This is a genomic window from Trinickia sp. (assembly GCF_057351765.1).
The window spans coordinates 1-57671 of the sequence record NZ_JBMRBK010000025.1 but is presented as its reverse complement, the minus strand read 5'-3'; the positions used below and the strand labels follow the sequence as shown (position 1 = coordinate 57671).

General features: G+C 64.5%; 45 protein-coding genes and 1 pseudogene (1 of these 46 running past the window's edge). 9 read left to right on the top strand and 37 right to left on the bottom strand.

The window, feature by feature from the left end; all coding sequences use genetic code 11:
• On the top strand, positions 1 to 202 hold the end of the coding sequence (locus ACO1XS_RS06970; RefSeq protein ID WP_331570147.1) for a DNA topoisomerase IB. Its footprint begins 959 nt before the window's first position; the window shows 202 of its 1161 coding nt (coding positions 960–1161); its start codon lies beyond the left edge, outside the window; it ends in the stop codon at positions 200 to 202.
• On the opposite strand, the gene ACO1XS_RS06965 is transcribed toward ACO1XS_RS06970, so the two are convergent.
• The 6 genes from ACO1XS_RS06965 to ACO1XS_RS06940 are packed head-to-tail and all read right to left on the bottom strand — an operon-like array spanning position 174 to position 9181.
• Positions 174 to 965 carry a peptidylprolyl isomerase gene (locus ACO1XS_RS06965; protein ID WP_486390308.1) on the bottom strand — a complete coding sequence of 264 codons (792 nt, stop codon included), beginning with the start codon at positions 963 to 965 and terminating at the stop codon, positions 174 to 176. The genes ACO1XS_RS06970 and ACO1XS_RS06965 overlap by 29 nt on opposite strands.
• Before the next feature lie 10 nt (positions 966 to 975).
• On the bottom strand, positions 976 to 1704 hold the full coding sequence (narI, locus tag ACO1XS_RS06960; RefSeq protein WP_486390307.1) for a respiratory nitrate reductase subunit gamma: 729 nt from the start codon (positions 1702 to 1704) through the stop codon (positions 976 to 978).
• 1 nt (position 1705) lies between these two features.
• Entirely contained in the window at positions 1706 to 2416 is a 711-nt protein-coding gene (gene narJ, locus ACO1XS_RS06955) for a nitrate reductase molybdenum cofactor assembly chaperone (protein ID WP_331570141.1), read from the bottom strand.
• A gap of 3 nt (positions 2417 to 2419) precedes the next feature.
• Entirely contained in the window at positions 2420 to 3943 is a 1524-nt protein-coding gene (narH, locus tag ACO1XS_RS06950) for a nitrate reductase subunit beta (protein ID WP_486390306.1), read from the bottom strand.
• Complete coding sequence (locus tag ACO1XS_RS06945; protein WP_486390305.1) at positions 3940 to 7746, bottom strand: nitrate reductase subunit alpha; 3807 nt, start codon at positions 7744 to 7746, stop codon at positions 3940 to 3942. The genes narH and ACO1XS_RS06945 overlap by 4 nt, the downstream gene beginning before the upstream one ends.
• Positions 7747 to 7765: 19 nt before the next feature.
• On the bottom strand, positions 7766 to 9181 hold the full coding sequence (locus ACO1XS_RS06940) for a NarK family nitrate/nitrite MFS transporter (RefSeq protein WP_486390304.1): 1416 nt from the start codon (positions 9179 to 9181) through the stop codon (positions 7766 to 7768).
• 373 nt (positions 9182 to 9554) lie between these two features.
• Here ACO1XS_RS06940 and ACO1XS_RS06935 point away from each other — a divergent pair, with 373 nt between their 5' ends.
• Positions 9555 to 10862 (top strand): solute carrier family 23 protein, encoded by a 1308-nt coding sequence (locus ACO1XS_RS06935; protein WP_440560057.1) that lies wholly within the window; start codon positions 9555 to 9557, stop codon positions 10860 to 10862.
• A 216-nt stretch (positions 10863 to 11078) separates the two neighbouring features.
• Positions 11079 to 12362: a sensor domain-containing phosphodiesterase gene (locus ACO1XS_RS06930; protein WP_486390303.1), complete on the top strand. Its 1284-nt coding sequence runs from the start codon at positions 11079 to 11081 to the stop codon at positions 12360 to 12362.
• A 10-nt stretch (positions 12363 to 12372) separates the two neighbouring features.
• Here ACO1XS_RS06930 and ACO1XS_RS06925 read toward each other — a convergent pair whose 3' ends face one another.
• The 10 genes from ACO1XS_RS06925 to ACO1XS_RS06880 all read right to left on the bottom strand — a co-directional run bounded on the left by ACO1XS_RS06925 (position 12373) and on the right by ACO1XS_RS06880 (position 26149).
• Entirely contained in the window at positions 12373 to 16002 is a 3630-nt protein-coding gene (locus tag ACO1XS_RS06925; protein WP_486390302.1) for an indolepyruvate ferredoxin oxidoreductase family protein, read from the bottom strand.
• Positions 16003 to 16185: 183 nt separating this feature from the next.
• Positions 16186 to 17070, bottom strand: a complete 885-nt coding sequence (locus tag ACO1XS_RS06920; protein ID WP_331570127.1) for an ion channel — start codon at positions 17068 to 17070, stop codon at positions 16186 to 16188.
• A 191-nt stretch (positions 17071 to 17261) separates the two neighbouring features.
• Positions 17262 to 17507, bottom strand: coding sequence for a DUF6566 family protein (locus ACO1XS_RS06915; RefSeq protein WP_331570125.1), 246 nt, complete (start codon positions 17505 to 17507; stop codon positions 17262 to 17264).
• A gap of 151 nt (positions 17508 to 17658) precedes the next feature.
• Entirely contained in the window at positions 17659 to 17880 is a 222-nt protein-coding gene (locus ACO1XS_RS06910; RefSeq protein WP_331570123.1) for a hypothetical protein, read from the bottom strand.
• 90 nt (positions 17881 to 17970) lie between these two features.
• Complete coding sequence (locus tag ACO1XS_RS06905) at positions 17971 to 18891, bottom strand: carbohydrate kinase family protein (RefSeq protein ID WP_331570121.1); 921 nt, start codon at positions 18889 to 18891, stop codon at positions 17971 to 17973.
• Positions 18888 to 20195 (bottom strand): AGE family epimerase/isomerase, encoded by a 1308-nt coding sequence (locus ACO1XS_RS06900; RefSeq protein ID WP_486390301.1) that lies wholly within the window; start codon positions 20193 to 20195, stop codon positions 18888 to 18890. The genes ACO1XS_RS06905 and ACO1XS_RS06900 overlap by 4 nt, the downstream gene beginning before the upstream one ends.
• Positions 20192 to 21238, bottom strand: coding sequence for a LacI family DNA-binding transcriptional regulator (locus tag ACO1XS_RS06895; protein WP_486390300.1), 1047 nt, complete (start codon positions 21236 to 21238; stop codon positions 20192 to 20194). Before ACO1XS_RS06895 ends, ACO1XS_RS06900 begins: the two co-directional genes overlap by 4 nt.
• Positions 21239 to 21429: 191 nt before the next feature.
• Positions 21430 to 23298 carry an EAL domain-containing protein gene (locus ACO1XS_RS06890; RefSeq protein WP_486390299.1) on the bottom strand — a complete coding sequence of 623 codons (1869 nt, stop codon included), beginning with the start codon at positions 23296 to 23298 and terminating at the stop codon, positions 21430 to 21432.
• Positions 23299 to 23493: 195 nt separating this feature from the next.
• Positions 23494 to 24768: a GGDEF domain-containing protein gene (locus ACO1XS_RS06885; RefSeq protein ID WP_486390298.1), complete on the bottom strand. Its 1275-nt coding sequence runs from the start codon at positions 24766 to 24768 to the stop codon at positions 23494 to 23496.
• Positions 24769 to 25147: 379 nt separating this feature from the next.
• The gene (locus ACO1XS_RS06880) at positions 25148 to 26149 is read right to left on the bottom strand and encodes a bile acid:sodium symporter family protein (protein ID WP_331570113.1); all 1002 of its coding nucleotides are present in this window, start codon (positions 26147 to 26149) and stop codon (positions 25148 to 25150) included.
• 295 nt (positions 26150 to 26444) lie between these two features.
• Between ACO1XS_RS06880 and ACO1XS_RS06875 the strand changes: the two genes are divergently transcribed.
• From ACO1XS_RS06875 to icmF, 3 genes are all read left to right on the top strand, one after another.
• The gene (locus tag ACO1XS_RS06875) at positions 26445 to 26927 is read left to right on the top strand and encodes a hypothetical protein (protein WP_331570111.1); all 483 of its coding nucleotides are present in this window, start codon (positions 26445 to 26447) and stop codon (positions 26925 to 26927) included.
• A gap of 370 nt (positions 26928 to 27297) precedes the next feature.
• Entirely contained in the window at positions 27298 to 28401 is a 1104-nt protein-coding gene (locus ACO1XS_RS06870; protein ID WP_486390297.1) for a porin, read from the top strand.
• Between the two features lie 112 nt (positions 28402 to 28513).
• On the top strand, positions 28514 to 31876 hold the full coding sequence (gene icmF / locus ACO1XS_RS06865; protein WP_486390296.1) for a fused isobutyryl-CoA mutase/GTPase IcmF: 3363 nt from the start codon (positions 28514 to 28516) through the stop codon (positions 31874 to 31876).
• Positions 31877 to 31991: 115 nt separating this feature from the next.
• Here the strand turns inward: icmF and ACO1XS_RS06860 are convergent, their stop codons facing one another.
• Entirely contained in the window at positions 31992 to 33623 is a 1632-nt protein-coding gene (locus tag ACO1XS_RS06860; RefSeq protein ID WP_486390295.1) for a transcriptional regulator, read from the bottom strand.
• Between the two features lie 189 nt (positions 33624 to 33812).
• Entirely contained in the window at positions 33813 to 34772 is a 960-nt protein-coding gene (locus tag ACO1XS_RS06855; protein ID WP_331570103.1) for an NAD(P)H-dependent flavin oxidoreductase, read from the bottom strand.
• A 193-nt stretch (positions 34773 to 34965) separates the two neighbouring features.
• Here ACO1XS_RS06855 and ACO1XS_RS06850 point away from each other — a divergent pair, with 193 nt between their 5' ends.
• On the top strand, positions 34966 to 35877 hold the full coding sequence (locus ACO1XS_RS06850) for an alpha/beta fold hydrolase (protein WP_331570101.1): 912 nt from the start codon (positions 34966 to 34968) through the stop codon (positions 35875 to 35877).
• Between the two features lie 78 nt (positions 35878 to 35955).
• Here the strand turns inward: ACO1XS_RS06850 and ACO1XS_RS06845 are convergent, their stop codons facing one another.
• Positions 35956 to 36477 (bottom strand): Lrp/AsnC family transcriptional regulator, encoded by a 522-nt coding sequence (locus tag ACO1XS_RS06845; RefSeq protein WP_486390294.1) that lies wholly within the window; start codon positions 36475 to 36477, stop codon positions 35956 to 35958.
• 127 nt (positions 36478 to 36604) lie between these two features.
• Between ACO1XS_RS06845 and ACO1XS_RS06840 the strand changes: the two genes are divergently transcribed.
• Positions 36605 to 37552 carry a DMT family transporter gene (locus tag ACO1XS_RS06840; RefSeq protein WP_331570097.1) on the top strand — a complete coding sequence of 316 codons (948 nt, stop codon included), beginning with the start codon at positions 36605 to 36607 and terminating at the stop codon, positions 37550 to 37552.
• A gap of 247 nt (positions 37553 to 37799) precedes the next feature.
• Here ACO1XS_RS06840 and ACO1XS_RS06835 read toward each other — a convergent pair whose 3' ends face one another.
• From ACO1XS_RS06835 to ACO1XS_RS06760, 16 genes are all read right to left on the bottom strand, one after another.
• The gene (locus tag ACO1XS_RS06835) at positions 37800 to 38342 is read right to left on the bottom strand and encodes a YbaK/EbsC family protein (RefSeq protein ID WP_414720248.1); all 543 of its coding nucleotides are present in this window, start codon (positions 38340 to 38342) and stop codon (positions 37800 to 37802) included.
• Between the two features lie 46 nt (positions 38343 to 38388).
• Positions 38389 to 39312 (bottom strand): hydroxymethylglutaryl-CoA lyase, encoded by a 924-nt coding sequence (locus tag ACO1XS_RS06830; RefSeq protein WP_331570095.1) that lies wholly within the window; start codon positions 39310 to 39312, stop codon positions 38389 to 38391.
• 58 nt (positions 39313 to 39370) lie between these two features.
• On the bottom strand, positions 39371 to 40351 hold the full coding sequence (locus ACO1XS_RS06825; protein ID WP_486390293.1) for a 2-hydroxyacid dehydrogenase: 981 nt from the start codon (positions 40349 to 40351) through the stop codon (positions 39371 to 39373).
• A gap of 184 nt (positions 40352 to 40535) precedes the next feature.
• Positions 40536 to 41579, bottom strand: coding sequence for a biotin synthase BioB (gene bioB / locus ACO1XS_RS06820; RefSeq protein ID WP_486390292.1), 1044 nt, complete (start codon positions 41577 to 41579; stop codon positions 40536 to 40538).
• A 4-nt stretch (positions 41580 to 41583) separates the two neighbouring features.
• Positions 41584 to 42351: a dethiobiotin synthase gene (gene bioD / locus ACO1XS_RS06815; RefSeq protein ID WP_486390291.1), complete on the bottom strand. Its 768-nt coding sequence runs from the start codon at positions 42349 to 42351 to the stop codon at positions 41584 to 41586.
• The gene (gene bioF, locus ACO1XS_RS06810; protein ID WP_486390317.1) at positions 42348 to 43535 is read right to left on the bottom strand and encodes an 8-amino-7-oxononanoate synthase; all 1188 of its coding nucleotides are present in this window, start codon (positions 43533 to 43535) and stop codon (positions 42348 to 42350) included. Before bioF ends, bioD begins: the two co-directional genes overlap by 4 nt.
• On the bottom strand, positions 43535 to 44917 hold the full coding sequence (bioA, locus tag ACO1XS_RS06805) for an adenosylmethionine--8-amino-7-oxononanoate transaminase (RefSeq protein WP_486390290.1): 1383 nt from the start codon (positions 44915 to 44917) through the stop codon (positions 43535 to 43537). Before bioA ends, bioF begins: the two co-directional genes overlap by 1 nt.
• A gap of 370 nt (positions 44918 to 45287) precedes the next feature.
• Positions 45288 to 46601, bottom strand: coding sequence for a dienelactone hydrolase family protein (locus ACO1XS_RS06800; protein WP_486390289.1), 1314 nt, complete (start codon positions 46599 to 46601; stop codon positions 45288 to 45290).
• Between the two features lie 512 nt (positions 46602 to 47113).
• Positions 47114 to 48208: a patatin-like phospholipase family protein gene (locus ACO1XS_RS06795; protein ID WP_486390288.1), complete on the bottom strand. Its 1095-nt coding sequence runs from the start codon at positions 48206 to 48208 to the stop codon at positions 47114 to 47116.
• A gap of 120 nt (positions 48209 to 48328) precedes the next feature.
• Positions 48329 to 48778 carry a YchJ family protein gene (locus ACO1XS_RS06790; RefSeq protein ID WP_486390287.1) on the bottom strand — a complete coding sequence of 150 codons (450 nt, stop codon included), beginning with the start codon at positions 48776 to 48778 and terminating at the stop codon, positions 48329 to 48331.
• 63 nt (positions 48779 to 48841) lie between these two features.
• Positions 48842 to 49972: an acyl-CoA dehydrogenase family protein gene (locus tag ACO1XS_RS06785; RefSeq protein WP_486390286.1), complete on the bottom strand. Its 1131-nt coding sequence runs from the start codon at positions 49970 to 49972 to the stop codon at positions 48842 to 48844.
• A gap of 81 nt (positions 49973 to 50053) precedes the next feature.
• On the bottom strand, positions 50054 to 50734 hold the full coding sequence (locus ACO1XS_RS06780; RefSeq protein ID WP_486390285.1) for an SDR family oxidoreductase: 681 nt from the start codon (positions 50732 to 50734) through the stop codon (positions 50054 to 50056).
• 78 nt (positions 50735 to 50812) lie between these two features.
• The gene (locus tag ACO1XS_RS06775; RefSeq protein ID WP_331570075.1) at positions 50813 to 52018 is read right to left on the bottom strand and encodes an acetyl-CoA C-acetyltransferase; all 1206 of its coding nucleotides are present in this window, start codon (positions 52016 to 52018) and stop codon (positions 50813 to 50815) included.
• A complete protein-coding gene (can, locus tag ACO1XS_RS06770; protein ID WP_331570073.1) occupies positions 52011 to 52781 on the bottom strand; it encodes a carbonate dehydratase in 771 nt (256 codons plus the stop codon). The genes ACO1XS_RS06775 and can overlap by 8 nt, the downstream gene beginning before the upstream one ends.
• A gap of 99 nt (positions 52782 to 52880) precedes the next feature.
• Positions 52881 to 54716 carry a bifunctional isocitrate dehydrogenase kinase/phosphatase gene (aceK, locus tag ACO1XS_RS06765; protein ID WP_331570071.1) on the bottom strand — a complete coding sequence of 612 codons (1836 nt, stop codon included), beginning with the start codon at positions 54714 to 54716 and terminating at the stop codon, positions 52881 to 52883.
• Positions 54713 to 55129 carry a MerR family transcriptional regulator gene (locus ACO1XS_RS06760; RefSeq protein ID WP_173254966.1) on the bottom strand — a complete coding sequence of 139 codons (417 nt, stop codon included), beginning with the start codon at positions 55127 to 55129 and terminating at the stop codon, positions 54713 to 54715. The genes aceK and ACO1XS_RS06760 overlap by 4 nt, the downstream gene beginning before the upstream one ends.
• 163 nt (positions 55130 to 55292) lie before the next feature.
• On the opposite strand from ACO1XS_RS06760, the gene ACO1XS_RS06755 reads away from it, so the two are divergent.
• On the top strand, positions 55293 to 56372 hold the full coding sequence (locus tag ACO1XS_RS06755; protein WP_486390284.1) for an MBL fold metallo-hydrolase: 1080 nt from the start codon (positions 55293 to 55295) through the stop codon (positions 56370 to 56372).
• On the opposite strand, the gene trpS is transcribed toward ACO1XS_RS06755, so the two are convergent.
• Together trpS and ACO1XS_RS06745 are read right to left on the bottom strand one after the other, a co-directional pair.
• Entirely contained in the window at positions 56360 to 57361 is a 1002-nt protein-coding gene (gene trpS, locus ACO1XS_RS06750) for a tryptophan--tRNA ligase (protein ID WP_486390283.1), read from the bottom strand. The genes ACO1XS_RS06755 and trpS overlap by 13 nt on opposite strands.
• Positions 57362 to 57490: 129 nt before the next feature.
• Positions 57491 to 57671, bottom strand: a pseudogene (locus tag ACO1XS_RS06745) (RNA polymerase subunit sigma-24); the annotation flags it as partial.

The following is a 57671-nucleotide window of genomic DNA, read 5'->3' as shown; positions in this document are numbered from 1 at the left end:
CGTGCTCGAAGTGTTCGAGGCCGGCGAGCTGCATACGTTGCCGAAGGTGCGCACGCGCCACGGCCTGAAGGCCGACGAGGCCGCATTTGCGGCGCTGCTGCGGCGCGAGGCAAGACGCGCGCGCCGCGGCGAACGGCGTGCCGCAACGCTCGAGGAACAGCTGGCGGCGAGCGTCAGAGCGGCGGCGCGTTCACGTCGCTGAGCTCGGCGTCGAATTCGAGTCCCTCGAGCGTCGCCGCTTGCGCCAGCCGATCGAGGTAGCGACGCAGCTCTGTTGCAAAGCTCTGCTGCCGCAGCGTTTGCGCGACGGCGGCGCGTACGCTCTCGAACGGCGGTTCGTTGCCGGGCTCGCGCTCGAGCACTTCGACGACGTGAAAGCCGAACCGGCTCAGCACGAGCCGCGGGAGCACGCCGACTTCCTTGTTTTCGAAAAGCTCCTGCGCAAACTCGGGCGCGCATGCCTCGGCGCTCAGCCATCCGAGGTTCCCGCCCTCGGCGCCGCTCGGGCAATTCGACCATTGCCCGGCGGCGCGCGCGAATCGGCCATCGTCCGTGCTGGGCTGACAGCGCAGATCGAGCAGGCATGCTTCGGCGCGCGTACGCAATTGCGCTACATCGACGCCCGGCGTCACCGCGAACAGGACATGCCGCGCTCGCACGCGCGCGCCCACGGCATAGCGGCGCGCATGCGCCGCGTGATAGCGGCGGCACGCCTCGTCGGAAGGTTCTTGTGCCGGCAACGCGTCGTCGAGCAACGCTTCGATCGCCGCGGTAGCTTCCACGCTGATAGCACCGTCCACCGGAGCGGAATCGTCATCGCCCAGCAGGCCGGCTTCGATCGCGGCTTGGCGCAAGAGCTCGGTGCAGGCGCGCTGTCTGAGCACCTCCGCGCTCAGCGTTTCGCCGGGCAGATGAAGCGCGACACCGTTGACTGTGGCCACCTTGCCGTTTTGTGGGATCGTCATCTCTTGCCTCTCAGATTCGGTGTTGCGAGCGCGTGTGGCCGCGCGGCAGGTTGAGCCGCCGCGCGCGCACGAGCTGATAGGGACGGAATGCGTAGCTCACGGTGCCGAAGCCGCTCCAGACATGGACGAGGCGCGTGAACGGAAACAGCAGAAAGATCGTCATGCCGAGCACGAGATGAATCTTGAACGGCCATTCGACTCCGCTCAGCATGCTCGCATCGGGCCGCAACGTGACGATATGCTGCGCCCAGTTGGCAAGGCTCAGCATGGTGCCCGCCGTTTCGCGGTCCGCATAGGAGAAAGGCAGCGTGACGAGGCCAAGCACGAGCTGGACCCAGAGAATCGCCAGGATCGCGATGTCGGTGCGGCGGCTCGTCAACCGGATGCGTGGATCGAAAAGCCTTCGATGCAAGAGCAGCGTGAGGCCGACGAAGCAGAGCGAGCCCGCGATCCCGCCCGAGAGGATCGCCAGCATCTGTTTTTGTTGCGCGGAGATCATCGACTCGTAGAGCGCATGAGGCGTCAGGAGCCCGACCGTGTGGCCGAACAGCAGAAACAGAATGCCGACATGAAAGAGATTGCTTCCCCAGCGCAACTGCCCCGCGCGCAGCAACTGTGACGAATCGCTTTTCCACGTGTATTGGTCGCGGTCGAAACGGAACAGCGAGCCGAGCAGGAACACGGCGAGGCAGATGTAGGGATAGATGCTGAAAAGGAAGGTATAGGCGGCTTGACTCATCTCAGGCTCCTTGCGCGCGGGGCATGTGTCCGCCCGCGTTCGGCGTCTTCACGATATGGATCGGCTGCGATCGATCCGGGTTGGCGGATTGGCCTTCGACCGAGCAGCCGCCGAACGCAACGGGCTCGCTCCATGTGTCGTCGAGCGCCGGCTCGCTTGCGAGGACGACCGGCTCCGCCGATTCGCCGGCGAGTTCGATGAGCGCGGCCAGCACGCTCGCATAGTCGCTGTCCCGCTCGACGAGTGCGGTATGAATGCCGCGCAGCAAGTGCGCGATCTCGCGCAGAAAATCGGCAGCTTGAATGGGCGGTTGCGTCGACGCGAATTCGAGCACGACGCAAAGATGATCGGGCAATTCGTCCGATGCGAGCGCGAGCCCCGCGTCCTCGTAGGTTTTGATGAGGTCGATCATCGCCGGCCCGCGATCGCGCGAATCGCCGTGCACGTGCTCGAACAGGTGCAAAGCGGTGCGGCGACCGCGATCGAAGAGATCGACGTATGCCGCTTCCGCATCGAGCCCGGTACTGCCGGCCAGGCGATCGATCAGCGCGTCGATCGACGCGAGCCGGCCGTCGAGCAGTGCGCCTTCGTCGCGCAACGCCGCGCGCATTTCGGGCAGGTGGGCGCGCAGCGCCGCGTCGGGATAGCTCAGCAAGCGTGCGAGCGCGCGCAACGTCGTTGCGCAGCTCGCGGTGGTCTCGAGAGTGGTCATCGCTCAGATCTCCGCCTTGATCGGAATCGTCCGGCGCTTCGCGCCGCCGAAGAGGCTCGTTTCGCCGACACCTTCCGAGCAGCCGTTGCCGAAGCTGAATCCGCATCCTCCGCGGACATCGAACGCGTTCTCGGCATACTCGCGGTGCGAGGTGGGGATGACGAAGCGGTCTTCGTAGTTGGCGATCGCCATGACGCGGTACATCTCGTCGACTTGCTCGACGCTGAGACCCGCCTGCGCGAGGGCCGCATGGTTCTCGATGCCGTCGACATGCTTGCCGCGCTGCCAGGCCCGCATCGCCAGCATTCGTTCGAGCGCGCGCACGACCGGCACGGTATCGCCCGCGGTCAGCAGGTTCGCGAGGTATTGCACCGGAATGCGCAGCTGGTTGACGTCGGGAATCTCGCCGTTCACACCGATGTGTCCGGCATTGGCCGCGGATGTGATCGGCGAGAGCGGCGGCACGTACCAGACCATCGGCAGAGTCCGATACTCGGGGTGCAGCGGCAACGCGACCTTCCAGTCGACCGCCATCTTGTAGACCGGGCTGATACGCGCGGCCTGGATCCAGTTCTCGGGCACACCGTCCTTACGCGCCTGCTCGATCACTTTGGGATCGCTGGGGTCGAGAAAGACGTCGAGCTGCGCCTCGTAGAGATCGCGGTCGTTCTCGACGGAGGCCGCCGCTTCGATGCGGTCTGCGTCATAGAGCAGCACACCCAGATAGCGGATGCGACCGACACAGGTCTCCGAGCAGACGGTGGGCTGTCCGGCCTCGATGCGCGGATAGCAGAAGATGCACTTTTCGGCCTTACCGCTTTTCCAGTTGTAGTAGATCTTCTTGTAGGGGCAGCCCGATACGCACATGCGCCAGCCGCGGCATTTGTCCTGGTCGATGAGGACGATGCCGTCTTCCTCGCGCTTGTAGATGGAGCCGGAAGGGCACGAAGCCACGCACGCCGGGTTCAGGCAGTGTTCGCACAGCCGCGGCAAGTACATCATGAACGTGTTTTCGAACTGTCCGTAGATGTCTTTCTGAATGTCGTCGAAATTCCGATCTTTGCTGCGCTTGGCGAATTCGCCACCGAGAATCTCTTCCCAGTTAGGCCCCCAAACGATTTTCTCCATCCGCTGGCCGGTGATCAGGCTGCGCGGACGGGCCGTCGGAGAGGCCTTCATCTCGGGCGCGCTTTGCAGGTGGTCGTAGTCGAACGTGAACGGCTCGTAATAGTCGTCGATCTGCGGCAGATTCGGATTCGCGAAGATGCGCATGAGCAGCTTCCACTTGCCTCCCTGGCGCGGCGCAATGGAGCCGTCGGCGCGGCGCACCCAGCCGCCATTCCATTTATCCTGGTTCTCCCATTCCTTTGGATAACCGATGCCCGGTTTCGTTTCGACGTTGTTGAACCAGGCGTACTCCATGCCGGGGCGGCTCGTCCAGACGTTCTTGCACGTCACGCTGCAGGTGTGGCAGCCGATGCACTTGTCGAGATTCAGCACCATGCCGATTTGTGCGCGTACTTTCATTGCTTGTCTCCATGATGCTGCGTCGCGCCGCTCGCGCCTTCGTCACGCGGCGTATCGAGCCAGTCGATCTGACTCATTTTTCGCACGACCACGAACTCGTCGCGATTCGTGCCGATCGTGCCGTAGTAGTTGAAGCCGTAGCTCAATTGCGCATAGCCGCCGATCATGTGCGTGGGCTTGAGCACGATGCGCGTCACCGAGTTGTGGATCCCGCCGCGTATTCCCGTGATTTCCGATCCCGGCGTGTTGATGATCTTTTCTTGCGCGTGATACATGAGCACCATGCCGGGTTTGACACGCTGGCTGACCACGGCCCGTGCGGCGATCGCTCCGTTCACATTGAAGACCTCGATCCAGTCGTTGTCCTCGATGCCGGCTTGGCTGGCGTCGTCCTCGCTGATCCAGACGACGGGGCCGCCGCGATTGAGCGTCAACATCAGCAGGTTGTCGCTGTAGGTGCTGTGAATGCCCCATTTCTGGTGCGGCGTAATGAAATTCAGTACGAGCTCGGGATGGCCGTTCGGCTTCACGCCGTTGATGCCGGCCGTGGCCTTCAGATCGACGGGCGGACGGTAGGTCGAAAACCCCTCCCCGAACGCGATCATCCACGGGTGATCCTGATAGAACTGCTGGCGGCCCGTGAGCGTGCGCCAGGGGATCAGCTCGTGCACGTTCGTATAGCCCGCGTTGTAGCTGACGGTTTCGCTTTCGATTCCGCTCCAGGTCGGCGAGCTGATGATCTTGCGCGGCTGGGCCTGAATGTCGCGATAACGAATCTTCTCGTCTTCGCGGTAAAGCGCGAGGTGCTTGTGTTCGCGGCCCGTCGCTTTCGTGAGCGCCTCCCACGCCTTGACGGCGACATGTCCGTTCGTCTCGGGCGCGAGGTGCAGAATGACTTCGCAGGCATCGATATCCGAGACGATGCGCGGCATGCCTTTCGTCACGCCCTCTTCGAGCGTCACGCCGTTCAGCTCGCCGAGCTGCTCGACTTCGGTGGCGGTTTTCCAGGCGATCCCCTTGCCGCCGTTGCCCACGCGGTTCATGAGCGGGCCGAGCGCGGTGAAGCGCTTATAGACATTCGGGTAATCGCGTTCGACCACGGTGACCTGCGGCGCGGTCTTGCCCGGTATCAACTCGCATTCGCCCTTTTTCCAGTCGCGTACGTCGAATGGCTGGGCAAGCTCGCCGGGCGTATCGTGCATGAGCGGCGTGAGCACGACTTCCTTTTCCACGCCGAGATGGCCGACGCAGACGTCGCTGAAGGCCTCGGCAAAGCCCTTGTAGATCTCCCAGTCGGAGCGGGCTTGCCAAACCGGATCCACGGCCGCTGAGAGCGGATGGATGAACGGGTGCATGTCGCTCGTATTGAGGTCGTTCTTCTCGTACCAGCTCGCGGTGGGCAACACGATGTCGGAATAGAGACAGGTGGTGCTCATGCGGAAATCGAGCGTGACGAGCAAATCGAGCTTGCCTTGCGGTGCCTCGTCGTGCCAGCGCACTTCGGCAGGTTTCGCATCGCCGGCGCCGAGGTCTTTGCCTTGCACGCCGTTATCGGTGCCCAGCAGGTGCTTGCAGAAATATTCGTGGCCCTTGCCCGACGAGCCGAGCAGGTTCGAGCGCCAGACGAACATGTTGCGCGGCCAGTTCTGCGGCGCGTCGGGGTCCTCGCAGCTCATTCGCAGGGCTCCGGACTTCAGCGATTTCGCGACATAGTCGCCGGGCGCCATGCCCGACGCGGCGGCATCCTTGGCAACCTGCAACGGATTGGTATCGAGCTGCGGTGCGCTCGGCAGCCAGCCCATACGCTCGGCACGTACGTTGTAATCGATCATGCTGCCGCCGAATTGCGCTTTGTCGGCGAGCGGCGACACGATCTCGTCGACGCCGAGCTTCTCGTAGCGCCATTGGTCCGTGTGAGCGTAGAAGAAGCTCGTGCTGTTCATCTGACGCGGCGGACGAATCCAATCGAGCGCGAAGGCGAGCGCGGTCCAGCCCGTTTGCGGACGCAGCTTTTCCTGGCCGACATAATGCGACCAGCCGCCGCCGCTCTTGCCGATGCATCCGCACATCATCAGCAGGTTGATCACGCCGCGATAGTTCATATCGGCGTGATACCAGTGATTCATGCCCGCACCGATGATGATCATCGAGCGGCCCTGCGTCTTGTCGGCGTTAGCGGCGAACTCGCGCGCCACCGTGACGATCTGCTCGCGCGGCACGCCCGTGATCGCTTCGGCCCATGCGGGGGTGTAGGGCGCGTTGTCGTCATAGCTGGCCGCGCCGCTGCCGAGGCCGCGATCGATGCCGTATTGCGCGGCTTGCAGATCGAACACGGTGGCGACGAGCGCGTCGACCGCCTTGCCGTCCTGCGTGAGGCGCATACGCGCGACGGGCACACGCGCCAGATTGATGTCCCCCTGCTGTGCGTTCGCGGTAAAGTGCGGCGAGTTCACGCCGCCGAAGTACGGAAACGCGACGTCGGCGATTTCCGGCACCTGGTCCGCGTTCTCGAGCACAGAGAGCTTGAGCTTGACTTCATGTCCATCGCGCGCGTCCTTGTTCTCGAGATTCCACTTGCCCGCATCGTCCCGGCCCTCGTCGCCCCAACGAAAACCGATGGCGCCGTTCGGCACCACGGGCTGGCCGGCGGTGTCGTAGGCGATCGTCTTCCATTCGGGGTGGTTGGCTTGATCGAGCGAACCGTCGAAGTCGCTCGCGCGGATGTAGCGGTCTGGCACGAGCGCCGTACGGCCGTCTTCGAGCGTGCGCGACCGAAGCAGCACGAGCATCGGCAAGTCGGTGTAGCGGCGTGCGTAGTCGTCGAAATAGGCGCTGCGGGTCTTGAAATAGAATTCGTTGAGCGCGACATGGCCGAACGCCATGGCCAGCGCCGCATCGGTACCTTGCTTCGGATGGAGCCAGAGGTCCGAAAGCTTCGCGACTTCGCTGTAGTCCGGCGTGATCGCGACGGTCTTCGTGCCCTTGTAGCGGACTTCCGTGAAAAAGTGCGCGTCCGGCGTACGCGTTTGCGGCACATTGCTGCCCCACGCGACGATGTAGCTCGAGTTGTACCAGTCGGCCGATTCGGGCACGTCCGTCTGCTCGCCCCAGACTTGCGGGCTCGACGGCGGCAGATCGCAGTACCAATCGTAAAAGCTCATGCATACGCCGCCGATGAGGCTCAGATAGCGGCTGCCGGCGGCATAGCTGACCATGCTCATGGCCGGGATCGGCGAAAAGCCGATCACGCGGTCGGGCCCGTGCCGCTTGATCGTATAGACATTGGCGGCGGCAACGAGTCGATTGACTTCCTCCCAGCTGCTGCGCGCAAAGCCCCCCATGCCGCGTACTTTTTGATAGTCGCGACGGGCCGCATCGTCTTCGACGATCGAGGCCCATGCGTCGACGGGGTCGCGGCATACCGTCAGCGCGGCGCGCCAGCGCTCGAGCAGGCGGGCGCGGACCATCGGGTACTTCACGCGGTTGGCGCTATAGAGGTACCACGAGTACGATGCGCCGCGCGCGCAGCCGCGCGGTTCATGGTTGGGCATGTCCCAGCGGGTGCGCGGATAGTCGGTCTGCTGCGTTTCCCATGTGACGATCCCGCCTTTGACATAGATCTTCCATGAGCACGAACCCGTGCAGTTGACGCCGTGCGTGCTGCGCACGATCTTGTCGTGCGACCAGCGGTTGCGATAGGCGTCCTCCCACGTGCGGTCCTCACCGGTGGTGACCCCGTGTCCGTCGGAAAAGGATTCCTTCGGCAGTGCGAAATGATTGAGGCGATCGAGAAAGTGGCTCATTTGTGGGCAATCCGTCGTTTCAACAAGGCATCGGCGCGTTACGGCGCGCATAGCGCCACCAGGTCACGGCGATGCAGATGGCGTAAAAGCCGATGAACACATAGAGCGCCGCTTCGGGGCCGCCCGTCAGCGCGAGCGATGTGCCATAGCTCTTCGGGATGAAAAAGCCGCCGTATGCGGCGATGGCCGCCGAAAATCCGAGCGTTGCGGCAGCCTCGGTGTTGCCTTCCTTCGTGGCGTGCAGCACGGCTTCGCGATCGGATGCATTCACCTCGCGCAGCTTGAGCGTCTGGAAGATGACGGGAATCATGCGGAACGTCGACCCGTTGCCGATGCCCGAGGTCATGAAGAGAACGAGGAAGCTGACGAAGAACCCGGCGAAGCTGCCGCCCGAGGGCCCCGACGGCAGGAAGTAGAGCACCCCGCCTACCGCGCATGCCATGACCACGAAGTTCCACAACGTGACCGGCGCACCGCCGAGCTTGTCGGCCAGCCAGCCGCCGAATGGGCGGATCGAGGCACCGATCAGCGGGCCCAGCCATGCGTAGGCAAGCGCGTTGATGCCCGGGAACTGGCTTTTGATGAGCAGCGGAAAGCCGGCGGCATAACCGATGAACGAGCCGAACGTGCCGAGGTAGAGTACGCACATCAGCCAGTTGTCCTTTCGGCGGAAGATTGCGGCTTGCGCGGCGAACGATGCTTTTGCATCGGCCAGATCGTTCATGCCGAACCAGGCTGCGATAGCCGCGATCACGATCCAGGGCACCCAGACGAATGCCGCGTTCTGGATCCAGACTTGAGCGATCAAACCGTTCTTCACGATGGTTTGAGATGCGCCGCCGAACACGCCGAAGATGCCGGCCGTCACCACGAGCGGGCTCAAGAACTGCACCACCGATACGCCGAGATTGCCGAGGCCGGCATTCACACCGAGCGCGGAACCCTTGCGCTCGCGTGGAAAGAAGAAGCTGATGTTGGCCATGCTCGAGCTGAAGTTGCCGCCTCCGAAGCCGCACAAGAGCGCGAGGATGAGCATGGTGGGATAGCTCGTCGTGTTGTCCTGCACGGCAAAGCCGATGCCGATCGCGGGAACCAACAGCGACGCGGTGGAGACCGCGGTCCAGCGCCGGCCGCCGACGATGGGCACTATGAACGAGTAGAAGATCCGTAGCGTCGCGCCGGAGAGCGCGGGTGCCGCGGCGAGCCAAAAGAGCTGATTCGTCGAATAAGTGAAGCCCAGCAGCGGCAATTGCACGGCGACGGCGCTCCATACCTGCCAGATCGCGAACGCCAGGAAGAGCGCGGGAACGGAGATCCAGAGGTTGAGCTTCGCGATGGCTTCGCCTTCCCGTTCCCAAAACGCCTTGTCCTCGGGCGTCCAGATTTCGAGCGTGTGCCCTCGTCGCGAGCCGAGGGGGGGCGATTCAATACCCATGAAGTCTCTCCGGGTTGCGGCGCGCGCGGAAGGCGAGGGCGGGCCGCTCGCCCATTCCCCGCGTTGCAGTCCCTTGCGCGCTCGATCGGGATTGAAAATGTCACAGCGTGATAGTCGCCCTCGTGGCGTTGGGGGTATTGAGCGAGATCAAAGGACGCTAACGTTGGCGGCGAAGCGCGGCATATCGCGACATCGCGCCGCAGGAGGTCCGACTGTCGAGAAGGGGGCGGCGCGCCTCGAGACCGGGGCTTCCTCGAACGGCGCACAGCTTGCCAGGGCAACCGGCCCTCCTTAAACTCGCGCGTGATTCCACCAACAGGCGGCGCTGTTTGCGCGGCGCGTCGACGCCGATATAAAAAGGAGCCCCACGAGCATGGCCGATTCCTATTTCCCGCGCTGGCGCCTCGCGCCGCGTGCCGTCGAAGGCCGTGTCGTCGGGCCCGACGAACGGCTCGCATGGCCGCAGACGATCGCAATGGGCGTACAGCACGTCGTCGCCATGTTCGGCTCTACGGTGCTTGCGCCACTGCTGATGGGCTTCGATCCGAATCTCTGCATTTTCATGTCGGGCATCGGCACGCTGCTCTTTTTCGTGCTCGTGGGCGGACGTGTGCCGAGCTATCTCGGCTCCAGCTTTTCGTTCATCGGGCTCGTCATCGCGGTAACGGCCTATGCTGGCCACGGCCCGAATCCGAACATTCCTGTGGCGCTCGGCGGCATCGTTGCCTGTGGCGCGGCTTATGTCGTCATCGGCCTGATCGTCGCGGCCATCGGCACGCGCTGGATCGAAACGCTGATGCCCCCGGTCGTCACCGGAGCCGTCGTTGCGGTCATCGGCCTGAACCTCGCACCGATCGCCGTGAGGGGTGTCAGCACGTCGGCCTTCGATTCGTGGATGGCGCTCGTCACGGTGCTGTGCGTTGGCATCGTCGCTGTGTTCGCGCGCGGCATGGTGCAGCGGCTGCTGATTCTCGTCGGCCTCATCGCTGCGTACGCGCTCTACGCGGTGCTCGCCAATGGCATGGGCATCGGCCGGCCGATCGACTTCGCGAGCGTGGCCAATGCGGCCTGGTTCGGCATGCCGCATTTCCGCTCGCCGGTCTTCGATCCGCACGCCATGCTGCTGATCGCGCCGGTCGCGGTGATCCTCGTTGCCGAGAATCTTGGGCATATCAAGGCCGTGAGCGCGATGACCGGGCAGAACCTCGACCGTTACATTGGCCGCGCGTTCGTGGGCGATGGGCTGGCGACGATCGTGTCCGGCATGTCGGGCGGCACGGGAGTCACCACCTATGCCGAGAACATAGGCGTCATGGCGGTCACCAAGATCTATTCGACGATCGTGTTCGTCGTTGCCGCGATCATTGCGATCGGGCTCGGCTTCTCGCCGAAGTTCGGGGCGTTGATCGAAACGATACCCGGGCCCGTGCTCGGCGGCGTCTCGATCGTGGTCTTCGGGCTCATCGCCGTCACGGGTGCGCGGATCTGGGTGGCGAACCGGGTCGACTTCTCGGACAACCGCAACCTCATCGTCGCAGCCGTCACGCTGGTACTCGGCGCGGGCGACTTCTCACTGAAGTTCGGCGGTTTCGCGCTGGGCGGCATCGGGACCGCGACATTCGGGGCCATCATCCTCTATGCACTGTTGCGGCGCGAAGCCGCGCCCGGTCCGGTGCTTTGATCGCGCGCGAGGCACGCGCATGGCGCGAAATGCGCACCTTCACGGTGCGTCGTGCGCGCAGTGCCCCGACGTGATGCGCGAGCGGCGCGGTTTGCGGGATGCCGCGCGGTTGCGCACGGAGCTTGCTTGGTGGCGGTAGCCGTCAATAAGATCATTCCGAGGAGCTCCGCCAATGAACCCATTCACTTCGATCGACAACGCCGGCCGGAGGCGCGCATGATGAGCGCGTTGCAAGACGCGCCGGTGACGCCGCCGGCCGGTTTCGAACTCGATATGGTCTCCGGATTGCAGCGTTACGCGCTGCGGCACCGCGAGCTGACCTTCACGAGCGTATTTCAACCTATCTTCAGCCTGGCTCACTTGCGCGCGGTGGGTTACGAGGGTTTGCTGCGCGCGCACGACTCCTTCGATTGTCCGGTGCCGCCGCTCGACGTATTCGGCGAGGCGTCGCGGCAAGGCGAGCTCCATCATGTGGACCGGCTCGCGATGGCGCTGCACCTCGAGAATTTCAAGATGCTCGGTGCCGAGCGCGAGTGGCTGTTCCTGAATGTGCATGCGGGTGCGCTGACCGAGTCCTACCATGCGGCCGCGTTTGCCGCGAGTCTATCGAGGCTCGCTTTGCCGCCGCGGCGCATCGTGCTCGAGATCCACGAGGACCGGATACACGATTTCGAGCGCATCGCCGAGGAGGCGCGGCGTTTTCGCGAACTCGGGTTCCTCATCGCGCTCGATGACTTCGGCGCCGGCGATTCGAATCTCGAGCGCGTGTGGCAGCTCGATCCCGACATCGTCAAAATCGACCGGATGATGCTTTCGCATGCGGCGCATCGCACGCCGGCGGCCGCGATTCTGCCGGGCTTCGTCGCGTTGTTGCACGAAGCCGGCAAGCTCGTGCTGATCGAGGGTGTCGAGACCGAACACGAGGCGCAACTCGCCTTCGCCAGCGACGCCGATTTCGTTCAGGGCTTTTACTTCGGCAGGCCGGCTGCGGGCCCGGCCGATAGCGGCTACGCTGCCGCGCGCGTCGGGGAACTCGCCGCGCATCACCGCTCGGAGACGGAATCGCGCGAGCGACGCCGTGCCGCGCGGCTCGCGCCTTATTTGCGCGCGTTCGCGCGAGCCGGCGAACGGATTGCGGCCGGCGAGCCGTTGGAGGAGGTTTGCTGGAATTTTCTGGCGCTCGACCATGCCGCGCGCTGCTTTCTGCTCGATTCCGAAGGGCGCCAGGCGGGCCGCAACATCGTGCTGCGCGCGGATCGCCCGGGCCACGAGGCGCGTTTCATGCCGGTTGCCGATGCCGAGGGCGCGAACTGGATGCGCCGGCCGTATTTTCGGGCGGCGATGGAAATGCCCGATCGCGTCCACGCGACGAAGCCCTATCTTTCGATCAACGAGGCGTTGCCCTGCGTCACGATCTCGCTCGCCGTCCGGATCGGCGAACGGCTGTGCGTGCTGTGCGGCGATATCGACTGGGTAGAGGACGAAGCCTCGATGGAATGAAAGCCGCTCTCTACTTCCCCGCGACGACCACCGGTATCCCCCGCAGCGCTCGAGCGCCGCGCGCTTCGTCGAGCGCGCGCTGCACGTCGGGGCTCGTTGCCGGCTCGATCGCCAGCCGGGCCGCGATCTCGCGCTCGCTGCGTTTCATTGCCGCGAGATTCGCGAGCTTGACGTGGCCATAGCCGCGCACCCGCGCGTAAAGGCCGGCAAGCGTCGCAACGTCGGCGGCCGTCGCAGTGCCGACGATCGCAAATGCGCGTTTCATGGTTTGCTCGTAGTCGTAAGCAAGTGCACGCTCCATGCGCCGTTCGAGCGTCCTGCCGAACGGATCGAACGCGGTGCCGCGCAGCCCGCGGCAACGAGCCAACGCTCCGAACACCGGCCACAACCATTGTCCGAATGCGATCTTGCGCGGCACACCGCCCGCCTTGGCCTTCGAAAGTGCGGGCGGCGCAAGGTTGAAGCGAATCTTGAAGTCCTTGCCTGCGCTGCCTTCGAATTGCGCTTCGAGCGCGCCGCGAAATTCGGCATCGCGATAAAGCCGCGCGACTTCGTATTCGTCCTTGACTGCGAGCAGGCGATAAAACGCCGTGGCTACCGCCTGCGCGATGCGTGCGCCCGGGGCGCGGGCGTCGGCTTCGCGCGCGAGCCCGACGAGGGCGCGGTAGCGTTCGACATAGCGGGCACCGCCGTACGCCGCGAGCCGCGCTTCGCGATCGGCAACGAGCGCATCGAGTGCGGCGGTGGAGTCGGCAGCCCCATCGGCGGCCTCATCGGTCGAGAAGCCATGCGAGCGAGCACCGCGTGGCGCGTGCCGCTCGTCCCATAACGCGTCGAGTCCGGCCGGGTCGCCAGCCGCGAGGCGCCCGATCGAAAACGCGAGCCGGTTCATCGGCACCGCGACGTTGTTGAGTTCGATCGCGCGCATGAGTGCCGCGAGCGAGACCGGTACGAGTCCGAGTTGCCAGGCAAAGCCGAGCATCAGGATATTCGCGCCGATGGTGTCGCCCAGGAACCTGGCCGCGACGCTTTGTGCATCGCACGTGGACATGAATTCGCTGCCCGCGGCGTGTCGCATCTTGGCCAGCAGTGCCTCGCTCTCGAGACTCGCATCGGGGTTGCGCACGAACGCGGCATTCGGAATGGCATGCGTGTTGACGACGATCCGCGTGCGCGAGTGCCGCACCGTTTGCAGCGCATCCGGGCTCGCGCCCACGACCATGTCGCAGGCCAGCAGTACGTCGGCTTGCTGCGTATCGATGCGCACCTGATTGAGGAACGCATCGCGCGCGGCAAAGCGCACATACGAGAGCACGGCGCCGCCTTTTTGCGCGAAGCCCATGAAATCGAGCACCGATGCGCTCTTGCCCTCGAGATGCGCGGCCATGCTGATGAGGGCGCCCACTGTCACGACGCCGGTCCCGCCCACGCCCGTGACGAGAATATCGTAAGGCGCGTCGCCGAGCGCCGCGCCCGGCTGCGGCAACGCATCGACGCGCCGGGCCAGCGAAGCTTCGTCGAACGCGATGCCCGCGGCCTTTTTGAGTCTGCCGCCGAGCACGGTGACGAAGCTCGGGCAAAAGCCGTTGACGCACGAGAAGTCCTTGTTGCAAGAGGACTGGTCGATGCGGCGCTTGCGGCCGAGCGGCGTCTCGACGGGTTCGACGGACAGGCAGTTCGACTGCACGCCGCAGTCGCCGCAGCCTTCGCAGACGGCCTCGTTGATGAAAAGGCGCCGGTCGGGATCGGGATACTCGCCCTTCTTGCGCCGCCGCCGCTTCTCGGCCGCACAGGTCTGATCGTAGATGAGCACGGTCACGCCTTCGATCTCGCGCAACATCCGCTGCACGGCATCGAGCTCGCTGCGATCGTGAAACGTCGTCCCCTTGGGAAAGAGCGCATGGTGCCCGTCGTACTTGTGCGGCTCGTCCGAGACGACGACGAAACGCGACACGCCTTCCGCCTCGACCTGCCGCGCAATCTGCGGTACCGAGATACTGCCGTCCACGGGCTGACCGCCCGTCATCGCGACCGCATCGTTGTAGAGAATCTTGTAGGTGATGTTCGTATTCGCGGCAACTGCCTGCCGGATGGCGAGGATGCCGGAGTGGAAATAGGTGCCGTCGCCGAGATTTTGGAAGACGTGGCGCGTCTTCGTGAACATCGAGTGCGAGGCCCAGTCCACCCCTTCGCCGCCCATTTGAATGAGTCCCGTCGTATCGCGCTCCATCCAGGAAGCCATGAAGTGGCAGCCGATGCCGGCTTGCGCGACGGAGCCCTCGGGCACGCGCGTCGACGTATTGTGCGGGCAACCCGAGCAAAAGTAGGGCGTGCGCTTCACGGCGTCGGCGGCATTCGAGAGAATCTGCGGCGCGACGAGATCGACCACGCGCTCGCGCCTGTCGAGCGCCGGCTTGACGCGAGCGAGCCATTGAGCGAAATGCGGCAGCACGCGCGAGGGCCGCAATTCGCCTGTCGCCGGTAGCAGCGGGGCGCCGCCCGCATCGCGTTTGCCGATCACGAGGGGGCGCGTATCCGCCTCGCGGTTGAAAAGGTGTTCCTTGATCTGCTGTTCGACCACGGGGCCTTTTTCCTCGATGACGAAGACTTCGCCGAGGCCCTGGACAAACGTATCGAGCCGCGTCGTTTCGAGCGGAAACGAGAGACCGACTTGATAGATCCGCACGCCGGCGGCCTCGAGCTCCTCGACGGTGAGGTCGAGCCTTCTCAGTGCTTCCATGAGATCGAGATGAGCTTTGCCGCACGTGACGATGCCGACGGTGGCATGCGGGCTCGGCGCGATCCAACGGTCGATGCTGTTGACGCGCGCGAAGGCTCGCACCGCGTCGAGCTTCGCCGCGAGCCGTGCCTCGATGGCGAGACTCGGCAGATCGGGCCACCGGTTGTGCAGGCCATCGGCGGGCGGCGTGAAGTCGACCGGCGCGTTCCACTGCGTCGTGAGTGCATCGAGATCGACGGTCGACCCCGATTCGACGGTCTCCGAAATCGCCTTGAAACCGACCCAGGCGCCCGAGAAGCGCGACAGCGCGAAGCCGTAGAGGCCGAATTCGAGCATGTCCGAAACGTTCGCCGGATTCACGATCGGCATTTGCCACGACATCATCGTGAAGTCGCTTTGATGGGGCATCGACGACGACACACAGCCATGATCGTCACCGGCCACGACCAGCACGCCGCCATGCGGCGACGAGCCGTACGCGTTGCCGTGCTTGAGGGCGTCGCCGGCCCGGTCGACGCCCGGCCCCTTGCCGTACCACATCGCGAAGACGCCGTCGACGGTGCGCGCTTCGTCGGCTTCCACACGCTGCGTGCCGAGCACCGCTGTGCCGCCGAGTTCCTCGTTGATCGCGGGCAGGAAGCGGATGTCGTCCGCGTCGAGCAGCTTCTTCGCTTTCCACATCTGCTGATCGACCATGCCCAGCGGCGAGCCGCGATAGCCGCTCACGAAGCCGGCCGTCTCGAGCGAGCGTGCCCGGTCGAGGCGCCGCTGCATCGACATCAGCCGCACGAGGGCCTGCGTGCCGGTGAGAAAGATGCGGCCCTGCGTGGCGCTCAGGTTATCGGTGAGCCGATATTCGGATAGGGCGGGAGTGCCCTCGAGGGCCAGGCGCGCGGTCATGACGGGTGTCTCCAGTTATTGCGCCGCGCGGTACGTGCGCAGGCGGCAGGCCCGCGACGCGGCGTCGCGCCAGGGCCAAGCCTCCATTCTTTCGCGGCAATAGTGGAGAGTTTTTGCTTTATCGCGCGCCGGTGGCGCTTATCGTGCGAATTTCTGCCCGAATAGATCGGGATAGGAGTGAATTCAACTTCTGACTTGTGCCGAGCCCGCGGGCGCGTCGTCGCCGTCTTCGATGGGGACGACCTCGTGAAAGTGCGTGTAATCGATATGGCGGACGCCGCGTTCGTCGTCCTGGAGCAGATCGACGAATCGATGGTCCCAGAGAATCTGTTCGTTCGGCCACGTATAGCGCGCTTGCATCGATTGCGTCGTGGTTTCGTCCGACCCTTCGATGTGAATCAGCAGCGAGGCGCGGGACGCGGCGAGGCTCTCGGCCGTTGCGCCGTAAAGCGGGCTCGACTCGTCGATCACATGCATCAACACCCAGCCGAGCAGGAAGATCGGATGGCGATCGCGCAGGAGCGCGAGATCCGAAATGCGCCAGAGCGAGTAGCCCTCCGGGGTGGTCTCGTAGCGCATGAGGCGCAGTTTGGCACCCGCTTCGACTATGACGTTTTGCCTCGCATTGGCGGCGCGGACCATCAGCGTGAGCCGGCCGTCGAGCTGGCGCACGACTGCGTAGCGCGCGAACATGATGCGCGCGCGGGGGCGCGAGAAGCGCACGAAGATCAGGCCCGTCGCCAACGCGATGCTCGACATGCCGGTGAATATTTCGAGCGTCGCGATCAGGTGCGCATAGGTCGTCTGCGGGTGCATATCGCCATAGCCGACCGTCGCGAGCGTCTCCACGCTGAAAAAGAACGCGCCGAGAAACCCGGTTGGAGACTGGTTGGCGATGGGCTCGTGACCGAGCAGATAAAGGCTCGCGAAGACCGTATTCAGGAGTACGAAGAAAGCGGCGAGGGACATGAAAAACATGGGCCAGCTCGCCGTCAATGCGCGGTGATAGATATCGTGCAGATCGTGATCGGGCAGACCGTGCGATACCACCGTGTTTCCGGTTTGCATGCGTAAGATGCGGCCGCGGCGCGCGCGCACGCCGGCGCTCTCCGGGGCGCCTGCCGACGCTTGGCGCGCGCGGCCCGCCGGCGCCTCTTGCGAAGCGGTCGTTCCGTTGCGTGCTGACGTATTGGCTGGCATTCGCGCGGGCCTCGGAGTGGATGCGGCCCGAGCGTAACACGGTGCCGCGCGATTGCCGATCAGGGGAACGCTTTGGGCTTCGGCACGCCGGCGCCATGCTCGATGTCGGTCACGGCGCGCTTGTGGGCGGCGTCGATCGCTTCGTCTTCGGTCGCATAGCCGCTGTCGCCGCCGACCGTCGTCCACTTCTGCACCGGTTTGTCCTGGTGGCGGATTTCGTACTCCGCGTCCCAGCGGGCGCCCTCGAGCTCGATCGCACGGACGTGAATCGAATAGACGCCATAAAGATAGAGTTGTTCGACCATGTTCGCCTCCTGCCGCGCTGGCCAGGCGCGAGTTCGGGAAAAGGGGTCTGCGAACGAAAAAGGGTGTTCGCGAAGCGGTCCATGAAGCATGGCCTATAAATAAGCAGGCCTACAAAGCGAGGCGACCTGCCACGCCCTCCAGAGCGACTCGCTAGAACTCGAGCTCGCCGAGGATGCGATGCGCGAGCGCCTTGGCCTCCTCGAGGGCTTCGACAGCACTCGGACTTGGCGCTTCCACCTCGTAAGCCGTCGTCTCGGGAGCCGTAGCGTCGTCGCGGGCCAGTGATACGACGCCTTGGAATTGCCCGTTGTCGAGCGGTCGCACGGCAGCCGTCGCCGTATAGATGCCCTTGGTGTAGGTCACGTCGTCCATGATGCCGCTCCTTTCATTTGGAGTGGATGCTGTTGCATCCTAGCACGCGTTGGACGACCCGTTTCGATGGCCAGCGGGCCTTTCGGGCCGCTACTGCGCGGGCATGAGCGCGACCACCTCGTCGAGCGTCGGCGAATGCGCTCCCGCATGCCCGCACGCCGCCGCCCCGGCGGCCAGCGCGAACGACAGATGCTCGCGCCCGCTGCGCTGAGGCCAGCGCATCGTGCTGAACAGAAAACCGCCGATCGAGGCGTCGCCGGCGCCGACCGTGTCCACGACTTCGACGCGCGGCGGCGCTGCCTCGATCGTTTCGCCCCCGGCGAGGAACGTGGCGGTATGCGGCCCGCGCGTGACGAGAATCGCGGCTTGCGGGTTCATCGCGCGCAGGCTGGCGAGCGCCGAGTCTTCGTCGGTGCCGAACAGGCACCGCAGATCCTCGTCCGACACTTTGACGAGATCGGCCAGTCCGACCATCGTTTCGAGCGTGGGACGATAGCCGTGCTCCATCAGGTTGCGATAGTTCGGATCGAAGCTGATTTTCACGCCGCGAGCGCGCAAATCCGCCGCGAGCGCGACAAGCGTGGCCGCGAGCGGCTGGCGTGCGAGGCTGATTCCGCCGAAGTGCGCCCACTGTGCGGCCGCGCTCCAGCCCTCGGGCAGGCGTGCGGGATCGAATGCCAGATCGGCGCTGGCCTCGCCGATGAAAAAGTACGCGGGCGGGTGTGCCTGATGGACGATGGCCAACAGAGGCGGGCGTTGGGAGCGCTGGATGAAGCGCATGTCGAGTCCGGCGTCGAGGCTCGCCTGCCAGAGCTCGTCCGAAAAACAATCGGAGCCGATCGCACCGGCGAACGCGCTCGGCACGCCGAGCCGCGCCACCGCGCGTGCGACGTTCCAGCCCGCCCCGCCCGGATGCGAGAGCCAACGCGAATCCCGTTCGCGTACGAGATCGGTGAGGATATCGCCCGCGCTGACGAAAAGCGGGAGACCGGCGGCGTGGGGTGTGCTCATGAACGTTCGTCCGGTTGAGGGGGCGTCTGTCCGTCATCGAGTGCGTTCAGCACTTCGTAGCAGGCACCCATCGTGTGATAGTCGGTCTTCCCGGCCGGACTCTTCTCGTCGCTGTACTTGCGGTTGTCGCACGTCAGGATGCGGTACCACGCGCCGTGGCGATGATCGACGAAATGCGTCCAGCTGTAGCGCCAGATCTCGTCGTACCAGTCCCAGAAGCGCTCGCTGCCCGTACGCTGGCCCAAGAGCGCCGCCGAGGCGAGCGTCTCAGCCTGCACCCAGAAGTACTTGTCGTGATCGCAAACGGTGCCGTCGGGTGCGAAGCCGTAGCACAGGCCGCCGTGCTCGTCGTCCCAGGCGTGCGTCAGCGCGGCGTCGAAAAGCTCCACCGCGCGCGGCAGCAGCCACGGCAGCGGGCGGTGCCGCTCGAGTATCAGCAGCAGCTTCGCCCATTCGGTCTGATGCCCCGGTTGGAAGCCCCAGGGACGGAAAATGTTCGAGCTGTCGTCTTCGTTGTAGTGCCAGTCGACGGACCAGTCGGCGTGGAAATGCTCCCAGACGAGGCTATGCGAAAGCTTCGCCTGGCGCTGGGTGATATTCGTCGCAATGCGCTCGGCCCGATCGAGATAGACGAGATGGCCCGTCGCCTCGTAGGCCGCGAGCAGCGCCTCGGTTGCGTGCATGTTCGCGTTCTGGCCGCGGTAGGTGGAGACATGCCAGTCGGGGGTGGCTTCGTCGGCGTAGAGGCCGGCGGCCGGGTCCCAGAAACGCCGCTCCATCAGCTCGAACGTTTCCGCGATCTGACGGCGAGCCTCCTCGATGCCGGCCGCGGCGGCGTGCGACTGCGCGAGCAGCACGAACGCCAGCCCATAGCAGTGCCGCGTGCCGTCGAGTGTGCGCTTCTCGCGATGGCGCCATTCGATTTCCCAGTCGTACCCCGCATGCTCGGCGTCCCAGTGCGCATCGCGCAGGAAAGCGAGTGCATGACGCGCATAGTCGAGGTATTGCGGATCGCCGAAGTGGCGATAGGCCATCGCATAGTTGTAGACGAAGCGGCAACTGCTGACGAGGTGGCGCGTCGTGCGGTCGTAGACGGTGCCGTCGTCCTTGAAGTAGTGATAAAAGCCGCCGGAAGGATCGTGTGCCGAAGGCGCATAGAACGCGAGCGTATCGGCAACATGTCCGAGCAGGAATTCACGATCGCGAAAATCATCGACGGGCGGGACCGTCGAGTTCGTATGGATGGGGCCGAACAGCATGTTCGCGGGCTTTGTCGTTTTACCGGCGTTGGGTAGCTTCGTCATGGTGTCGTTTCCGTTGGAGCCACGGCGGTTCGCGCCACGTGCGGGTCATGGGAGGCTGCCGCGCCCGCGCTGCTTGCACGCACGACGAGTTCGACGGGCAGGCGGACGTCGGTTTCCCCGGGGGCATCGTCGAGCAGCAGTTCGACTCCGCGCACGCCGAGGGCCTCCTTGTCGGCGGCGATCGTCGTGAGCGGCGGGGCGGCGTGGGCCGACGCGGGAATATCGTCGAACCCGACGATCGCAATATCGTCCGGCACGCGCAAGCCGCGAGCCAGGCACACGCGCATCGCGGCCAGCGCCGCCACGTCGTTGTAGGCGAAAACCGCGTTCGGCCGCTCGGCCCCGGTGTGCGTGTCGAGCAGACGCTGCATCACCTGGGCAGCCGCCATATCCGGCGCGAGGCTCGCGTCGATCGTCGCTTCGAGGGATGGATCGAAGAGCAGCCCCGCCTCGAAGAAGGCCCGGCGATAGCCGAGCGCGCGCTGGGCAATGCTGTAATGGGCGAGCGAGCCGCCGATGAACGCTACGCGCGTGCGGTTCATGGCGAACAGATGTCGCATTGCCAGCGCGGCGCCCGCGCCGTTATCGAGATTGACTGAGCGCAGATTCGGCGCCCACAGGTCGATCAGCACGAGCGGCCGGTCCATCGCGACGAGCGCCGCAAGCGTTTCCGGTTCGACGAAGCCGGCTACCGCGATCGCATCCGGTGCGTGCAGGCGCAACTGCTCGCCGATGTCTTCCGTCGGCCCCGCCGTCAGCAGGGAAGGCACGATACCGCGCGCACGGCAGGCGTTCTCCACGCCATGCAAGACATGCGAGAAAAACGGGCTTGCGGCGAAATTGTTGTGCTGCCGGTGCAGCAGGAAGGTCAGGCGCCGGATTTTCGGGCGCAACTGCGCAGCGTCATAGCCGAGGCGTTGTGCCGTCTCGACGACGCGCGCCCGCGTGGCTTCCGACAAACCAGGCTGGTTCTTGAGGGCCCGCGAGACAGTGCCGATCGACACGTTTGCCGCGCGGGCGATATCGCGAATGGTCGTGCTCATGGTGCTGCGCTTTCGATTCCTGCGATCCCGAGTTCCGGCGATTGTATAGTAAAAATCGCGAAAATGCGGCCACGGATGTCGTGGAAGTCCCTCGAAAGCCAGTCGGGTAGGGCAGATCAGAACATTCTGTAGTTTAGTAAAAACAACTAAACAGGGCGGTTCGGTGAGCGAGCGGCGCCGCCGCGCGGCGCTCAGTTCATCGTTGCGGCCGTGCGCGCCGTGCCGAGGGCGTGCTCATGCAAGTGCAACGTTGCCGCGCCTTCGTCGACATCGATCAGGAAAAAGCCGCTCGGCTCCTGTTTCGCCCGATGTTTGGCGAGAGCGGCGACGGAGGCGATCTCTTCGCTGCCGTAACGTGCGAGATCGGGCGCCGCGGGCCACACGCGCACACAGCCGATCGCCATCGTCACGAAGCCGAAAAACGTTGGATTGCCGCGCCGGTCCTCGCCTTGAATGCCGCCGGCCGCGCGGTCCTCGTCCGCATAAAAACCGAGCGCGCCCTCGTTGAACGCGGCGATCGCCGCGTGGGCACGCTCGCGCCAATCCTCGCTCTGAAACAGAATCAGGAAATCGTCTCCGCCAACGTGTCCGAGAAAATCGCGCGTCGGATCGCAGGCCTTGGCGAGCACGGCCGCGGCGAACTTGAGTACTTCGTCGCCATGCCAATAGCCGTACCGGTCGTTGAACGGCTTGAAGTGGTTCAGATCGACGTAGCACGCGTGGAATTCGACTCGATGCTCGACGAGGCGGGCAATGTGCGAGCTGATCGGAATATTGCCCGGCAAGAAGGTGAGCGGATTCGCGTAGCGCGCCGCTTCGATGCGGACTTCCGTCACGGCACGCACGAGGCTTTCGCCGGTGCCGAGGCCCAGATATTTGCCCTGGTCCGTAATGACGAAGCCATCGGCCAGGTAGCGCTGATCGTCGCTCGCCAGCAGCTTGGCCATCTGCTCGACGGTCATCGATTTTTCGATGACGACGGGCGCGGCGTTCGCAAACAGCAGGCACGGCCGTTTGCCGAAGAGCTCGCGGTGGTAGGGCAGCGCATAGCGGTCCATGAAGCCGCGGCGGTTGACGAGCGCGATCGGCTCGTCGTTTTCGACGACGGCGAGCGCATGCAGCGCAGGCAGCCGGTTGAACAGTTCGAGTACATCGTTGTTGGTCGCACTGCGCGGCACCGCGGGCGCCGGCACCAGCATCTTCGCTGCCGCGACGCCGCCGGAGGGCGAACCGGGCAACTGACTGCGCGTCGCGCGGGGAAAGACGGCGATATGCCCGGCCGCGAGCGCTTCGCGCGCCGGTTCGGCGAGGCGCCTTTGCGCCCGCGCCGCGGGCCGGCCGAAGAAGTAGCCCTGTCCGAACGCGATACCCATATCACGTACCACGATGAGATCGGCCTCGTTTTCGATTCCCTCGGCCACGAGGCGCGCGCCGCTCGCGCCCGCGAAATGCTGCATGGCACGGACCGCTTCGAACTTGAGCGGATCGTTGGCGATGTCGTCGATGAAAAAGCGATCGATCTTGACGACATCGGGCTGTAGCCGCACCCAGAGATTCATGCTGGCATTGGCCGTGCCGTAATCGTCGAGCGCGAATTGCGCTCCGGTCTCGCGCAAGGCTGCCACGATGGGCTCGAATCCCGCGACGTTTTCGATCGCGCATTGCTCGGTCAACTCGAGCACGAGCCGCTCGATCGGCATCCCGTATCGGCCGAGCAGTTCAGCCGTGTGCTCGCGCGTCTGGCCGAGCGAGACGATGGCTTCGGCGCTGAAGTTCAAGAAGAGCTTGCCCTCGCAACCGAGCGCGGCGAACGCGGCCACGCAGGTTTCGGCCGCCGCGTGCTCGAGCCTGACCGAGAGTCCCTCGCGCGCGGCTTGCGCGAACAGCGCGCCCGGCGACTCGAGCGGCGTGCCGGCAGGACCGCGGATGAGGCCTTCGTAGCCGAGGATAGTGCCGCCGTCGAAATCGACGATGGGCTGAAATACGGCGGCAAGAGCGCGCGCCTCGATGAGTTCAGCGACTTTCGGAGCGCTCGAGAACGACGGAAGACGGGATGACATGGCAGGGCGACGGCCGTAGTAGAGGGACCATCGACTTAACGACGCAGCCACTTGATAGTTAAGTGAATTTTTTATGAAGCGATGCACTGCGCTGGTGCGACGCTTGCGGGAGGCGGTGATATCGCCTGTCCGCTGCGTGTTCGCCTCGCATCGGCATCCATTTGCGCCTGGATGCGCCCTTCGCCGAATTCGGCGTCACTCAGCGGCGAGTTCCTGCCGCTGTATCGCCGTCTGAGCTTCGCGTGGCGCGCCCGATACGCGGCTGGCGTCTTTCGCGATGCCGGCGGTTGGGTCTGTATCGGACGGATGCGGCGCGATCACCACACGATTGCGTCCGCTGCCTTTCGCATCGAGCAGCGCCGCATCCGCGCGCCGGATCACGCGGTCGATCTGTTCGCCTGGCAGGTGTTGCGCCACGCCAACGCTGATCGTCAGCGCAACCTCGAACTGCCGCACTTCCTCGACGCGTTTGCGCAGCCGTTCTGCGACGCGCGCCGCATCGTCCCGGTCGGTGTTCGGCAACAGCGCGACGAATTCCTCGCCGCCGAAGCGGCCGCAGACGTCGTTCGGCCGCAGACCGTCCTGGATCGCGCGCGAGACCAGGCGCAGCGCCCGATCGCCCGCTTCGTGGCCGAACCGGTCGTTGACCGATTTGAAGTGGTCGGCATCGATATAGAGGACCGAGAACGGCTGACGATGGCGTTCCGCGCGCTGCAGTATGCGCCGACCCAATTCGAAGACACGACGCCTGCGCGGCAGTTGAGTCAGTTCATCCATGTCGGCGAACGCTCGCAACTGCTGTTCGAGCCGGAAGCTCTTTTTTTGCGAGCGCAGCGCGAAGAGATTCGCGACGAGGCTCGTGCAAACGGCGACGAACATCGAAAGGATCAGCCCGAACCGCTCTCCCGCCGAGGGCGCGCCCCACTGCACGAGTACCAGCGGGCCGGCCATGGAGAGCACGGTGGCGGCCGCGAAATCCCAGCGGCGCAGCAATACCGGACTGAACGTCAGCGGAATCAGTACGAACGCGGGCAGGAGCAACTGGGCGTGCGGGCCCCATTGCAGGACATGCCAGGCGAGTCCGGCTTCGAGCGCGGCAATGGCGACGAGCGCGGCGATGCTCGCGCGCAATGCGCCGCGCCGGCTCCATGCAACCACGAGCGCGGCGGCAATCGGCATCGCGGGCAGCGCGCCCAGCTCGCTCAGAACGCCGGGCCACCCAGCCGCGGCGTGGCCGCTGTGATGGCGCAGCCAGATGTCGCCGGCAACGAACGCCACATAACCGAACAGCGCCGTTCCCAACTGCGCGCACAGGAATGACCACAGGCGTTCCGCGGCGTAATCGTCGAACGACGGAGTGTCATCGGACGTGTCGATCGTCGTGGCGCGCCATCCCCGCCAGCGTCTCTTGCGACGAGGCCAATGAGCCGTGCCCTGACGGTCCTCGTCAGTCTGGTCCTCGCTGCTCATTTATTTTCTCTCTTGAAAGTGCAACTGCGGCGTTTTTGGAAAGCGCCCCCCGCTCGCAGACGCCATTCTAATATCGTCCAATATGCCGCGCGATGATTTTTACGATATTCCGTAACCGCGCGGGAAAATGCTGCGCCGCACCGTGCGCAGTACGACAGGGGCGCCTGCGCGGTACCCGTGGCGAGATATCCATGTCGGCAAAAGAGTTTGCCGCAATCTGCCATTTTCGGGCCGTAATAATCGCAGCCGAATTGCAAACAATTGCAAACGTTTGCCGTTTGCATTCGGCCGGGTTATGCCGCACGACGGCATCGACCTATTCCATTCGATTATATTTTTATTTGATATGACGAATAGCGCCGCTATGGCGCTGGCGCGTTCAAGGCGCGTCGGCCGGCCGCTCCGCGGTTTGAGCATGGCGATGGCCCCAGCGTTGAGCCAGCGCGGCACACACCATGAGCTGCATCTGATGGAAGAGCATCAGCGGAAGCACGATCGCGCCGACCGCTTGAGCCGAAAAGATGACCTTCGCCATTGGAATGCCCGAGGCCAGGCTTTTTTTCGAACCGCAAAAGATGAGGGTGATGCGATCGGCGCGGTCGAATCGTAAGGCCTTGCCGGTCCAGGCCGTAATGACGAGTGCGGCGCCAAGCAGTGCGCCATTGACGAGTAATAGCGCTGCCAGCGTGCCTGCGGACAGGTGATGCCAGAGTCCCTCGATTACCGCCTCGCTGAACGCCATATAGACGACCAGCAGAATCGATCCCTGATCGACGAATCGCAGTACGCGCCGATTGCGATCGAGCCATCGGCCGATAACCGGGCGCAACAGTTGCCCCGCAACGAATGGCACGAGCAGTTGCAGCACGATATCGCCGACGGTATGCCAGGCTGAGCGGGAGGCGCTCGTCTGATGCGTGAGCACGAGGCTGACGAGTGCCGGTGTGACGAAAATGCCGATCAGGCTCGAGGCCGATGCCGCGCAAACGGCAGCCGGCACATTGCCCTTTGCGATCGACGTGAACGCAATCGACGATTGGACGGTGGAGGGCAACGTGCAGAGGAACAACACGCCCATATAGAGCGTCGGCGTGACGAAGCTCGCCATGAGCGGCTTCAGCGCCAGGCCGAGCAGCGGGAAGAGCACGAAGGTGCTCGCCAGCACGAGTAGATGCAATTGCCAATGTGTGGCGCCCGCGATCACGGCTTCGCGCGAGAGCTTGGCACCGTGCAGAAAGAAGAGCAACGCGACCGCCACATTCGTGACGACGTTCACGGCGACGGCGATTTCGCCGCGGCAGGGCAAGACGCTCGCCAGCGCGACCGTGCCGATGAGTGAGAGGGTGAAGTTATCGGGAATCACGAAGGGCAGGCGGGGCATGACGACCTTTCGAATGGGGCGGCCACGAGACGTACGGCAGGCGACGAACGCATGCTGCGCTCATCGAGGCAGCCCGCCGCGCCACGTTTGAGGAAAAAGACGCCACAGTACCACCACCGGTAACAACGCGTTACAACGGCGTCGCCCACCTAACACTTTTTGCCTCGACACGTTTCCGGGGGCCCCATAAATTACACCAGGACGCGGCCCCCGAAAGCCAATCTTCCGACGACCTTCAGGTAAGGATGGCGTGCGGCACCGCCCGGTGCCGGGCTTGGGGGCGATTGAATCGATCATGGCGGATTGGAGTTTCAACACCCTCTTACGTTGGACGGCAGTTGCGCTTTGCGCGGCCGCGATTCCGCTCGCGCGGGCGCAGCCGCACGCGGACAACATCAGTTTCAGGCCGCATGCGAGCCCGTTCGGGCTCGATCAGGCGCCGCGTTCCGCCGGGCGATCCGAGCCCGGCTTCTATCAGACGGCCCATACCGAGGACGGTCAGCGGCGCGGCCCCAAGGGCCCCCTCGCTCGCGGCGCTCGCCGCGGCGGGCGTCTCGTCGGTGCGCCGAGCGCGCCGCCCTCCGGCTTCCCCTATCGGCCCATCAGTCAGGACGCACGCAACGTGCCGCGGGCGCAAGGCAATGCCACCTATTTGCGCGCCGGTTCGATCCGCGACGCGGTGACGCGCTACAACGAAGAGCGCGATACCTCGCGCCCTGTTCCCCGTCCCCCCGCGCCCGGCTCGCGACCGCCCGACCCCTCCATCTACCGCAACTAGGCCGGTAAGAGGTATTGCCCGCGTGCGCCCGCGTCGCGTTCACGGGTGATGCAAACACGCCACACTTTTTGCATGCGAGCAGCGCTGCGCGCCGCCGTATCGCACTGGTAAGACAAAACAATTTTGACCTCGCATCGGCCTGCGTCAACATAATCCCCAAGCCCGAAATCGGCGCGCCAAACGCGCGGTTATGCGAACCGCTATACCCGCAATAAGCAAACTTATTTTTGTCCGGAAAAATGGTCCGCGACGATGACATCGCCCCAACCGGGAGCGAACCGGGCATAGCGGTTCGCGCGGACGTATGCCAATCAACCACAGCATTGACCGGGACAGTGCGCGAGCGCCGAGTCCGTCGATAGGAGAATTCATGAAAAGCACCGTCAGCCGTGCGCTGAAGATCAGTTTGCGACTGGCCGCCGCCGCGAGCGTGGCCGCGGCAGGCTCGGCCGCCTACGCCCAATCGAGCGTGCAGCTCTACGGCCAGGTCGATACCTGGGTTGGCATGCAGCAATTTCCAGGCATCCAGAAGGCATGGACCGTCGGCGGTGGCGGAATGTCCACGTCCTACTGGGGTTTGAAGGGTGCGGAGGATCTCGGCGGCGGTTACAAGGCGGTCTTCACGCTCGAAGATTTCTTCCGGGCTCAAAACGGCAACTTCGGCCGCTTCACGGGCGATTCGTTTTTCTCGCGCAATGCTTACGTCGGCATTCAGTCGCCTTACGGGACCGTCACGGCCGGCCGTCTGACGACGCATCTGTTCGTCTCGACGATCCTGTTCAACCCGTTCATCGATTCGTATACGTTCTCGCCGATGGTCTACCACGTGTTCCTCGGCAACACCGCGGTGCCGACCGGCGCGACCTACGCAACCGATATCGGCGTGGTCGGCGACTCGGGATGGAACAATGCGGTGCAGTACTCGACGCCCGATTTCAACGGGTTATCGGGTAGCGTGATGTACGGGCTCGGGAATCAGGCCGGCCAGAACGGCGCGAAAAAGTGGAGCGCGCAATTTCTTTACTTCCATGGCCCGTTTGCCGCGACGGGCGTATTCCAGTACGTCAATTTCAATAACAGCCCCGGCGATCTCGCGGTGCCGCCGGCGTTCGGCAGCGTCGTGCCGTTCAAGAGCCAGAGCGTAGGCCAGCTCGGCGCCAGCTACGATCTGAAGTTCGCCAAGTTCTATGCGCAATACATGTATACGAAGAACGACCAGCTCGGCGGCGGCAGCTGGCACGTCAATACGGGCCAAGGCGGCGTGACGGTGCCGGCCGGGCCCGGTTCCATCATGGCTTCGTTCGCCTATTCGCGTGACGGCGGCGGCCTCGATCAAACGCGCCGCTCATGGGCGCTCGGCTACGATTACCCGCTCTCGAAGCGAACCGACGTCTATGCGGCCTATCTCTACGACAAGTTGAGCGGATTGTCGACGGGGCAAACCGTGGGCGCCGGCATCCGCGCGAAGTTCTGATGCCCTGCTGCGCTCCCCCGGTGCTCCGTTTCGCATAACGGCGCGGGGAGCACCGAGCCCCCTCGCGGCAGTTGCCTATACTGCGAAAAGCACCCGTGAGAATGGGGGAGACATGACCGATTTATCGACGCCGCAGCCCGTCGGCGATTTGGCGCCGAAAGCGCCTGCCCGCCTGCGTTTCGTGACTGCGGCCGCGCTTTTCGATGGCCACGACGCCGCGATCAATATCGTGCGCCGCGTCCTGCAGACCGGCGGTGTGGAGGTGATTCACCTGGGCCATAACCGCGGTGTCGACGAAGTGGCGCGCGCCGCACTCGACGAGGACGCCGATGCCATCGCGGTATCGAGCTATCAGGGCGGACATATCGAGTATTTCCGCTATCTGATCGATTGCCTGCGCGCACGCGGAGGCGAGCGTATCCGGGTATTCGGGGGCGGTGGGGGCGTGATCGTCGCCGACGAAATCGAGGCGCTCGAACGCTACGGCGTCGCGCGCATCTATTCGCCACAGGAAGGCCAGCGGCTCGGCTTGCAAGGGATGATCGACGATATGATCGCCCGCTGCCGCGAGCACTCGCCCGCGCCGGCGCAGGAGCATGGCGTGCCGGTCAATCTCGACGATCTACCATGTGCCGAGGGCGAGCGCGCCTGGAGAACGCTTGCCCGCTTCGTTACGGCGCTGGAAAGCGGCTATGTGGATGCCGCAACGCGTGCCGCGCTCGCCGCGCGCGCCGCCGCGGCACAGGTGCCGGTACTCGGTGTCACGGGCACGGGCGGCGCCGGCAAATCTTCGCTGACCGACGAGCTCGTGCGTCGGTTTCGCCTCGACTACGGCGATGCGCTGCCGATTGCCGTGCTCGCCGTCGATCCGTCGCGCCGCAAATCGGGGGGCGCTCTGCTCGGCGACCGCATAAGAATGAATGCGATCGGCGACTGGGGGCACGGGCCGCGCGTCTTCATGCGCTCGCTCGCCACGCGCGAGGCCGCGACTGAAGTCCCGGACGTGCTGCCCGATGCGATCGCCGCATGCAAGGTCGCGGGCTTTCAGTTGATCGTCGTCGAGACGTCGGGAATCGGACAGGGCGATGCGGCCATCGTGCGGCACGCCGCTCGCTCGCTGTATGTGATGACGCCCGAGTTCGGCGCGGCGAGTCAGCTCGAAAAAATCGACATGCTCGATTTTGCCGACTTCGTTGCCATCAACAAGTTCGACCGCAGCGGCGGGGCCGATGCATTGCGCGACGTTGCCAAGCAGGTTCAGCGCAACCGCGAGGCGTGGAGCGAGCCGCCCGATGCGATGCCCGTCTTCGGCACCATAGCGGCCCATTTCAACGACGACGGCGTGACCGCGCTCTATCAGCGCATCGCGGCATCGCTGCACGAACTCGGACTGCCGCAGCCCCAGGACGGCGGGCGGCTGCCGCGCGTGAGTGTTCGCCATTCGAGCGCGCGCGGCGCGATCGTACCGACTGCGCGCGTGCGCTATCTGTCCGACGTCGCGGAGGCCGTCCGCCGCTACCGCGATCAGGTCGAGGCGCAGTCGACGCTCGCGCGCGAGCGTTGGCAGCTGCTCGAAGCGCGGCGCATGCTCGCCGAGGCGGATGTCTCGGCGCGCGGCGCGCAGCCGCCCGCGTGGGCTCCGCTGGCCGCCGATCTTTCACGGCTCGACGCGCTGATCGAGGCGCGCGAAACGCAGTTGGGCGCGCGCGAGAAAGCGTTGCTCGAAGCATGGCCGCGCACGCAGGCGGCCTACTCGGGCGACGAGCATACGGTGACCGTGCGCGGTCGCGAAATGCGTAATGCACTGACGGTGACGACGCTTTCCGGTACGACGATGCGCAAGGTATCGCTGCCGAAGTTCGTCGATCCCGGGCAGACGTTGCGCTGGCTCTCGCTCGAAAATCTGCCCGGCCATTTTCCGTTCACGGCCGGCGTCTTTCCGTTCAAGCGCGAGAACGAGGATCCGACGCGGATGTTCGCGGGCGAGGGCGATCCGATGCGCACGAACCGCCGCTTCAAGCTCCTTTCGAAGGGCATGCCGGCGGTGCGGCTCTCGACTGCGTTCGATTCCGTGACGCTCTACGGCGAGGACCCGGACGAACGTCCCGACATTTTCGGCAAGGTCGGTAATTCCGGCGTATCGGTGGCGACGCTCGACGACATGAAGGCGCTCTACGATGGCTTCGATCTGTGCGCGCCGAACACATCGGTGTCGATGACGATCAACGGTCCGGCGCCGACGATTCTCGCGATGTTCTTCAATGTCGCGATCGATCAGGCGCTCGAACGCCTTGCCGCGCGCGCGGCCGAGGCAGGCACCGAGCCGAGCGCCGACGAACGTGCCGCTGCGCGCGCCGAGGCGCTGCACAACGTGCGCGGTACCGTGCAGGCGGACATTCTTAAGGAAGACCAGGGACAAAACACCTGCATCTTTTCGACCGAGTTCAGCCTCAAGGTGATGGGCGACATTCAGGCGTACTTCATCGAGCACGAGGTGCGCAACTTCTACTCGGTATCGATCTCCGGCTATCACATCGCCGAGGCAGGCGCGAATCCGATCACGCAGCTCGCTTACACACTGGCAAACGGCTTCACCTACGTGGAGGCTTACTTGGCGCGCGGCATGCCGATCGACGCGTTCGCGCCGAACCTCTCGTTTTTCTTTTCGAACGGCATGGAGCCCGAATATACGGTCCTGGGCCGAGTGGCGAGGCGCATCTGGGCCGTTGCGCTGCGCGAGCGGTACGGCGCCGGCGAGCGAAGCCAGAAACTGAAGTACCACGTGCAGACTTCGGGACGAAGCCTGCACGCACAGGAGATCGACTTCAACGATATCCGTACGACGTTGCAGGCGCTGATCGCGGTCTACGACAACTGCAATTCGCTGCACACCAACGCATACGACGAAGCCATCACCACGCCGACCGACGAATCGGTGCGGCGCGCGCTTGCGATCCAGCTCATCATCAATCGCGAGTGGGGACTCGCGAAGAGTCAGAACCCGAATCAGGGCAGCTTCATCATCGAGGAGCTGACCGATCTTGTCGAGGCGGCGGTACTGGCCGAGTTCGATCGCCTGACCGAGCGCGGCGGCGTGCTCGGGGCGATGGAGACAGGTTACCAGCGCGGCCGGATTCAGGACGAATCGATGCAGTACGAACATCGCAAGCACGACGGTTCTTATCCGATCGTGGGCGTCAATACGTTCGTCGGAGCGCATGGGCATGAAGCTCCTCCGCCGCTCGAGCTCGCGCGTTCGACGCAATCGGAAAAGGAAAGTCAGCTGACACGCCTCGCCGCGTTTCAGGCGCGCCATCGCGACGAGGCGCCGGCCATGCTCGCTCGCTTGCAGCAGGCCGTGATCGACGACGAGAATGTGTTCGCGGTATTGATGGATGCGGTGCGCGTCTGCTCGCTCGGGCAGATCACGCACGCGCTGTTCGAGGTAGGGGGGCAGTATCGGCGGACGATGTGAGTGTGGATGGCGGCGCCTATCGATTAAAACCGAGGAGATTCAGCGGCGGTCCTGGCTCCGCGGCCGTACGGAGTTTATTCCGCTACGCGCCCACGGATGGGCGAAAGCACTGCGCCTAACCGAGCACCAGCCGCCGCTGGAATGCCTCCTTGATCGCTGTTTCGAGCGCGGCCCGCGGTACCTGTTTCAACTGCGGCTGACCGGTCAGGTTCGCGAGCCGGGCAGCATCGGCCCGCAATGGATTGCCGTTGTCGAGCCGGCCCGACACGGCGAACTGGAATTCGACGAGCCGTGCCACGACTTCGAGCGCTTCGCCTTTGCGCATGCCCATATCGGTGAGGAGTGCATGGACCGCGTGCAGGCGGGGCTGCTCTTTCACATGCGCCATCAACTTCCGGACGCGGCTGGATAGCGACAGATCGGGGTCGTAGGCAATATCGAGCAGTTCGCTAAGTGCACTGGCCGACTTGCGTTCCGCTCGCACCAGTTCGTCGCGCATGATGTCGAGCGCGTGATTGACCACTATGCTTCGCTCCTCGTCTTTGGCCGCGGTGGATTTGCGATGGTCGATCAGGGCGCCGGGGATCCACCTACCGACGCTTCGGTTTGCCACTTTCTTTTCCGCATTGGCGAATGCCGCGGCGACGATGCCGGCTGTGGCTTCGAGCGGCAAGTCGTCTGGCACTTCGCACTCAGGGGTGCGCCGGTTCGCAGCTCCGATATGTCCCGCACCGTTCTTGTCGAAACCGCTTAGGCTGTGCTTCACGATACGCGTCATCAGCTCTGCCTTCGCATCGCGCAGCTTCTGTCGTTCTTCGATGAACGGCTTCTTGAGAAAAAGCAATTCGCGTGCGCTGGCGACCGCATAACCTGCAGCCACCACCGGCAGCGCCGCACCGTGGGTACCGGCGATCATCAGTGCACTTGCCGCCGAACCAAGTCCCGCGATGATCGCGTGATACACCCCGTCGTTGCGCCGGTGAGCGCCCTGGTGCGTGCCGATATACATCAGCGTCAACACGTCGCGCGCATGGCGCACCCGAGGATGGCGATCGTCATGGGCGATCCTGATCAGCTTCTGTTTATCGTATTGCCATTGCCCGTTGCGGTCGCGCGTCAGGATCAGGTTGCCGACGAAGGCTGGATCGGCCTCTCGGTAGTGCGCTTCGAGCGCCGGATAGCGTGCGCGTTCGTCGTCGTTGGCCGGTTTGAGCGATGGCCGGCCGCATCGGCGATCCTGCTGCTCTTGTGCCGATGCTTTTCTGACGGCATCGACTTCGGCTTGCAACATGGTCTCCAGCCTTGCGCGGTAGCGCGCCGCAAGGGCTCTGCCCGCTGCAGCCGAAAAACCGGCACCAGCCAGATTCAACAGGTCGTGCGCGAGCAATCCGTCGTACGTATAGGTCGAGCCGGCGCTAGCGTTGCCGGCTGCTTCGATCGCATAGGCGTCTGGCATCCGGTTGAGTGCCAGCGGGGTGACTCCGGCTTTGTTGCAGCCCAGCCAGTCCGCCAGTTTGCGGCAAGCACTCCTATCGCGCGGCGCAGCGACAGCAACCCTCGAGGGGAGCCAGGAAGGTGTGGCAACACGACGAGTCACTGCGTTCTTGCGCGAGGTGAGCAGCTTGCCGAGGCTGCTGTCCCGCACCGACCGCGGGCGCGACGGCTCGATCGTTTGGGATTCGGCGGCAGCAAGCGCGAGACCCGAAGTTTCGGTCGAGCGTAGCATCTGAGGCGCGAGCACTTTCATGAATATCCCGACAAAGGAAAGCCAAGGGAGTGCTCTAATTTATCGGGAATCATGTAAAGACCGCGTACAAGTCGTTTCCCGCACGATCAATATCGCGTATCGGCCTGGGAGTGCTGTCGGTGCACGAGGGTCAAGCTCGTTCCTCCGCCCCCGATTTCGTCGGAGAATCAAACGGCATGCCTCGAACGATTACTTGCCGCCCGCGAGACGCGCCCGCGTCTCCTCGTATTCCCGCGTAAGCCGTGCCACGAGTTCACCCACGGTCGGCACGTCGTCCATCAGGCCCACTCCTTGCCCCGCGCCCCAGATGTCCTTCCACGCCTTCGCCTTATCGCCCGCGAAGTTCATCTTCGTCTTGTCCGACGCGGGCAGGTCGTCCGGGTCGAGCCCCGCATTGACGATGCTCTCGCGAATGTAATTGCCATGCACGCCGGTGAACAGGTTCGTATAAATGATGTCGGCCGCCGTGGCATTGACGATCGCATGCTTGTAGCTATCCAGCGCATGCGCTTCCCGTGTCGCGATGAAGCGCGTGCCGATATAGGCGAGATCCGCACCCATCGCCTGCGCGGCGAGGATCGAGCCGCCATTCGCGATCGCGCCCGATAGCACGATCGGCCCGTCGAACATCCGCCGCACTTCGCCCACCAGCGCGAACGGCGACAGCGTGCCCGCATGGCCGCCCGCGCCGGCCGCGACGAGGATGAGCCCGTCGACGCCCGCTTCCAGCGCCTTTTGCGCATGACGCAGATTGATGACGTCGTGCAGCACGATTCCACCGTAGCTGTGCACGGCGTCGATCATTTCCTTGACCGGCGCGCGCAGACTCGTAATGAAAACCGGCACCTTGTGCTCGACGCACACACGGACATCCTGTTCGAGCCGCGCGTTCGACTGGTGAACGATCTGATTGACGGCAATCGGTCCGACGATTGCGTCGGGATGGGCCGCCTTATGCTCGGCAAGCCCTTCGCCGATTTGCGTGAGCCACTCGTCGAGCAACTCGGCCGGCCGCGCATTGAGCGCCGGAAACGATCCGACGATGCCCGCCTTGCATTGGGCAAGTACCAATTCGGGGTAGCTGACGATGAACATCGGCGATGCGATGACGGGCAGCGCCAGATTCTTGAGGACGGCGGGCAAGGCCATGTGCAGCCTCCTTCGGCAACGATCGGTAAGAGAACGATCGTTCGATTATACGAGCGCCGGTTCGCGATACGGCGCAGAGGTTTGGAGGGAGTGTTCAGGTTCTAGGATTGGTGTGCCGTAGAACGAACCGGGCGCGGCCACATCCGTAGAATGTGAAGCTACGCCAACAATGAGAAGAGGCAGGAGCGAACCGATGACATTCGCCGACTTTACCCCGTTTCGCGTCGCGACCGAAGGAGCCGAGATCCATGGTCTCAAGGGCGGCTCGGGCGCACCGCTGTTACTGATGCACGGGCATCCGCAGACGCATATGATCTGGCACCGGTGCGCGGAACGGCTCGCCGAGCATTTCACCGTGATCGCGACGGATTTGCGCGGTTACGGCGCATCGGGCAAGCCGGCGAGCGACGAAACGCACCTGCCCTATTCAAAACGGGCGATGGCGGCCGATCAGGTTGCCGTCATGCGTCACTTCGGCTTCGAGCGGTTCCTGGTGTGTGCCCATGACCGAGGTGCACGCGTGGCGCATCGCATGGCGCTCGATCACCCCGATGCCGTGGAGCGGCTCATGCTGCTCGACATCGCGCCCACGCTCGCGATGTACGAGGGGACGACGCGGGCGTTCGCGACCGCGTATTTTCACTGGTTCTTTCTGATTCAGCCGGAGCCGCTGCCCGAAACGCTGATCGGCGCGGATCCGAAGGTCTATATCGAGCGTGTCATGGGGTCTCGCCATGCGGGGCTCGCGCCGTTCGCGCCGCAGGCATTGAGCGCCTATATCGACGCACTGCGTCAACCGGGTGCCGTCCATGCCATGTGCGAGGACTACCGGGCCTCGGCGACGATCGATCTCGAACACGACCGTGCCGACATCGAGCGCGGTCATCGTATCGCGTGTCCGCTGCGCGTGCTTTGGGGCGCCGACGGCACCGTCGCGAAATGCTTCGACCCGCTGGCCGAGTGGCGGCGCGTTGCACGCGATGTGAGCGGGCGCGCGCTCGAATGCGGCCACTACGTGCCGGAGGAGGCGCCCGATGCGCTGGTCGCCGAGATGCTCGGGTTTTTCGAGGCGCTTGAGCCGGAAGCCAGCCCCCGTATGCATTGAGCCCGGCGCAAAAGAATCAACGCGGGCGGGCGAAGGATCCGCGCGGATCTCATTCGACGGCTTCCTTGCGCTTTTTCCTCACCGCGGCCGTTTGGCGACGCGCGATGCCGGCTCCGGAGCTTTGTCGAGCGGTGGAAGCCGGCGGGCAATCGGCGTCGACTTCACGATCGACGAGTTCGTTTCCGCGCGATCCGCGACTTTCGACAGAATGCCGTCCAGGTCTTCGATCGAGCGTAGATACAGCCGGCAGACGAAGCAGTCTTCGCCGGTGACCTTGTCGCATTCCACGAACTCCGGGATGTGCCGGATCGCTTCTTCCACGAGATGAAGCTGCCCGGGCAGCGGCCGCACGCGCACGATGGCCTGCATCGTGTAACCGAGCGCGCGCGGGTCGATTTCGATCGTGAAACGGCCGATGACCCCTTGCGTTTCGAGTCGTCTCAGCCGCTCGGCCGTGCTCGGCGCCGACAGGCCGACCTCACGGGCCAGATCGGCGATGGCCGCACGCCCGTCTTCGGCGAGTAGCCGCAGCAAGGTGCGATCGATCGCGTCGAGCGCGCCGCCCGCCGTCTCCGGCGGGTCTGAAAGGCGTTTTCCCATTTTTTCCTTCGTTTCGAAGCCCGGTTCGCTAAACGGCCTTAGTTTAGCGCTGTGTTCGAGCGTGTGTCATCGCTAGACTGGAGTGCGTCGAACCTGCACCGAAACCGATGCCGAAGGGAGTCAAGCGATGACGAATCAAAACCAGGGAATCCGGCGCGGCGCGCTTGAAATGAGTGCGGCGATGCTGATGTCGGGCACGATCGGCTGGCTCGTCGTGACATCCGGGCAATCGCCGCTGAATATCGTATTCGTGCGCTGCGTTCTCGGCGCGGCCACGCTCGCGATCGTCTGCGCGCGGCTGGGATTGATCCGGCGAGACGCGCTGTCGTGGCGCGTCGTCGGCTGGGCCTCGGTCGGCGGCGCGGCTATCGTGGCGAACTGGGTCCTGCTCTTCGCCGCCTATTCGCGGGCTTCGATCTCGATGGCGACCGCTGCCTACAACACGCAGCCGTTCATGCTCGTGGCGCTGGGAGCGATCGTTTTCCGCGAACGCATCACTGTGTCCACGGTAGTTTGGCTCGTCGTCGCGTTCGTCGGGCTCGTCTTCGTCGTGAAGGTGGAACCGAGTGTGCTGGCCCTGCCCGGCGAATACCTCGAAGGCATCGGTCTCGCACTCGGCGCCGCGCTGTGCTACGCGGTTTCGTCGATCATCACGAAGCGGCTGGCCGGCACGCCACCGCATTTGATCGCGTTGATTCAGGTCGCACTCGGTGCGGCGATGCTGATGCCGTTCGTCGATTTTCATGCGCTGCCTCGGACGGCCGGGCCTTGGGCGAATCTCGCGACGCTTGGCATCGTCAACACTGGGTTGATGTACGTCCTGCTCTACGGGGCGATCCAGAAGTTGCCGACAGCCATGACGGGGGCGCTGTCGTTCATTTACCCCGTCGTTGCGATCATCGTCGATCGAATTGCGTTTGGGCAGACGCTGCAATGGATCCAATGGATCGGCGCGGCGATGATTCTGATGGCGGCGGCCGGCGTCAACTTGGGGCCGGCTTTGAGGAAATCGAAGTTGGCTCAGGCGATGAAGCAGGGCAAGCTGCGGCGCCGTTTGGCCAGGGGAGTGGAGTAATTCGCGACTGGCCAGCTTGCGCGGAGACGCGCCGTCGCCAGCGCTGCTACTTTGCCCCGAACTGCGCCGGGCTGTGCAGGGATTTCACCGATGCGGCGATGCAGCGCGCGTCGGTATCATCCATATGACGCTGATCACGTCGAAAAAATTGTGCCGTTCGTCCGTTATGGCGAGCGGCTTTTCTTTTTGCGGGCCGCGGTTCGCGCTCGAGCGCGAACCAGGGCTCGCCCAGCGGCGCCGCACGGCCTCACGCCCGCAGCGCCACATCGGCCACCGGTGCGCCCGTCAGCGCGATCAATTCCTCGGGTGAGAGATTGAACACGGCATGCGGATGGCCGGCAGCCGCCCACAAGCTATCGAGCTGCAGCAAGTCCTCGTCGATCAGCGTCACGGGTGCCGTGACATGGCCGATCGGACAGACGCCGCCGATCGCGTAACCGGTCTTTTCCCGTACGAATTTCGCATCGGCGCGTGCGACGGGGCCCACGCGCTGTGCCACTTTCTCTTCATCGACGCGATTCGCGCCGCTTGCGATGACGAGCACCGGCGCATCGTCGTCGCGACGTCTGAAGAGGATCGATTTCGCGATCTGGGCGACGGAGCAGCCCAGCCCCGAAGCGGCCTCGGCCGACGTCTTGCCCGTTTGCGGCAGCATCACCACGGGTTTTTCATGGCCGCATTCGCGCAGCAACAGTGCCACGCGCCGGGCCGATTCGGGCAGCGCATCCAAAGGCTCCGAGGCATCGGGAGTCTCCGGCATATTGCTCGGCAAATAGTGTTCGTCGCTCATGGTAAAACGCTGGTTATCTGGATGAATGAGCCGGCGCGCGGGCGCCTTACTCCGATTCCTGTTGGCTTTCCCTTTTCGCTAGCAGCGCGCGGCCCGCACGCGACACATTGGCTCTGCCGATCGAACTCGAGATGAACTCACCGGCGGCCACTACGCGATCGAGATCGATCCCGGTTTCGATGCCGAGACCGTTCATCAGGTAAAGCACGTCTTCCGTTGCAACATTGCCGGTCGCGCCCTTGGCGTAGGGGCATCCACCCAGACCCGCCACCGACGCGTGGAAGATCTCGATGCCTTCGAGCAGCGCCGCGTAAATGTTGGCGAGCGCTTGCCCATAGGTATCGTGGAAGTGGCCCGAGAGCTTCTCGCGCGCGAAAACCTTCGTCACGGCCGACAACACTTCGCGGGTCAGCTTCGGCGTACCCACGCCTATCGTATCGGCGATGTCTATTTCGTCGCAGCCGAGATCGGCCATGCGCTGTACGACGTCCACCACGGCCGGCACCGGCACTTCGCCCTGATAGGGACAGCCGAGCGCGCACGAGATGCTGCCGCGCAGCCGCAGCCCGTTATTTTGTGCGGCACGTGCAACGGGCTCGAAGCGCGAGATGCTTTCCGCGATGCTGCAGTTGATATTGCGCTGCGAGAACGCCTCGCTCGCCGCGCCGAAGATGACGACCTCGTCCGCCCGTGCGGCAAGCGCACTCTCGAAACCCCGCAAATTCGGCGTCAGCGCCGAATAGAGCGTACCGGTGCGGCGCGCAATGCCTGCCATCACCTCGGCGCCGTCGGCCATTTGCGGCACCCACTTCGGCGAAACGAACGAGGCCGACTCGATGTTCGCAAACCCCGCCTCCGACAACCGGTCGATGAGATCGATCTTCACCGCGGTCGGCACGAACGCTTTCTCGTTTTGCAGCCCGTCACGCGGGCCGACTTCGACAATCTTCACTGCGCGCGGCAATGACATGGGATGTCTCCGGATTCAATTCGTTCAGGAATGCTCACAATCGACAGCATACGCAACGTTAATAACCGCGCGCTACATCGACGATACCGCTCACGGCTTCGCCGCGGGAAAGCGCGGCGATCTTGGCGGCAATTTGCTGGGCGGCGGGCTCCCGAAGCGTTTGCGCGGAAATATGCGGCGTAATCGTCACGCGCGGTTCGCGCCAGAAGCGGTGGCCCGCGGGCAACGGCTCTTCTCTGAAGACGTCGAGCGTTGCGGCTGCGATCCGACCCTCGTGCAGGGCGTCGAGCAGGTCTTCTTCGACGACATGTGCGCCACGCGCGAGATTCACGAGATAAGCGCCACGCGCGAGACGCCCGAACGTGCGCCGGTTCAGAACGCCTTCGGTTTCGGGCGTGCTCGGCAGGAGATTGACGACCACCCGCGCGCCCTCGAGACATGCGTCGAGCGCGGCGGCGCCCGGCGCGGCGGCACCCGGCGCCGCATCGCTCGCGAACGTTTCGATTCCGTCGAGCGTCTTCAGGCTGCGGCTATAGCCGCGCACCGGCAGGCCGAACGACGCCAACGTGCGCGCGACTTGCGTGCCGAGCACGCCCAGCCCGAGCACGGCTACGACGAACGTCTCGCGCGGATGCGGATCGAGCACTTGCCAGTGAGGCTCGCCGCTGCGCTGCATGAGTTCGTATTCGTCGAAGCGGCGCAGGTAGCGCAAAACGGCGTACGCCGCGTATTCGTTCATCTGCGCGGCCATGCCCGTGTCTTCGAGGCGAATCAGCGGCACGTCCGGAGAAAGCGTGCCCGGCGCTTCCCGCTCGAAACGCAGGATCGCATCGACACCCGCGCCGAGGTTGAAGACCGCCTTGAGCCCCTCGCGCGCGGTGAACAGCTCGCGCGGTGGGCGCCAGACGATCGCGTAGTCGGCGTAGGCCGTATCGCCGGGGCGCCAGACCCGAATGTCGGCGTCGGGCAGGACGCGCGCAAGCGACGCGCGCCATGCATCGGCGTCGCCCGTTTCGGGCGCGAAAAAGAGAACTTTCATGCGGACTCGGCGGATGGCTTGGCGCGCGTGTTGCGCGCCGAATGGCTCGAAGCTGAGTATTTTACGTGCTTGCGTCGCGTGTCGACATCGGCCGCCCGATGCACTACCTCGCGGCGGAAGCAGCCGAGCCTGGTCCGTCGAGCCAGTTCAGGGTGATCCGCCTGGAGGATAGGGTACAAGGGGCCTAGCAACCGCCCTTATCAGTGCCCGGCATGGCGCCCGCGCCCTGGGCACGCATCCCCAATCGCTCGAGCAGCTTGCGATCGCTCTCGGCTTGCGGATTGCCCGTCGTCAACAGCACATCGCCGTAGAAGATCGAATTCGCCCCGGCCAGAAATGCGAGCGCTTGCAGCCCATCGTTCATCTGCTGCCGGCCTGCCGAGAGGCGCACCATCGCACGCGGCATCGTGATGCGGGCCACGGCGATCGTGCGGATGAATTCGAACGGATCGAGCGGTTCGACTGCCTCGAGCGGCGTGCCTTCAACGGCGACCAGATGATTGATCGGCACCGACTCCGGATAAGGGTCCAGATTCGCGAGCTGCGCGATGAGCCCCGCACGTTCGCGGCGCGACTCGCCCATGCCGATGATGCCGCCACAGCAAACGTTGATGCCTGCGTCGCGCACCCGATCGAGCGTCTGAAGCCGGTCCTCGTAGGTGCGTGTCGAAATGATCTGTCCGTAGAACTCGGGCGACGTGTCGAGATTGTGGTTGTAGTAGTCGAGGCCCGCTTCGCCCAATGCCTTCGCCTGATGCGCTTCGAGCATGCCGAGCGTCATGCAGGTCTCGAGCCCCATCGCCTTGACGCCTCGGATCATCTGCTCGATCGGCTCCATATGGCGCTCTTTGGGATTGCGCCACGCCGCCCCCATGCAAAAACGTGTAGCACCGTTTTCCTTCGCAGTCCGGGCGGCGGCGAGGACGGCATCGACATCCATGAGCTTTTCCGCCTTGAGGCCGGTCTCGTAATGGGCAGACTGCGAGCAGTATTTGCAATCCTCTTCGCAGCCCCCGGTCTTGATCGAGAGCAGCGTCGAAAGCTGCACTTCGTTGGCGTCGAAATGCTCGCGATGCACCTGTTGCGCGCGGTAGAGCAGATCGTTGAACGGCAGCGCATAAAGCGCGACCACATCGGCCACGCGCCAGCGCGATGCGGCGGCACTTCCGGGTTCGGTGGCGGATGTCGAGGCCGGAGCGGCAGGGGCGGCAGTCTGTGCTGATGTCATGTCGTCAGTCCTGATCGGGATGCAATGAATGCTGGGAGGTCGACGCCCGCGCCGTGCGCAGGGCGAGCAGCAACGATGAAACGTCGAGCCGCTCGGCGGCGCGCTCGGGGGAGGCGGGTGTGAGCCAGGGCACCGTGCCGATGAGCGGCGCGCCATGCTCGCGCATGAGCCAGCCGCGCAGCGTATCGATGTTCTCGTCGATGAAGCGCATGTCGGGATCGACGACGTTCGCGATCCATCCGACGAGCGTCAAGCCGCGTTGCGCAATGGCTTGCGCCGTGAGCAGCGCATGGTTGATGCAGCCCAGCCGCACGCCCACGACGAGCACGACGGGCAAGCCGAGCGCGACGGCAAGGTCTGCCGTATCGCGCGTATCGGTGAGCGGTACGCGAAAACCGCCGACGCCTTCGACGACGACGATATCGGCACGCCGTATCGCTTCGCGATGGCAGGCGACGATCTGCTCGATATCGAGTGCGACACCTTCATGCGCCGCGACGATGTGCGGGGCGGCCGGCGCCTTGAGCAGGAACGGCGTGCGCAGTTCGGGCGGCAGCGGTGCATTCGCAGCCGCGTCGAGTGCATCGGCATCTTCGTTATGCCACACGCCGTCGCGCTCGAACGCGCCCGCGGCGAGCGGCTTCATCGCGGCCGCACGCAGCCCCGCGCGAGCGAACCCATGCAGCAACGCGCATGAAGCGAATGTTTTACCGATTTCGGTGTCCGTGCCCGTCACGAAAACGGACAACGCGCTCGAGAGCGATGCGCTCATGTGTTGTCTCCCGCTTCTATGCGCGACAGTGCGTTTTCGAGCCGCGCAAGATCGTCGAACGAATGCCCGGCCGAAAGCGATATGCGCAGCCGCGACGTGCCGACGGGGACCGTCGGCGGCCGAATCGCGGGCACCCACAAGCCTTCGGCATCGAAGCGGGCGGCGAGCGCGAGCGTCGTTTCGTTATCGCCGATGACGAGCGGCTGAATGGCCGTGTGCGAATCGACGGGCTGCCAATGCGAGGCGCGCAACATCGCGCGCGTGCGTTCGATCAATGCCCGCAGATGCGCGCGCCGGGTCTCGCCTTCGTCGCCGCGAATCAGCTCCAGGCTCGCCGATACCGCGTGCGCGACGGCAGGCGGTGACGCCGTCGTGAAGATATAGGCGCGCGCGCGTTGCACGAGCCACTCGATGACGGTCTCGTGTGCGATTACCGCGGCCCCCGCGACGCCCGCGGCTTTGCCGAAGGTGCAGATGTAGACGAGATGCGGGGAGCGCAACGCGAGCTCAGCGACGACGCCGCGCCCTTGCGGCCCGAGCACGCCGAAGCCATGCGCATCGTCGACGACGAGCCACGCGCCGTGACGCTCGGCCAGCGCCAGCAGCGTGGCCAGCGGCGCGACGTTGCCGTCCATGCTGAATACGCCGTCGGTCACGATGAGTTTGACGCCCGCATCCGATGCGTCGAGCATCGCCGCGAGCGCATCCGTATCGGCGTGCGGGTAGATCTGGACGTCGGCACGTGAGAGGCGCGCGCCATCGATCAACGAGGCATGATTGAGCGCATCCGAATAGAGCGTCGTACCGCGTCCCGCGAGCGCGGTCAGGGTCGCGACGTTCGCCATGTAGCCGGTGCAAAAGCTCAGCGCGCGTGGCGCATCGACAAAGCCGCCGCAGAACGCCGCGAGTGTCTGTTCGAGTTGCGCGTGAGCGCGCGAGTGGCCGCCCAGCAAATGTGAACCGCCGCTGCCCGCGCCGTATCGTTCGGCGCCCTCCGCGACGGCGGCGGCGAGGGCCGGATGAGCGGCCAGGCCGAGATAGTCGTTGCTGGCAAAGCCGACGATCTCGCGGCCGTCCACACGCATGTGTGCGGCACAGGCCGTCTCGGCAATGCGCCGATGCCGTCTCAGTCCGCGCGAATCGAGTTCGGCGAGACCCTCGCGCAGCGTATCGAGCAAGTACATCATTGCCCCCGGTACTCGATCGTCGCCTCGAACGTCTCGCGCGTGCGGGCGGCGGCCAACGCAATCGTTTCGTCGTCGAGAACGTAGGGCGGCATCAGATAGACGGTCGTACCGATCGGCCGCAGCAGCAGCTCGCGCTCGAGCGCGGCTTCGAAAAAGCGCCGCGAGAACGTGCGCGCTGCGTCCGGCTCGAGCATGGCATCGAATGCGACGATCGTTCCGCAGCGGCGCATGTTGCGCACGGCGGGATGCCGGGCGAGCGGCGCCAATGCTTCGAAAAGAAGCGACGATTTCCGCTCGTTTTCGGCCAGCACGTTCGCGTGCTCGAGAAGATCGAGCGTTGCCAGCGCCGCACGGCAGGCGAGTGGGTTGCCGGTATAGGAATGCGAGTGCAAAAAGCCCCGCGCGGTATCGTCGTCGTAAAACGCCTCGAAGACGGTATCGCGGGAAAGCACGATCGACAGCGGCAAATAGCCGCCCGTGATGCCCTTCGACAGACAGAGGAAGTCGGGCCAGATATGCGCCTGCTCGCACGCGAAGAAGGTGCCGGTGCGTGCGCATCCGACCGCGATTTCGTCGGCGATCAGATGCACACCATAGCGTTCGGTCAGCTCGCGCAAGCCGCTTACGTAGGATGGATCGTGCATGGCCATGCCCGCCGCGCACTGCACGAGCGGCTCCACGATCACCGCGGCGATCTGCTGCGCACGCGATTCGAGGAGTCGGCGGACGTCGTCGAGTGCGCGGGCCGCGACATCGGCTGCCTGCTCGCCTGCTTTCGCAGCGCGCGCATCGGGCGACGCGACCACGTGCGCGCGCCGGATCAGCGGATCGTAAGCGTCCTTGAACAGCGCCACATCGGTTACGCCGAGTGCGCCGATCGTTTCGCCGTGATAGCCGTTGGCGACGCAGACGAATTCGCGCTTGCCGTCCTGCCCCCTGTTGCGCCAGTAGTGAAAACTCATCTTCAACGCGATCTCGACGGCCGATGCGCCGTCCGATGCAAAAAACGCGTGACCGAGCGTGCCTTGCGTCAGTGCGCGAAGCCGCTCGGCAAGCTCGACGGCCGGCGTATGCGTACAGCCGGCGAGCATCGCGTGCTCGAGCGTATCGAGCTGGGCTTTCAGCGCCGCATTGATCTGCGGATTCGCGTGGCCGAAGAGATTCACCCACCACGAACTGATCGCATCGAGATAACGCCGCCCCGCATGGTCGTAGAGCCAGGGGCCTTGGCCGCGCGAGACGGCGACGAGCGGCATGCGCTCGTGGTGCTTCATCTGCGTACACGGATGCCAGACGGCCTGCACACTGCGCGTGACCCAATCGTCGCGCGCGATGCGTTTCGTGTCGTTATTCGTCCCGATGTTCGCGTCTCTATCCAATCGCTACTCCGAATGTTCAGGCGTGCCTTGGCGCTCTTCGTGCGCGATGCGGCTGCATTAAAACGGCCACATGTATCGCACTTCGTGAGCGCGGCAGCAATCGCGGATCGCAAAAACGGACGTGAGAGTAACGCGTTCCTGGAGCCGATGCACGCGTGAAATCGGATGGCGAAGACGGGCAAGATCGCACCTGTTCGATACAGCTCGGGGCGCTTCACATCAGAAACCGCGCGTTGCCCACCGTTGACGACGGCAAAGTGACCTCGCGCCCCCAAAAAAAACCTATCGAAAGACCAGGATTCGAGCACCAAAACGCAGCGGGGGACGTGCCTTTGCACGTCCCCCGCTGCGGATCGAACTCGGAATGGGATCAGCGGCTCGCGAGCGAACCTGTGGCGATAGCCTCGGTGTCCGCCGAAGCCTCGTGATCGCCTGCGTCGTTGCGCGTCGATGCGGTTCGCGTGCCGTCCTGCCAGACGACTTCGCTGTTGACCGCATAGAGGCTGCAGGCGGCGCCGTGGTTCTCGCGGCGACAATTGTTCAGCGCAACGGCAACGGGATCGTCGCCGCCCTCGGCCCACGACCAGGCGCCGGAGGACGAGATCGCGAAAGCCCGGCTCGGGAACTGACGGAGGAACTTGCTGTAGGCGGCGCGGCCTGCGGCGTCGACATAAGGCACGGCGTTGATCGAATCGACGGCGGCATAACCCGTCGCCTGCGGCAGGGGCGGATTGTCGACGCGGTACTGCATGCGCGTCGGCATGCCGATGCGCGCGAGAAACGCATCGACGGCCGGCCACCAGACCTGCACGCCGTCGCGATCGACGACGAGCCGGTGCGCATCGTTCTTGTACGAGCCGAAGTCGACCATGCGGGCATGTGCGCCATGTTCGACATACGCTGCGTACATCCGGGAGACGAGATCGGAGGGCCAGATCGAGTCGTTGTCGCCGTAAAGCCACAGCGACGGCAGCCGCTCATGTTGGCCATAGGCCTCGAACGCGTGGGTCAGATTGTCCTTCCAGCCCTCGCAGGCGTCTTGGCGCAGCCCGCCCGAGAAATTGATGAGGCCGCGCACGCCTGGCGCGGTAGCTGTGGCGCCATAGGCAATCGTCGCGAGGCCGCCGTGCGAGGTGCCGGCCACGACGATGTGGGCCGCGTCGACATACGATTGCTTCGACATATAGGCGATCGTCGCAGCGACGTCGTCGGCTTGCGCCATGCCGTTTTTCTCGACGTCGCAGCCTTCTTGCCGATAAGTGCCGCCCGAACCGGCGAAGCCTTCACGATTGGGGGCGACGACCACGTAGCCGCGGCGTACGAACTCCCGGGCGAAGGCGAGCGGACGGCTGCGCGCCTGCGCGTGCGGATCGCCCGGCATCTTGCCGTGATTGAAAACGACCGTCGGGAACGGGCCCGGGCCGTCGGGCTTGAAGATTGTCGCCTCGAGTGTGATCGAGCCCACAGTATCGACGGGGATGCGTACGATACGCTCGTTCAAGTCGGAAGCAACGTGAGGCAGGCCCGTGTCGCCGAACTCGAGCCGCGTGACGCTCGGTGCGGAAAGGGGGCCCGGTTCGTTCGAGGCGAGCACGGCATTTTGCGCCGTCGCGCCCGAACCCGCTTGGGCGCTCGCCCAGGCGCACACGCACAATCCACCTACCAATACTTTTTTCCAACTCATGCGTGTGCCCGCTCTGAAATCAAATGCATGCCGACGACGGGTCTTCGTCCCGAGGACTGCTTACTGCCGACCCGGATCAGTATCCGTGTTCGCGTTGCTGAGCTTTTGCCGGAAAAGAGGCGGGCAAAGGCTGCAATTCGCCCATTCGGTGCGCGGCGCAGCTGGGCATCGTTGGCGTAGGAACACGGGAGCACGACGCGTATCCGTCATGCCGGCGAGCTAGATAGGTCTGCTATCCATCGCCGCACACGACATCGACCGGCCAAACCCGGCCGGCGACGACCCGCAAAAGAAGAATCGTCTGAGTGATACGCGACATGCGCGATGCTCATCCTAGCTGGACAAAATGCGCGCGCAAATGGAGGACAACCCCAGTTTGCTCGCGCAAACGTTTGGGCATTGGCGCAGCGATGCGGAGTCAGCGGACGCTTAATTGGCGGTATTTTCGAGCGATGCTCACTATTTAGGAATCCGAATAGTCTGCGAGCGGCAGACACGGACCGGCGAACCGCTCAGGCAACGTCCCGCTGCGCAGGCAGCTGCGCGATCAGGCCGAGGGTGTCGCCATCGCGCGCGAGCGCCGCGCGCATCGCACGCTTGCCGTTTTTCCAGTGTGCTTCGACCTGGCGATGCGAAAAGTCGAAGGTCTTGTAATAGTCCTGGCACGGCTTGTCGTCGTAGACCACATCGAGAACGCTCAGCGATGGTCTTTGCAGCGTCGCGCGTGCGTCGTCGTAGGCAGACGTTTGCCGGCACGCGTCGGGCACGGTGTCGAGGAGTGCGGCGAGCGACGCCCTTGTTTGCTCCATCGCGTCCAGCATGGCCCGCGTGGGTTGCGTCCGGGCCGTGTATTGGAGGTCCTGCATGACGGACGCAATCCCGGTCGAATCGACGGGCACGGTGCCGGGTGCCCGCCAGAGATCGAGCGCAATGGCGAGCGTCGGAGCTTGCGGCCAATCCAGAAGCAGACACTCGAGCGGCGTATTCGAGATCAGGCCGGCATCCCAATAGTGCATGCCGTCGATTTCGATGGGGGCAAATCCGGGCGGTAATGCGCAACTGGCCAGGACGTGCTCGGCCGTGAGCCGCGTACGCCGGTTGTCGAAATAGACGCATTGGCCGCTGCGCACTTCCACCACCCCGAGCGACAAGCGCATCGAGCGCGCATCGTTGATGCGGTCGAAATCGGCGAACCGTTCGAGCGTGTCGCGCAGCGGCGAGACGTCGTACCAGCTCTCGAATTCCGAGCCGTAATAGCGCTGCATGAAGGTCGGCACAGGCTTGGGCCGAAAAAAGCCCGCGCGGCCCCGCACGAAAGTGCTCCATGCCCGCAGCGCGGGCGGGTAGGGCAGCGCGGGCTGGCTGATCGTCTCCCAGAACGCGCGCAGTCGCTCGAGCCGGCGCTCGGGGGGATTGCCGGCGAGAATGGTGGCGTTCAGGGCGCCGCTCGAAATGCCGACGGCCCATGCCGGTTCGATGCCAGCGGCTTGAAGCGTTTCGTACGCGCCGCACTGAAAGCTGGCCAGTGCGCCGCCGCCTTGCAGCAGCAGCGCGATCTGAGTGGGCGCGAGCGCGGGCGCATCGGAGCGTTGAGCGGATCGGGGCATGAGGCGTGACCGTTTCGGATTCTGGGCTTGTCACTGTGCCCGAGCGGCCGACGCGCGGAAGCGCGAAAATTCGCCGATTTGCCGTTGCGAGGCCGTGGCTGGCAGCGCTTGCACCGAGAGTCAGCGCTCGCTCACATCCCCATCGACATAGCGCCATCGGCCGTTGTCCGAGCGCGTGAAACGGCTGAGCTCGTGCAGCCGATGGCCGCGCCCGCCCTGCTTGAACCGCGCGACGAATTCGACGCATTCGTGAGCCGAATCGAGCACCTCGTGGCGTTTGATCTGCAGCCCGAGCCAGTTGGGCGCGTCGGGCGCCGCGGGATCGACATCGAGATCGCGCGGGCAGGTGGCCGGATCCCACGTTGCGCGCAGATACGCCGTATCGCCGAGTACATAGGCCGTATAGCGCGAGCGCATCAGTTCGAGCGCGTTGGGCGCGTGGGCGGCGCCGCTCAGATAGCGGCCGCAGCACTGCGCGAAAAGCGGGGCTTTGGCTGTCGACGCGCGGCCCGGCGCGGCGCCGCCGCACGGACAGACAGTCGCCGTAGCTTCGATTCGATCAGCCTTCATCGGATAGACGAGTTACGGGCCAAGCGCGGCGCGCAGAAGGCGCCGCGCGGCCGAGCGGAGTACTCAAGCGAGCCCTCGCGCGATCAGGATTTTCTGAATGTCGCTCGTACCTTCGTAGATCTGGCAAACCCGCACATCGCGATAGATGCGCTCCACCGGAAAATCGGTGACGTACCCGTAGCCGCCAAAACTCTGGAGCGCGGCCGAGCAGATCCGTTCAGCCGCTTCCGACGCAAAGAGTTTCGCCATGGCCGCTTCGGTCAGACACGGCAGTCCCGCGTCCTTCAGCGAGGCGGCATGCCAGACGAGCTGACGCGCGGCTTCGAGTTGCGTGGCCATTTCGGCGAAGCGGAACTGCACGGCCTGATGATCGAAGGTTCGTTGTCCGAAGCTTTCGCGCTCGCGGGCATAGGCCAGCGCTGCGTCGAATGCCGCGCGCGCCATTCCCACGCTTTGCGCCGCGATGCCGATGCGCCCGCCCTCGAGCCCCGATAGCGCGATCCGGTAGCCTTCGCCTTCGGCGCCGATGAGGTTGGCGGCGGGAATGCGGCAGTTCTCGAAGACGATCTGGGCCGTGTCCGACGAGTGCTGGCCGAGCTTGTCCTCGAGCCGCGCGACGATATAGCCGGGCGTCGCCGTCGGCACGATGAACGCGCTGATGCCTCGCTTGCCCGCTGCCTTGTCGGTCACCGCCAGCACGATGGCCACGTCGCCTTCCTTGCCGCTCGTGATGAACTGCTTCACGCCATCGATGACGTAGCTGTCGCCATCGCGTCGCGCGCTCGTGCGCAATGCCGACGCATCCGAGCCCGCCTGCGGCTCCGTCAGGCAAAACGCGCCGAGCATCTCGCCACGCGCGAGCGGGGCAAGCCAGTCGCGCTTTTGCGCGTCGTTTCCATAGGTCAGCAAGATGCTGCACACGGGGCAGTTATTGACGGAGATCGCGGTCGACGTCCCGCCGTCGCCTGCCGCGATCTCTTCCAGAATCAGGGCCAGCGCGAGTGCGTCGAGCCCCGCGCCGCCGTGTTCGGGGGGCACCATGACGCCGTACGCGCCGAGTTCGGCGAGCTGGCGATGCACGTCTTTCGGAAAGGTGCGGTCGCGATCCCAGGCTGCCGCATGCGGCAGGATCGCGTCGCGCACGAACGTGCGCACCGCATCGCGGATCATCCTGTGATCCTGATCGAGCACCATTGAATCTGTCTCCTCATCGATAAGGTCCGACTCGCCTCTGTCGTCGGGCATGTCGGTGCGCGGCATCTGTCCGCGCGAGTCTCACCAGTCGATCGTCGTGCCGTCGTACTGCACGAAGTGTCCGTTGAATGCTGTGCGCGCGCCAGCCGCTTGCGCGATCACGTTGCGCATGCCGGCCACGCTCGATGCGGGATCGAGCGCGGCTTGCGCACCGCCCATGTCCGTTCGCACCCAGCCGGGATGGAGTGCGATGCAGCTCGCGTGACGCGTTTGCAGCGCGGCGATGCGTACCGCGCAATTGAGCGCCGCCTTGCTCGTGCGATAAAGCCAGCCGGTCGTGCCCGTTGCCTCGCCGATGCTGCCCATGCGGCTCGACAGCACGGCCAGGACTCCTTCGACGGATTCGACGAGCGGCAGTAGCACGGGGATCAGCAGCATGGGGCCGCGCACGTTCGTCGTCATGACGTAGTCGAAGTCTTCGACCGAAAACGCTTCGACGCCTTCCGTCTGCGGTCCGTAGACGCCGGCTGCGATGACGGCGACATGCAAACGCTCGCCCGCGAGTCTGTCCGCGAAGGCGGCGATTTCGTCGGGCTCCGTCGTGTCGAGCGAAACCGCTTCCGCGCCGAGCGTCCTTTCGAGCGCTCCGAGCGACCCGCTATCGCGCGCCGTGGCGATGACGCGCCAGCCCGCCTCGCGGTATTGACGGACGAACTCATGGCCGATGCCGCGCGATGCGCCTACGATCAATGCTGTTCTCATGTCATTCGTCCCTCGGAAAGCGCCGCCGCGGACCGCTACGACCTTGGCCGGCCGGCGCGCGCGATGAACCCTCGAAGATCAGACGATCTCGATACCCATGGCGGTTGCCTCGCCGCCGCCGATGCACAAGCTGGCAACGCCGCGCTTGCCGCCGTACTTCCTGAGCGCGCCGATCAGCGTGACGAGGATGCGGGCACCCGACGCGCCGATCGGATGGCCGAGCGCGCAGGCGCCGCCATGAACGTTGACCTTCTCGTGCGCAATCGCATGCTCGCGCATCGCGGCCATCGTGACGACGGCGAACGCTTCGTTGATCTCGTACAGATCGACGTCATTCGCATGCCAGCCGTTTTTCTCGAGCAGCTTGCGGATTGCGCCGACAGGGGCGGTCGTGAACTTCGACGGTTCCTGAGCGAAAGTCGAATGTCCGACGACGCGCGCGAGCGGAGCGAGCCCGAGTGCCTCGGCGTGCGAGGCCCGCATCATGACGAGCGCCGCCGCGCCATCCGAGATCGACGACGAGTTGGCTGCGGTGACCGTGCCCGTCTTGCTGAAAGCGGGCTTGAGCGTTGGAATCTTCTCGAGATTGGCCTTGAACGGCTGCTCGTCGCGCGCGATGGTGGTCTCGTCGCCCTTGCGGCCCGCCACTTTCACGGGCGCGATTTCCCACGCGAACGAGCCGTCTTCGTTGGCGCGTTTCGCGCGCACGAGCGATTCGACGGCGAACGCATCCTGCGCCTCGCGCGAAAACCCGAACGAGGCCGCGCATTCCTCGGCGAACGTACCCATCAACCGCCCTTTGTCGTACGCGTCTTCGAGGCCGTCGTAGAACATGTGATCGATGACCTGCCCGTGCCCCATGCGCATGCCGCCGCGCGCTTTCGGCAGCAGATAGGGCGCGTTGGTCATGCTTTCCATGCCGCCCGCGATCGCGACGTCGACCGACCCGGCCGCCAGCATGTCGTGCGCGAACATGGCCGCGCGCATGCCGGAGCCGCACATCTTGTTGACGGTCGTGCAGCCGGTCGAAAGCGGCAGTGCCGCGCCGAGCGCCGCTTGGCGCGCCGGTGCCTGGCCGAGGCCTGCAGGCAGCACGCAGCCCATCAGCACTTCGTCGATGGCCTCCGGCTTCACGCCCGAGCGTTCAAGCGCGGCGGCAATGGCGGCCGCGCCGAGCTGAGGTGCCGTGAGCGATGCCAGCTCGCCCTGGAAGCCCGCCATCGGGGTGCGGGCCGCGCCCACGATCACGATCGCGTCGCGCGCGTTTGCTTTCGCGTCAGTCATGTTTGATCTCCTGGATGACACCTTCGACGATGGCGCTCACCTTTTCCAGCTGGGCGGCGTCGGCGGCGACCATATCGTTCACGCTCGAGCCGGCCCCCTTGGCCGACAGCGCGGCGATACAACGTTCGTAAGTCGCGCCCACCATCTCGGCGTTCGAAATGGTCATGCCGAGATTGCGCATGCGTCCGTCGTGCACGCCGTAGGTCCAGCCGTGAACCGTCAGCGGCTGGCTGCGGGCCCAGGCATCGTTGACGATGGTCGTGCGGCATACGTTGACGACCTGCTCGATCGTGTTGAGCTCGACGAGACGCCGATGACGTACTTCGCCCATCGGCCATTCGTCGAGCAGCGCCGCATGTTTGGCTCGCACGTCATGAATATGGTGCAGCCAGTTATCGGCCAGACCCACGCGCCGATCGAAGAGCGCCGCACCCACGCCCGAGCAGCCATAGTGCCCCACGACCATGATGTGCTTGACCTTCAGCAGATCGACGGCGAACTGGATGACCGACAGGCAGTTGAGGTCCGTATGGACGACCACGTTCGCGATATTGCGATGGACGAACACCTCCCCCGGCGGCAAACCGATGATCTGGTTCGCCGGCACGCGCGAATCGGAGCAGCCGATCCACAGGTACTCGGGCGTTTGCTGGTCCGCCAGGCGCGAGAAGTACTGCGGGTCCTCGGCGAGCTTGCGCTCGACCCACGCCTGGTTGTTGACGAAAAGCTGTGCGAGGGGATGGTTTTGGTCGATTTCGTTCATAGTCGGATCAGTGGTTGGACCTCGGCGTAGCGACGTGTGCATGCCGCGCGCGGCGTTGGACGGGCGATTCATCGTCCCGGGACGAAAAGCCCCGGCCGTTCACGCTGCCTGCTTGTCGTCGTCGGACGCATTGCCGCCCGCGTCGCCCTCGGTTTCGCCGGCCGGGCGAAATCGGTGGGGGTAGCGGTTGCAAAAGCGCACGCTCTGGTCATAGGGGAAAAAATCGGGCAATTCGCCCCTGAGAAGAAGCTCCTTGTGTTTTTGCCACAAGGCGGGGTCGAAGAAGTCCGCATGGTGGCGCAGAAAATGGCGACGCACGGTAGGGTCGCCGAGCAAAAACGTGCCGTACGTTTCCGGAAAGATGTCGTTCGGACCGACGGTGTACCAGGGCTCCGCCGAAAGCTCGTCTTCCTCGGTTTGCGCTTGCGGCACATGGCGCACGTTGCAATCGGTCAGATACTCGATTTCGTCGTAATCGTAAAAGACCACGCGCCCGTGCCGGGTCACGCCGAAGTTCTTGTAGAGCATGTCGCCGGGGAAAATGTTCGCCTGCATGAGCTCCTTGATCGCATCGCCGTACTCCTTGATCGCGTGATCGATGTCGGCCTCCGTGCCGTTTTGCAGGAACAGATTCAGCGGCACCATGCGGCGCTCGATGTACAGATGCCGGATGATGAGGCAGTCGCCTTCGTATTCGATCATCGAGGGCGCTTCCCTTTCGAGCTCGCGGATCAGGGCGTCGTCGAGCCTCGACAACGGCAGTGCGACGCTCGAATATTCGAGCGTATCGGCCATGCGTCCCAGACGATCGTGCCGTTTGACGAGCAGATACTTTTCCTGGATCCGCTCGCGCGTCGTGTCCTTGGGCGGCGGAAAGTAGTCCTTGATGAGCTTGAAGACGTACGGAAAAGACGGCAGCGTGAACACGATCATCACGAGCCCCTTGATGCCGGGCGCGACGATGAACTGGTCGCTCGAATGTGAGAGGTGCTTGAGCAGGTCGCGATAAAAAAGATTCTTGCCCTGCTTTTGCAGGCCGAGCGACGTATAGATTTCGGCGTTCGGTTTGCCCGGCATCAGTGTGGCGAGAAAGTCCACATACGCCGACGGCACTTCCATGTCGACGAGAAAATAGGAGTGCGAGAAGCTGAAAATGATCTGCAACTGCTCGCGCTTGAGCAGGACCGTATCGAGCGCGAGCACGCCGGGACGTACGTGGCGGATCGGCACCGCGAACGGCAGCAGGACCTCGCCGTTGATGATCCGTCCGACGATGTAGGCCGCCTTGTTGCGGAAAAAAAGCGACGACAGCACGTGCACCTGGAAGTTGAACGCTTCCGAAAACGCACCGTAAGTGTCGTGGATCATGTCGATGATGCAAGCGACGTCGCGCTCGAGGTCATCGAACGGCACGTCGAGCTGGAAGTTCGTGACGATGCGCTCGAGCGTTTTCGCGAGACCGTCCTTGCCCGGGTAATAAGCGCGATAGGTCGGCTTGGCCGCGGGCTCCTCGTTCTCCAGATATTCGGTGGAGATGACGGGGCGCACGAACAGGAAGTCGTTGTTGAAATACGAACGGTGCAAGATCTTGCAGCAGACCGAATTGAAGAATGTTTCCGCGCACTCGGGCTGCAGATGATGCGTGAGCAGTCCGATGTAATGCAGCTTGATCTGCTGCCAGATTTCGTCGTCGATATTTTCCGCGTCGTATTCGTCTTCGAGCCGCATCACGCATTCGTCGACGCGATTGTCGTACGAGGCGATGCGATCCCGGGCCAGCTTTTGCAAGCCGTGCCAGTCTCCCGCTTCGAAAAGCGTCTTCGCATGCACGGCCGCTTCCCGAAACGCGCCATAGTGGCGGTTGAATCCCTCGAGGATCGACTGTGCGACATCGAAGCCGATCTGCGAGGACAGCAGTTTCGGGAACTGATTCATGAGCGCTCCGCCTCGCTGGCTTCGTTCGTCTCGCTCTCGGCCAGCATCGAGCGGCACTGCGCCTCGTACTGCGCGAGGTCCTGAAGCGTTGCATTCAGATCTTCGAGCTGCTTTTCGAGCACGTCGCGATGCTGCGCGATGGTGGCGAGAAACGCCTGCAATTGCGGCACGGTGTCGGTCGGCGATTCGTAGAGGTCCAGCAAGTTGCGAATCTCCGAGAGCGTGAACCCCAGGCGCTTGCCGCGCAGCGTCAGCTTGAGCCGCGTGCGGTCCCGATTCGAATAGACGCGGCGCAGCCCGCTCGAACCTTCGCGGCGCGGCGCGAGCAATCCCTGATCTTCGTAGAAGCGGATGGCGCGCGGTGTGACGGCGAATTCTCGCGCAAGCTCGGTGATCGTGTAGTGCTGGCTCATAGGTCGGGATCGACCGAACGCCCGCGGCAATGGCCGCGAATGACGTTTCGGGCAGATCGGGTAGAATCGATCGACGTTTACGTTATCGTCAACTTCCGCAAAGCGCAACTGGCACCGTTTGCCGGGGGCGCGGCGACGGGACGGCCAAGAGAGTTTTCGACTGATGAATATCCTCGAGCATCAACTCGACTATCCGTTCGGCGACACGCTCGTCGAGCCGGGGCACACGCGTGAAGTCGCGCCCGGCGTGTATTGGCTGCGCATGCCGCTGCCGTTTGCGCTCGACCACATCAATCTTTGGCTGCTGCGCGATGAAATCGATGGGCGCGAAGGGTGGACGGTCGTCGATTGCGGTATCGCCGACGAAACCATCAAGGCGCATTGGGAGGCGATCTTCGATACGCAGCTCGATGGGCTGCCCGTGCTGCGCACGCTCGTCACGCACTGCCATCCCGATCACCTCGGGCTCGCCGACTGGATTTGCAAGGGTGGTGCGCGCGAGCGCTGGGACGTGCGGCTCTGGATCTCGCTCGGCGAGTACATGTTCGGGCGCGTCATGGCTGCGGGAGACGGCTCGAACGCCGGTGGCGCCGGTGCGGCGCGTCATTTTGCGCGACACGGGCTCGCCGATGAGGACGCACTGGAGAAGCTGCGCAATCGCCGCGATTACTACGCCAGGCTCGTACCGTCGATCCCGTCGCAGTTTCGCCGGCTGCGCGACGGCGATACGCTGAAGATCGGTGCGCACGAATGGCGCGTCGTGGCAGGCTACGGCCATTCGCCCGAACACTGCGCGCTTTTCAGCAAAGACGCAGGCGTGCTGATTTCGGGCGACATGGTGTTGCCGCGCATTTCGACGAACGTGTCCGTGTTCGACATCGAGCCCGAGGGCAATCCGCTCGCGCTTTACCTCGAATCGCTGGGCCGCTACGAGACGATGCCGCCCGACACGCTCGTGCTGCCTTCGCATGGGCGGCCGTTTCGAGGGTTGGTCACGCGCATCGCGCAATTGCGCGCGCATCACGATGCGCGGCTCGCCGAAGTGCGCGAGGCGTGCGCGCGTGCGCCGCAATCGGCAGCCGAGATCGTGCCCATGATGTTCAAGCGCGCGCTCGACGTTCACCAGTTGACGTTCGCGATGGGCGAAGCGCTCGCGCACCTCAATTTGCTTTGGCTGGCGGGCGAGCTCGAACGGGTCGAAGGAACGGACGGGGTCGTGCGGTTCCGTCTTCAGAACGCGTAAAGGCCGAGCGCCGATTTGACCCACTCGAGCGTTTGCTGCGTCACGACGCGGGCCAGCATCGTACCGTTGCGAACGATGTCGCGCACAGTGTCCGCTTCGGCGGCATAGGCCGCGCGACGCTCGCGCAGCGGGGCGATGACACCGATCAGGATGGCTTCGAGCCGCTGCTTCAGCACGCTATCGCCGAGGCCCCCGCGCCGATAGTGGGCCTTCAACGCTTCGAGTTCGGCCGTCTCGGGATCGAATGCATCGAGGTAGGTGAAAACCACGTTGCCTTCCACGCGCCCCGGGTCCGTGACGCGCAGGTGGTTCGAATCGGTGTACATCATCTTCACTGCGTGGCGGATTTCGTCGTCGCTGGCCGACAGTGCGATGGCATTGCCCAGCGACTTCGACATCTTGGCTTTACCGTCGATGCCGGGCAGCCTGCCGAACTCGGAAAGCAGTGCCGTTGCCTCGGGTAGGAGGTTTCGTCCCGACTGGCGGTTCAGGCGCCGCACGATCTCGTTGGTTTGCTCGATCATCGGCAATTGATCCTCGCCGACCGGTACCACGGTGGCGCGGAATGCCGTGATGTCGGCAGCCTGGGCGACGGGGTAACAGAGAAAGCCTGCCGGAATATCGCGGGCGAAACCGCGGGCGTGGATCTCGTCCTTCACCGTCGGATTGCGTTCGAGCCGCGCGACGGTGACGAGGTTGAGGTAGAGCATCGTCAATTCGCTCAGCGCCGGCAATTGCGATTGCAAACAGATGGTGACCTTGGCCGGGTCCAGGCCGACTGCGAGATAGTCCAATGCGACTTCGTCGACGTTGCGTGTAACGCGGGCGGGATCGCTCATGTTGTCGGTCAACGCCTGAGCGTCGGCGATGAGCACGAATTGGCGATGGCTGTCCTGCAGCGCGACGCGATTACGCAGCGAACCGAGGTAATGGCCGATGTGCAGCGGGCCGGTCGGGCGATCGCCGGTCAATATCGTGGGCTTGTCCATGGTCGATGATGTCGCTTCTGAGGTCGCCCCCACATTGTCGTCGCTCGCAGCGGACCGCGACCGGAGAACTTTCTGACTTTGCGGCGCAACGCCGACGGCCGCCATGACCGGGGCGCGCAGGTCCCACCCTTAGCCGCCGCCTGCACCGGCCTCGCTCATTTGCCTGGCCCGTTCGAGCAACAATTCGCGCTCGCGTCCGTTTTGCGTCATCGCGGCGGCGCGCTCGAATTCGGCGCGGGCCGCCTCGTGCCGGCCGAGCTTCGCGAGCAGGTCGCCGCGCACGCTCGGCAGCCAGTGATAGCGCGCAAGC

Bases quoted from the DNA above. Each gene is read 5' to 3' on its own strand.
- ACO1XS_RS06930 (WP_486390303.1), top strand. From the start codon at position 11,079: ATGATGAGCGCGTTGCAAGACGCGCCGGTGACGCCGCCGGCCGGTTTC.
- ACO1XS_RS06825 (WP_486390293.1), bottom strand. From the start codon at position 40,351: ATGAAAGTTCTCTTTTTCGCGCCCGAAACGGGCGACGCCGATGCATGG.
- ACO1XS_RS06895 (WP_486390300.1), bottom strand. From the start codon at position 21,238: ATGAGCACGACCATTCGCGATATCGCCCGCGCGGCAAACGTGTCGATC.
- ACO1XS_RS06790 (WP_486390287.1), bottom strand. From the start codon at position 48,778: ATGAAGGCTGATCGAATCGAAGCTACGGCGACTGTCTGTCCGTGCGGC.
- ACO1XS_RS06830 (WP_331570095.1), bottom strand. From the start codon at position 39,312: ATGTCATTGCCGCGCGCAGTGAAGATTGTCGAAGTCGGCCCGCGTGAC.
- ACO1XS_RS06910 (WP_331570123.1), bottom strand. From the start codon at position 17,880: ATGGACGACGTGACCTACACCAAGGGCATCTATACGGCGACGGCTGCC.
- bioD (WP_486390291.1), bottom strand. From the start codon at position 42,351: ATGAGCGCATCGCTCTCGAGCGCGTTGTCCGTTTTCGTGACGGGCACG.
- bioB (WP_486390292.1), bottom strand. From the start codon at position 41,579: ATGACATCAGCACAGACTGCCGCCCCTGCCGCTCCGGCCTCGACATCC.
- icmF (WP_486390296.1), top strand. From the start codon at position 28,514: ATGACCGATTTATCGACGCCGCAGCCCGTCGGCGATTTGGCGCCGAAA.
- ACO1XS_RS06885 (WP_486390298.1), bottom strand. From the start codon at position 24,768: ATGAGCAGCGAGGACCAGACTGACGAGGACCGTCAGGGCACGGCTCAT.
- ACO1XS_RS06755 (WP_486390284.1), top strand. From the start codon at position 55,293: ATGAATATCCTCGAGCATCAACTCGACTATCCGTTCGGCGACACGCTC.
- trpS (WP_486390283.1), bottom strand. From the start codon at position 57,361: ATGGACAAGCCCACGATATTGACCGGCGATCGCCCGACCGGCCCGCTG.
- ACO1XS_RS06800 (WP_486390289.1), bottom strand. From the start codon at position 46,601: ATGAGTTGGAAAAAAGTATTGGTAGGTGGATTGTGCGTGTGCGCCTGG.
- ACO1XS_RS06905 (WP_331570121.1), bottom strand. From the start codon at position 18,891: ATGAGCACACCCCACGCCGCCGGTCTCCCGCTTTTCGTCAGCGCGGGC.
- ACO1XS_RS06935 (WP_440560057.1), top strand. From the start codon at position 9,555: ATGGCCGATTCCTATTTCCCGCGCTGGCGCCTCGCGCCGCGTGCCGTC.
- ACO1XS_RS06845 (WP_486390294.1), bottom strand. From the start codon at position 36,477: ATGGGAAAACGCCTTTCAGACCCGCCGGAGACGGCGGGCGGCGCGCTC.
- ACO1XS_RS06965 (WP_486390308.1), bottom strand. From the start codon at position 965: ATGACGATCCCACAAAACGGCAAGGTGGCCACAGTCAACGGTGTCGCG.
- ACO1XS_RS06925 (WP_486390302.1), bottom strand. From the start codon at position 16,002: ATGACCGCGCGCCTGGCCCTCGAGGGCACTCCCGCCCTATCCGAATAT.
- ACO1XS_RS06775 (WP_331570075.1), bottom strand. From the start codon at position 52,018: ATGACTGACGCGAAAGCAAACGCGCGCGACGCGATCGTGATCGTGGGC.
- ACO1XS_RS06760 (WP_173254966.1), bottom strand. From the start codon at position 55,129: ATGAGCCAGCACTACACGATCACCGAGCTTGCGCGAGAATTCGCCGTC.
- ACO1XS_RS06880 (WP_331570113.1), bottom strand. From the start codon at position 26,149: ATGCCCCGCCTGCCCTTCGTGATTCCCGATAACTTCACCCTCTCACTC.
- ACO1XS_RS06860 (WP_486390295.1), bottom strand. From the start codon at position 33,623: ATGAAAGTGCTCGCGCCTCAGATGCTACGCTCGACCGAAACTTCGGGT.
- ACO1XS_RS06840 (WP_331570097.1), top strand. From the start codon at position 36,605: ATGACGAATCAAAACCAGGGAATCCGGCGCGGCGCGCTTGAAATGAGT.
- ACO1XS_RS06785 (WP_486390286.1), bottom strand. From the start codon at position 49,972: ATGGTGCTCGATCAGGATCACAGGATGATCCGCGATGCGGTGCGCACG.
- ACO1XS_RS06945 (WP_486390305.1), bottom strand. From the start codon at position 7,746: ATGAGCCACTTTCTCGATCGCCTCAATCATTTCGCACTGCCGAAGGAA.
- bioF (WP_486390317.1), bottom strand. From the start codon at position 43,535: ATGTACTTGCTCGATACGCTGCGCGAGGGTCTCGCCGAACTCGATTCG.
- ACO1XS_RS06890 (WP_486390299.1), bottom strand. From the start codon at position 23,298: ATGTCATCCCGTCTTCCGTCGTTCTCGAGCGCTCCGAAAGTCGCTGAA.
- ACO1XS_RS06780 (WP_486390285.1), bottom strand. From the start codon at position 50,734: ATGAGAACAGCATTGATCGTAGGCGCATCGCGCGGCATCGGCCATGAG.
- ACO1XS_RS06940 (WP_486390304.1), bottom strand. From the start codon at position 9,181: ATGGGTATTGAATCGCCCCCCCTCGGCTCGCGACGAGGGCACACGCTC.
- ACO1XS_RS06835 (WP_414720248.1), bottom strand. From the start codon at position 38,342: ATGAGCGACGAACACTATTTGCCGAGCAATATGCCGGAGACTCCCGAT.
- ACO1XS_RS06870 (WP_486390297.1), top strand. From the start codon at position 27,298: ATGAAAAGCACCGTCAGCCGTGCGCTGAAGATCAGTTTGCGACTGGCC.
- narH (WP_486390306.1), bottom strand. From the start codon at position 3,943: ATGAAAGTACGCGCACAAATCGGCATGGTGCTGAATCTCGACAAGTGC.
- ACO1XS_RS06920 (WP_331570127.1), bottom strand. From the start codon at position 17,070: ATGCAAACCGGAAACACGGTGGTATCGCACGGTCTGCCCGATCACGAT.
- aceK (WP_331570071.1), bottom strand. From the start codon at position 54,716: ATGAATCAGTTCCCGAAACTGCTGTCCTCGCAGATCGGCTTCGATGTC.
- ACO1XS_RS06855 (WP_331570103.1), bottom strand. From the start codon at position 34,772: ATGGCCTTGCCCGCCGTCCTCAAGAATCTGGCGCTGCCCGTCATCGCA.
- can (WP_331570073.1), bottom strand. From the start codon at position 52,781: ATGAACGAAATCGACCAAAACCATCCCCTCGCACAGCTTTTCGTCAAC.
- ACO1XS_RS06915 (WP_331570125.1), bottom strand. From the start codon at position 17,507: ATGGTCGAACAACTCTATCTTTATGGCGTCTATTCGATTCACGTCCGT.
- ACO1XS_RS06900 (WP_486390301.1), bottom strand. From the start codon at position 20,195: ATGACGAAGCTACCCAACGCCGGTAAAACGACAAAGCCCGCGAACATG.
- narI (WP_486390307.1), bottom strand. From the start codon at position 1,704: ATGAGTCAAGCCGCCTATACCTTCCTTTTCAGCATCTATCCCTACATC.
- ACO1XS_RS06795 (WP_486390288.1), bottom strand. From the start codon at position 48,208: ATGCCCCGATCCGCTCAACGCTCCGATGCGCCCGCGCTCGCGCCCACT.
- narJ (WP_331570141.1), bottom strand. From the start codon at position 2,416: ATGACCACTCTCGAGACCACCGCGAGCTGCGCAACGACGTTGCGCGCG.
- ACO1XS_RS06875 (WP_331570111.1), top strand. From the start codon at position 26,445: ATGGCGGATTGGAGTTTCAACACCCTCTTACGTTGGACGGCAGTTGCG.
- ACO1XS_RS06850 (WP_331570101.1), top strand. From the start codon at position 34,966: ATGACATTCGCCGACTTTACCCCGTTTCGCGTCGCGACCGAAGGAGCC.